Here is a 54947-nt window from a genome sequence, read left to right as displayed (position 1 = left end):
TGGGGTGGGAGGGTTGCCCAGTTGGCGGGGAGACGGGGGGTGGGCCAGGTGGGATCGGGGCGCCAGGTCGACCAGGACTCGTCCCACCAGCGCTCACCGGCGTCCAGCAGGGCGGCGATCCGGTCGCCCTCGGCGCGGATCGCGTCGCCCATGCCCGGGTAGCGCCCCTCCACCAGCCGCTGCGCGAAGATCTCCACATCCTTGAAGACGTACCGCTCGGCGTCCGCCGCCCACCACAGGTCCAGCTCGTGATCCAGGGTGTCCACCCCGATCGGCGTACGCCGGAACGGATCCTGGAGGTTGAAGTACCAGCCGGCGAAGGCACGCTCCGGGCCCGACCAGAACACGTCGACCGAGTGCGCCTCGCCGGGCCGTTGCAGCATCAGCTTGCCGTGCCCCGTCCAGGCGGTGTGCCCGGCGAGCTGCCACGGATGCCGACCGCACGGGAACTCACCCGACTCCGGAAAGCCGAACTCGGCTCTCGGCGGCAGGTAGAGAGCGAGCAGGTCGGGCGAGTCCTCGACGCAGATCGTGGGGCAGCTGAACCACACCTCACCGCGCAGGATCTCCCGCCGCACCACCACGTCACCCGGCGCGAACCGGCCAGCCGTCGTCACGCTCGCAGATGCCGCTCTACTTCTTGCCGACGAGCTTCTGGCTGATCGGGCGCCCGGCCTCGCTGGCGAGCCGCAGGATCAGTGCGCCGACCGGATCCTGCTCCCCGTCCTTGAGCCCGACGTCGATCGAGTTGACCCGCATCGGCGCCTGGCCGGTCGGCTTCATCAGGTACGCCGCGGTCTTGCCGGCGAACAGCGTGCCACCACCGAAGACCTGGACCTCCACCTCGGCCATCTCGGCCCAGGTGGCGGCGCGGGCGTTGCCGTTGCGGACGTACACCATCCCGCCAGGGTAGAGGTAGCCGGCCTCGAAGCCCCTCACCAACACCGCGACGAACCAGCCGACAGCACAGATCCCGAGCGCCAACGACGGGATCGCCGCCCAGACGAGCGGTCGCCAGGAGGCCGCGAGCGCGAAGAGGGCGACCGACACCAGGATCGCCACCGCGCCGACGGCGACGATCGTGAGTGCGGAGCTGATGGGATTGCCGCTGCTGCGCTTGTCGATCAACGTACCCAGCCCGCGTTCCGCGGCCAGGCTGGCCACCTTCTCCGGTACGTCCTGCCGATTGTCGACACTGCTCATGTCCGCCCCGTTTCGGTCGACTCGAAAATCAGCGGCGAGCATATCCACAGTGGGCGGTTGCGGCTGCCCCGTGTGCCACGGCCGACGGGAGCGGCTGACTGGGCGGGTGACGCGTCCGGCTACCGGCTCGGGGAAGTTCTGATGGCCGGGGCTTCAGTTCTCGGGCAGGGTGCGCATGGTGCGCAGCGGGGAGAAGACGACCCAGAGCACCCCGAGCAGGGCGCCGAGGCTGGCGATCCAGAGGGCGGGACGTACCCCGATCGCGGCGCCGAGCGTACCGCCGAGCACGGCACCGATCGGGCGGATGCCGTAGTTGACGGTGCGGCGGAAGCCGGAGACCACGGCGAGCATCGCCACCGGGGTGGCCGCGATCTGCACCGATCCGACGGCGATGTCGAGGATCATGACGCCCAGCGCGGCAACGAACTCGGCGGCGAACAACAGCGCGAGCACCAGCGGCTGTGGCCCCGTGGCCAGCGGCACGAGGACCATCGGGGCCGGGAAGGCGACGAAACCGAGGAGTACCGCGGGGCCGATGCCGATCCGGCGACTGATCGCACCGGTGACCGCCGCGCCGAGCAGTCCACCGACCGCGCCGGCCCCGATGATCAGGCCGAGCAGGCCCGCGGAGACACCCAGCTCGGTGGTCACGTACAGCACGAAGAGCGCGGCGAACATGTAACTGAACAGGTTGAGCGTGGTGGTGCCGAGCAACGTCGCCCGGAGGACCGCCGAGCGGCCCACGTACCGCACCCCGGCGGCCATCCCCCGGCCGGGTCCGCTCTGCACGGGATGTTCGGTGACCGTTGTCCGGGCCAGGAAGACCGCCGAGGTCAGATAGGTGAACACCCCGGAGAAGAGGGCGAACGGGGCGGTGAGCACCTGCACGAGCACGCCGCCGATGCTCGGGCCGGCCACGTGCGACATGGCCCTGCTGCCGTTGATCAGACTGTTGGCGTCCACGTAGTCCGGCCGTCGGACCAGCGCGGCGAACAGACTGGTGTGCGCCACCTCGAAGAACACCGAGAGGATCCCGACCAGGAAGGCCACGACACAGAGCAGCGGCAGGTTCAGCGCGTCCACCCACCAGAGCAGCGGTACGGCCAGCAGCAGCACCGCCCGACCGATATCGGCGACGATCATCACCTGGCGTCGGCGGGGGCGCCGGTCCACCCAGGCGCCGGCCGGCAGGGAGAAGAACAGGTTCGGCAGCAGCGAGGCGGCGGTCAGGTACCCCATCTCGGCGGGTCCGGCGCCGAAGGCGAGCACGGCCAGCAGCGGCACCGCGAGCACGGTGATCTGGTCACCGAAGAGCGAGACGGCTTGCGCGGACCAGTAGCGCCGGAAGGCCGCCTGCCGCAGCAGCCGTGGGATGCGCGGCCGCCGCGGCGGCGCCGGGTCGGTCAGGACGAGTGATTCGGTCACGACCCGTCTCCGCCCGCGGTCTCTTGCGGCGGTACGGCGCCACGCGGCAGCGCCATCTGGACGAATGTCACCGGGCGGGACCCGGGCGGGCGTTTCGCCGGGTCGGCGATCCGGTCGTCGTACCGGGCCAGCAGCGCGTCGATCTGTTCCGTGATCTCACCCAGCTCGGCGGCGGTGACGTGCAGCAACGCGTCACCGAAGCCGGCGGCGGCCCGCCACTCGACGGGCTCGTCGGCGCGGATCGCGAGGTAGTCGCGCGCCCGTTGCAGGTAGACGTCGACCATCACGCTGTTGATCTGGTCCGTGGCCGCCCGCATGGCCGGGTCGTCGGAGTCGTCGTCCCAGGAGGTGTACTGCGTGGTGGCCCGCCAGGGCCGTTCCCGAGCGTCCGCACCGGGCACCCGTTCGGCGAACCCGTACTTGGCGAGTTGCCGCAGGTGGAACGAGCAGTTCGGCACGTTGTCGTCGAGCCGGGCCGCCGCCTGGGTCGCGGTCATCGGCCCTTCGCCGCGCAGCAGCCCGATCAGGCGCATCCGCAGCGGGTGGGCGTACGCCCGCAGGGCACGCGGGTCAGTGACCTTGAGCGCGCGCCGAGGTATCTCGTCAGCCATACAGTAGAGAATGCTTTAGAAAGAAGTCTTTAGCAACCGTCAGCCGACCGGCCCCGGCCCGCTCGCACACCGTCAAGCCCGTCGAGGCGAGCAAATCTTGGACACTTTCCGTTCTTCGCTAACGGGAATTTTCCAAGATCTCCCGTACGCCAGGGAGAAGACGCGGTGCGCACCGATCGTTCAGTCGCCGCCAGCCGTCGGCCCGCTACTCCGCCAGATCGCGGCTTCTATCCGCAGCAGCAGGCCACTGAGCACCAGGAGCCCTCCGGCAGCGAGAAGTTTGTCGCCATAGCCCACATCGGCGAAGCCAAGGAGGAAGGCGAACGCTCCGCCCAGTGCCCCAAGTGTGCCCAGTGCGCCGACGGTCTCCGCCGATCTCTTGTCCACCGGCGCATCATAGAACTCCGCCATCGATATCCCCGGGCCACGGAAGGCTCCGGCCCAGGCCGGTCGACGCCGGCTACCGCTCGTGGCTGGGTCAGCCGACCGCAGCCATGATCTCATCGCTGAGACCTGTCATCCTGCACGGCTCGGAGCCCGACCCCGGCCGCTGTTTCCCCAGAATGCAGCCCGCAACAGAAGACCCCCGACCACGAGCAATGCGGCGGCGAAGACGACTTCCCGATCGAGCGCCTTAGTGGCAAGGCTCAGCAGAAGCACGACTGCTCCCACCGCCACAGCCGACGTCCCGATGCCGCTGACGATCTGCCCGGACCTGCTAGCCACCACGGCAGTCTAGTCGCCGTCGGTCGACCTGTCGGGCACACCGCGCACGCTCAGGCTGTCAGCGATCGCCGCCCACTGCCCGGGGTCAGCCGACGGCGGCCATGACCTCGTCGGAGACGTCGAAGTTGGCGTAGACGTTCTGCACGTCGTCGCTGTCCTCCAGGACGTCGATCAGCTTGAAGATCTTGCGCGCGCCCTCCTCGTCCAGCGGCACGGTGACGCTTGGCACCAGGGAGGACTCGGCCGACTCGTACTCGATGCCGGCGTCCTGCAACGCGGTCCGCACGGCGAGCAGGTCGGTCGGCTCGGAGACCACCTCGAACGCCTCGTCCAGGTCGTTGACCTCCTCGGCGCCCGCGTCGAGGACGGCCAGCATCACGTCGTCCTCGGTGGTGCCGGCCTTGGGCACGATCACCACACCCTTGCGGGAGAACATGTACGACACGGAACCGGCATCGGCGAAGGAGCCGCCGTTGCGGGTCAGTGCGGTGCGCACCTCGGTGGCGGCGCGGTTGCGGTTGTCGGTCAGGCACTCGATCAGCAGCGCGACGCCGTTCGGGCCGTACCCCTCATACATGATCGTCTGGTAATCGGCGCCGCCGGCCTCCAGGCCGGAGCCGCGCTTGACGGCCCGGTCGATGTTGTCGTTGGGGACCGAATTCTTCTTGGCCTTCTGGATCGCGTCGTAGAGCGTCGGGTTGCCGGCCGGATCACCGCCACCGGTACGCGCCGCGACCTCCACGTTCTTGATCAGCTTGGCGAACATCTTGCCGCGCTTGGCGTCGATGACCGCCTTCTTGTGCTTGGTCGTCGCCCACTTTGAGTGGCCGGACATCTGTTACCTCCGTTGCTACCCGCCGTCTGCATCGACCGCACCGAGCGCCCCGCTCCGCACCGGCGCACACGGTGGTGCCGGTCAGCTCTGGTGGAAGCAGTGGCGGCCAGATGGCCCTGCCGAATCTCGACAATCCTACCGACGTGCGGCGGGTGGTCGTCACCCGCCGCACGTCAGCCGTCGGCCGACCCTCCCCCGATCGCCACAAAGCGGACGAAGCTATTCGCCCATGCCGTACGACCCCAGCACGGTGAACTCGGTCGTGCTGCGCTGCTCGCATCGCTCATCGAGCCCGGCCCGGAAGCGGCCGAACGCCTCCAGCGACGGCAGTGGTCCGGGCAGGTCCGGGCCGATGACGACGTCGACGAAGCTGAACCCGTCGTCGAGCCGGAGGGTCAGATAGCGAAACCCCGGTGGCCGGACTCGGGCCAGTTCCTCGTGGACCGGGTTGAGCAGCGCCAGATGCTCGTCGAGACAGTCGGTCCGGACCCGGTAGCTGATCAGGAGGGTGTCCGTGCTCACGACACCGGCACCGGGTCGGCGGCTCGGCCGGCGGCCACCAGGTCGGTGACCATCAGCGTCACTTCGGCCGCACGTTCCGGCGCGGGTGCGATCCGGGCTTTCGCGGTCGGGTCGGAGGTACTCCCGGCGGGCCACTGGAAGTCGGTGAAGAGCTGCAACTCGACGTGGTCCGGTCGGACCTTCATGCCCACCTCACCGAGGATCGCCCGCAGGTGCGCGGCGGCCCGCCCACCGCCCCGCGCCCCGTAGCTGAGCAATCCGGCCGGCTTGCCGCGCCACTCGGCGTCCAGATGGTCGATGGCGTTCTTGAGTACCGCCGGGACCGAGCTGTTGTACTCCGGGGTGACGAAGATGAAGGCGTCGCAGGCCGCCACCACCGTCGACCAGCGACGGGTGTGCTCGTGGCGGTAGTCGCCGAACCTGGCCGGCACCGGTTCGTCGAGCATCGGCAGCCGCTGCTCGGCCAGGTCGATCAGTTCGACGGTCACCTCCCCCGCTTTCGTCGCCGGATGCCGGGCCGCCGTTTCGGCCACCCATCCCGCCACCGCCGGGCCGCGTCGCCCCTGCCGACTGCTGCCCACCACGAGGCCCACCATGATCGGTCTGTGCTGCTGCGTACTGTTCATGACCCGATCCCACCGCTGCCGGGAGCGCTTGGGGAGACCGGCGGGAGGGTAGCCCCGGCGGGGACAGGCTCCCGGGCATCGGACGCGGCAGACTGGATGCGTGATGGACGGCGAGTTGGGCGCGTTCCTCCGTAGCCGCCGGGAGGCGCTGCGACCCGAGCAGGTGGGGTTGCCCACCAACGGCCGGCGGCGTACGCCGGGCCTGCGGCGGGCGGAGTTGGCCACGTTGGCCCAGGTGAGCGTGGAATACCTGACCCGGCTCGAACAGGGCCGGGACACCCGCCCGTCGCCGGGCATCCTCGCCGCGCTGGCCGAGGCGCTGCGGCTCGACGACGCCGACCGGCGGCACCTTCAGCAACTCGCGTCGGTGGACCACCGCCGGCGCCTGTGCGCGGGTGGGCGTCCGGTCGTGTCGCGGACCGTACGCCCGCAGGTCCGCACGTTGCTGGAGGCGCTGCGGGACCGGCCGGCGTACCTGCTCAACCGGCTCGGCGACGTGCTGGCCTGGAACGACCCGTTCGACCGGTTGGCCCGCCCCGTCGGGCTGCTCGACGACGAGCGGCCAAACCTCGTGTGGTTCCTCTTCACCGACGAGCGCGCACGCCAGCACTTCCCCGACTGGGCGGATCTCGCCGACCAGCAGGTGGCCGACCTGCACCGGTTGCGCGGCGGCGAGCCCGCCACCGACGCGTTCGCCGAACGGCTCGCCCGTACTGTCGGGGAACCGTTCCAGTCCCGGTGGCAGCGCCGGCCGGTCGCGGTGCGGCCGAGCGGGGTGCGCTGGTTGCGGCATCCGGAGGTCGGGCCGCTTCGGCTGTCGTACGAGACCCTGGAACTCGCCGACGACCAGCAACGGCTGGTGGTGCAGCAGCCCGCCGACGCGGACAGCGCCGCGACGCTGGACCGCCTGCTGGGCCGCCGCCCCGGCGGCCTCCGCTCGGTCGCCAGCTGACCCCGCCGCCCTGGCGCCCGCCCGCCGCCCACCCCCACCGGGAAGATCCGCGCAGTTTCGGGGATGTTGCTGCCTCGAAGCGAGTCGAGGGAGCAACACCCCCGAAACTGCTGCCGCACGTGCCCGGCGGGTGGGGCGCGTGCGCGGCGGGTGGGGCGCGTGCGGGGCGGGTGGTGCGGGTGGGCGGGGCGGGTCAGCGGGTGGCGTGGACCAGGTTGACGAAGTAGGCGTGCAGGCGAGGGTCGCCGGTCAGTTCCGGGTGGAACGAGGTCGCCAGCAGGTTGTTCTGGCGTACGGCGACGATCCGGCCGGTGGCCGGGCCGTCGGCCACCTTGCCCAGCACCTCGACGCCCTCGCCGACCCGCTCGACCCAGGGCGCGCGGATGAAGACCGCGTGCAGCGGCCCGCCCGGGATGCCGGAGATCTCCACCGGCGCCTCGAAGGAGTCGACCTGCCGGCCGAACGCGTTGCGGCGAACGGTCATCGCGATGCCGTCGAAGCCGCGCTGGTCCGGCCGGCCGTCGAGCACCTCTTCAGCCATCATGATCATTCCGGCGCAGGAGCCGTAGACCGGCATCCCGTCGGCGATCCGCTTGTCGATCGGGCCGCGCAGCTCGAAGATGTCGACCAGCTTGCTGATCGTGGTGGACTCCCCGCCCGGGATGACCAGGCCGTCGACCGCGTCCAGTTCCGCCGGCCGGCGTACCGGACAGGCCCGCGCGCCCGCCGCGGTCAGGGCCGCGAGGTGTTCGCGGACATCGCCCTGCAGGGCGAGCACACCGATCACGGGTGCCGTCACGTCACCAGCCACGTTCGGCGAGGCGGTGCGGCTGCGGGAGGTCGTCGACGTTGATGCCGACCATCGCCTCGCCGAGGCCCCGGGAGACCTTGGCCAGCACGTCCGGGTCGTCGTGGAAGGTGGTCGCCTTCACGATGGCGGCGGCCCGCTGGGCCGGGTTGCCGGACTTGAAGATGCCGGAGCCGACGAAGACGCCCTCGGCACCGAGCTGCATCATCATCGCCGCGTCGGCCGGGGTGGCGATGCCACCGGCGGTGAAGAGCACCACCGGCAGCTTGCCGGTCTCGGCGATCTCCTTGACCAGCTCGTACGGTGCCTGCAACTCCTTCGCGGCGACGAACAGCTCGTCGGTCGGCAGCGACGACAGGCGACGGATCTCCTGGCGGATCTTCCGCATGTGGGTGGTGGCGTTGGAGACGTCGCCGGTGCCGGCCTCGCCCTTGGAGCGGATCATGGCGGCGCCCTCGGTGATCCGGCGCAGCGCCTCGCCCAGGTTCGTCGCGCCGCAGACGAACGGCACGGTGAACGCCCACTTGTCGATGTGGTTGGCGTAGTCGGCCGGGGTGAGCACCTCCGACTCGTCGACGTAGTCGACCCCGAGGGACTGGAGGATCTGCGCCTCGACGAAGTGACCGATGCGGGCCTTGGCCATCACCGGGATGGAGACCGCGTTGATGATGCCGTCGATCATGTCGGGGTCGCTCATCCGGGACACCCCGCCCTGGGCCCGGATGTCCGCGGGTACCCGCTCCAGCGCCATCACCGCGACCGCACCGGCGTCCTCGGCGATCTTGGCCTGCTCGGGGGTGACCACGTCCATGATCACACCGCCCTTGAGCATCTCGGCCATGCCGCGCTTCACGCGCGCGGTGCCGACGACCGGGGTGGCGGTGTTCGGGGAAGTCGTCTCGGACACGTCGTCGCTCCTCAGGCGTCCTCGGGAGGTGGCAGCGCAGATGCTACGCCCGGGCGAACGCCGCTCCGACAGCCAATCAGTCCCGTGGTGGCCTGCTCTGTGGCCGCCGTCACCCGGGGCCCGGCCACGGTCGGGCCTGGCGCGCGATAGGGCCCGCCAGCGGGCTCAGCGGCTGGGCACGTCGGCGGCCGGGACGGTCAGCGTCGGGTCGTCGATGTCGAAGTAGCGCGGCCAGGTGTGCCGGCGTCCCATCCGCAACAGCCGCACCAGCGGCCGGCTCCGCGCCGACCGGGCGTCGCGGACCAGGTCGGTGTGCACCTGGCGGGCCAGGGCCAGCCGCCGGCTGGCGGCGATGACCGCCTCGCAGTCGGCGTCGCCGGGATCGAGCTGGACCGACCGCAGCTGCCGGGTCAGGTCGTTCTCGGCCGCCTCCCGCTCCTCCGGCTCGGCGTCGAGGGCGATCCGCGCCGCCGCGTACAGCTCGACGCCGTAGCGGCGCTCGGCCAGCACCGCCGCGGCGGCGGCCCGGCGCAGCAGGTGGGCGTCCAAAGCGCGGGCGGCGAGCTGAGCGCGGTCCTGGAGCCGCTCGACCCGGCCGGCGGTCCAGATCAGGTACACCGCGACCAGGGCGACGACCACCGTCGCGCCCACCACCCACCACATGCCCGGCATCGTAGTGCTGCTCCCGTTCCTCCCGATCAGGTCAACTCCACCCACTCCTGGTCGATCACCCGCCCGTCGGTCGCCTCGATCGCCGCTGCGTATACCTCCAGAACCCGGCGGGCAACCACGGGCCAGTCGAAATTGGCCACCACCTGATCACCGCAGGCGGTCAGCTCCGCCCGCTGGGCCGGGTCGTCGAGCAACTGCGACAGCGTCGCACGCAGGGTCGCCGCGTCGCCGGTGGGGAACAGTCGTCCGGCCCGGCCGCCGTCCAGCACCCGGCGGAAGGCGTCCAGGTCGCTGGCCACGACGGTGGAGCCGGCGGCGAGCGCCTCGGTGAGGATCATGCCGAAGGACTCGCCGCCGGTGTTCGGCGCGACGTAGAGGTGCACGCTGCGCAGCATCCGCGCCTTCTCCTCCTCGGAGACCAGGCCGAGGAAGGTGACCCGGTCCCGCAGGTCGGGCGGGAACCTGTCGAACAGGTCGTCCGGGTCACCGGGACCGGCGACCAGCAGGCGCAGGCCGGGACGCTGCCGGGCCAGCTCGACGAAGGCGTCGCGCAGGATCGGGAATCCCTTGCGGGGCTCGGTGAAGCGGCCCAGGAAGCCGAGGGTGCCGCCACGGCCCGGCCCGCACTCCCCCGGCCAGCCGGGCAGCGGCTCGACCCCGGCGAACTTGGCCACCGCCACGCCGTTGGGAATCTCCACCGCCCCGCCGTCCAGGTGCTCGACCTGCACCTTGCGGGCCAGGGCGCTCACCGCGATCCGCGCGGTGATCCGCTCCAACACGATCTGGAGCACCCCCTGGGCGGCGGCGAGCATCCGGGACCGGGTCATCGCGGTGTGGAAGGTGGCCACCACCGGCCCGCGGGCGGAGAGCACGGCGAGCATGGACAGGCTCAGCGCGAGCGGTTCGTGCACGTGCAGCACGTCGAAGTCGCCCCGGGTGATCCAGCGGCGGACCCGGGCGGTGGAGACCGGCCCGAACGCGATCCGGGCCACCGAGCCGTTGTACGGCAGCGGCACCGACCGGCCGGCCGACACCACGTACGGCGGCAACGGCGAGTCCTCGTCCGCCGGGGCGAGGACGCTCACCTCGTGCCCGAGCCCGATCAGCGCCTCCGCCAGGTCCATGACGTGGTTCTGCACCCCGCCGGGTACGTCGAAGGAGTACGGGCAGACGATGCCGATCCGCATTGCGCCCGTCCCCTCAGTCCAGCCACATCCGTTGCAGCATGTGCCAGTCTTCCGGATGCCGGGCGATGCCCGCCGCGAGACCGTCCGCGATCAGCTGGGTCAGCGACCTGACCCGCACGTCGAGGGTGCCCGCCTCGGGCCCCGGCACCGGCAGCGGGCCCGCCAGCGAGGCGCACGCCGCATCCGGTTCGTACCACATCGACGCCACATACAGGGGCGCGCCGGTACGCAACGCGAGCAGCGCCGGACCGGCCGGCATCCGGGTCCGGCCGCCGAAGAAATCCACCGCCACGCCACGGCTGGAGAGATCACGGTCGGCCAGCAGCGGCACCACCGCCCCGGCGGCCAGCCGGTCGGTCAGCACGTCGATGGCCGGGCGGGCACCGCCGTTCGTCGGCAGGATCTCCATGCCCAGGCCCTGCCGGAAGGCGACGAAGCGCTCGAAGACGCCCTCCGGCTTGAGCCGCTCGGCGACGGTGGACAGCGGCCAGCCGTTGGCGGCGACCCAGGCCCCGGCCGTGTCCCAGTTGCCGGCGTGCGGCAGCGCCACCACCGCGCCGCGCCCGGCGGCCACGTCCGCGGCGAGCACGTCGGCGCGGTCCAGCCGGAACCCGGCGAGCAGTTGTTCGCGGCTCAGCGCGGGCAGCCGGAACGCCTCCATCCAGTAGCGGGCGTACGAGCGCAGGCCCCGGCGGACCAGCTCGTCCAGCTCGGCCTCGGGCAGCTGCGGCCCGACCACCCGGCGGAGGTTGGCGCGTAGCCGGGTGGCGCCGGGGCCACCGCGGCGGTGGGCGCGGTCGGCCACTGCGCTGAACGCGGCGGCGGCGACCGGCCGGGGCAGCACGCGGACCAGCCGCCAGGCGGCGGCGAAGCCGAACTCGGTGAGGTTCACCGGTCACTCCGCCCGGCTGTGCCGCTCACCCGTGGCCGCCCGGCACGTCGACCTGCTGGGCCTGCCGGTACACGTGCCGCATCCGCTGGCCGACGGTGAACAGCGACACCGCCGCGAGCAGCCACAGCGCGATCGGCAGCGCCACCGGGTGGACGAGTTCGGCGAGCAGGCCGCCGACACCGACGATCAGCAGTCGCTCGGTACGCTCGGCGACGCCCACGTTGGCGCTCATGCCGAGCCCTTCGGCGCGGGCCTTGACGTACGACACGAGCCCGCCCGCGGCCAGGCAGACCAACGCGGCGGCCAGCCCCGCCCGGTCGCCCTCGGTGGCCAGGTAGTAGGCGACCGCGCCGAACACCGCGCTGTCGGCGACCCGGTCCATGCTGGAGTCGAGGAACGCGCCGAACCGGGTCGACCCGCCACTCATCCGGGCCATCGTCCCGTCGAGCAGGTCGGTGAGCGCGAAGACCGTCACGATCAGCGCACCGGCCACCAGGTGGCCGCGGGCGCCGAAGCCGAGCGCACCGACGAGCACCCCGAGGGTGCCCGCGACGGTGACCGCGTTGGGGGACACGCCCGCGCGTAGCAGGCTACGGGCGATCGGCTCGACGACGCGGGTCATCCCCGCGCGGGCCGACACTTGGAAGATCTTCGCCATGGCGGTCCCACGATAACGGTCGGCCCTCGGCCGGCGACACCGCCCGGCTGACCAGCCACGCTCAGTCGGCGTGGCGACCGCCCGGAGAGGGTTGTGTCGGCCCGGCATCGGGTGTGAGATCGAGCCAGAAGGGTGACCCGGCTCACCTCGCCGCCTGTTGACTGCCCGGTTCCCAGCGACTCACCGGAGGATATCGCCGCAGCACCCCGCCCGGGCCGTGTCCCCGTCGCGTGCGGCGGTCGCCGCCCACCACCACCGGCTGAGGGAGGTGCGCCCGATGGCGCAGAGGAGTCAGGACAAGGGGGCCACCGGCGTACCGGCGGTGACCGACCCCGCCAGGATCCGCAACGTGGTGCTCGTCGGGCACTCCGGGGCGGGCAAGACGACACTCGTCGAGGCGCTGCTCGCCGCCTCCGGCACGATCGCGCGGGCCGGCTCGGTCACCGACGGCACCACCGTCTGCGATCACGATCCGGCCGCCGTACGCCAGCAGCGTTCGGTCGCCCTGGCCTGCGCGCCGCTGCTGCACGACGGGATCAAGGTGAACCTGCTCGACACGCCGGGCTACGCCGACTTCGTCGGTGAGCTGCGTGCCGGGCTGCGGGCCGCCGACGCCGCGCTGTTCGTGGTCTCCGCCGTCGACGGGATGGACGCGGCCACCGCGGCGCTGTGGGAGGAGTGCGCGGCGGTGGACATGCCCCGGGCGGTCGCGGTGGCCCGACTGGACCATCCCCGCGCCGACTTCGACGAGGCGGTGGCGCTGTGCCAGCGGGTCTTCGGCGACAACGTGCTCCCGCTCTACCTGCCGATGCTCGGTGACGACGGCGAGTCCACCGTCGGCCTGCTGGGGCTGATCACGCGGCGGGTCTTCGACTACACCGGCGGCCTGCCGCCGCAGGTACGCGAACCCGACCCGGAGCACCTGCCGGCCATCGTCGAGTCCCGCAACGAGCTGATCGAGGGGATCATCGCGGAGAGCGAGGACGAGACCCTGATGGACCGGTACCTCGAAGGCGAGGAGATCGACTCCGCGATCCTGGTGGAGGATCTGGAGAAGGCGGTCGCCCGCGGCCACTTCTACCCGGTGGTGCCGGTCTGTGCGGCGACCGGGGTCGGCCTGGACGCGCTGCTGGAGGTGCTCACCGCCGGCTTCCCCGCCCCGCCGGAGCACGCGCTGCCCGCGGTGGCCGGGGTGGACGGCTCGCCCCGGCCGCCGCTGACCTGCGACCCCGATGGCCCGTTGGTCGCCGAGGTGGTGCGGACCACCGTCGACCGGCATGTCGGGCGGGTCTGCGTGGTCCGGGTCTTCTCCGGCACGCTGCGCCCCGAGCAGACCGTGCACGTGTCCGGGCACGGCCTGGCCGAACGCGGTCACCCCGACCACGACGCCGACGAGCGGATCGCCCACCTCTACAGCCCGCTCGGCGCCGCCCTGCGGGAGGTCGGCGTGGCGGTGGCCGGTGACATCTGCGCGATCACCAAGTCCGGCAGCGCGGAGACCGGCGACACGATCTCCGCCAAGGACAATCCGCTGCTGATCGCGCCGTGGGAGATGCCGGAGCCGTTGCTGCCGGTGGCGATCGTGGCGAAGTCCCGATCCGACGAGGACGCTCTGGCCCGCAACCTCGGCCGGCTGGTCGCCGGAGACCCGACGCTGCGGCTGGAGCGCAACCCGGAGACCCACCAGCTGGTGCTGTGGTGCATGGGCGAGGCGCACGCCGACGTGGTCCTCGACCGGCTGCGGGCGGGCGGGGTCGAGTTGGACACCGAGCCGGTGCGGGTGGCGCTGCGGGAGACACTCACCGTGCCGGCCCGGGGGCACGGCCGGCACGTCAAGCAGTCCGGTGGGCACGGGCAGTACGCCGTCTGCGACATCGAGGTGGAGCCGCTGCCGCGCGGCGGCGGCTTCGAGTTCGTCGACCGGGTGGTCGGCGGCGCGGTGCCGCACAACTACATCCCCTCGGTGGAGAAGGGGGTACGCGCCCAGATGGAGCGCGGCCTGGTCGCCGGCCATCCGGTGGTGGACCTGCGGGTCACCCTGGTCGACGGCAAGGCACACAGCGTGGACTCCTCCGACGCGGCGTTCCAGACCGCCGGGGCGCTGGCCCTGCGCGACGCCGCCGACCGGGGGCAGCCGGCGCTGCTGGAGCCGGTCGACGAGGTGACGGTACGGGTGCCCGACGTCAACGTGGGCGCGGTGATGGGCGACCTGTCCGGGCGACGCGGCCGGGTGCTCGGCACCGAACCGGACCCGGCCTCCGAGGGGCGCACCCTGGTACGCGCCGAGGTGCCCGCCACCGAGCTGCTGCGGTACGCCGTGGAGCTGCGGGCGATGACCTCGGGCGCCGGCACCTTCCGCCGCCACTTCGTCCGCTACGACCCGATGCCCGCCCACCTGGCCGACCAGATCCGCAAGGAGCACGGCTGACCGGTCAGGGGCGGGCGGTGGGCAGCATCGGGCTGGGCCAGTAGGGTCGGTCGGCCTCCCGCCGCGCGGCGGCTCGCAGGGCGGCGAGCTGCCGTTCCACCTCGGCGAACTGGTCGGCGGCGAGCGGGCCGAGGGCGAGCGCGGCGGCGTTCTCCTCGACCTGGGCGACGGTGCGGCAGCCCGGGATCGGGATGGCCCGGTCGCTGCGGGTCCAGATCCAGCCCAGCGCCCCCTGGGCCAGGGTGCGCCCGTCGGCGGTCAACGCCGCCCGGACCGCCTGCACCCGGCGCAGCCACTCCGGTGCCGGCCGCCCACCCCGGAACCACTCCAGCCAACCCGAGGTCATCCCGCGTACGTCGTCGCGGGGCAGCACCGACTCGGGACGGTACTTGCCGGTGAGCAGCCCCATGCCGAGCGGACCACGGTTGATGCTGGCCAGATCGTACTTCTCGCACACCGCGAGCAGGTCGGGCGCGTCCCGCAGCACCGACAGGCCGTGCTGCACGGCGGCGGCGTGCCGGGCGTCGTGCCCGAGGGCCGCCGCCCGGTCGGCCCGGTCGGTGCTCCAGCCGTACGCGCGGACCAGGCCGTCGGCCACCAGGTCCTCCAACGCGCCGATCAGCTCGTACGCCCGGGGCACCGGCAGGTCGGCCAGGTGCAGTTGATAGAGGTCGATCCGGTCGGTGCCGAGACGCCGCAGCGAGTCCCGGACCGCCCGGCGCAGGTACCCCGGTGAGGCGTCGGGCCCGATGCCCTGCCGGGTCCGTTCGTCGAACGTGTACCCCCACTTGGTGGCGATCACCGCCTCGTCGCGACGGCCGGCCAGGGCCCGCCCGAGGACCCGTTCACCGTGTCCCGCGCCGTAGCTGTCGGCGGTGTCGAAGAGGGTCACGCCGAGGTCGAGCGCGCGGCGGATCGCCCGTACCGACTCCTCGTCGTCGACCGCCCCCCAGCCCAGCGGGGTGCGCCCCACGGCCCACGGGCCGGCGATCGCCCAGCAGCCCATGCCCAGGGCGCTGACCGCGATGCCGCTGCGGCCCAGTGTCCGCGTCGACTCCACCACCGGCGCATCGTGCCATCTTTCGGACAGACGTTGACGAAGATCCAGCACGATCATCCGTACGGTCACCGGTGGGCGCTCGGATCACCCGGCCGGCGGCCGATCCGGCGCGGTTTCGTCGCTGCCGCGCCGCGTCGCGGACGACCTGCGGATGGCCGGCGAATCCCGTCCCCACCGCGTCGCCTTTGCTCTGCTCACCGATACGCATCGACTTCACTGCGTGACCGCCGCGTGGGTTGAAGCAGAGCAAAGGGCGCGTACCAAGAGGTCGCCGCCGCACGCGAGCGGGAGGCGGCGCGCGAGCGGGAGACGGCACGCGAGCGGGAGACGGCACGCGAGCGGGAGACGGCACGCGAGCGGGAGACGGCACGCGAGCGGGAGACGGCGCGGTGCTGGCGGGAGGCGGCGCTGGGTCAGGCGGGCCAGGCGCGGGCCAGCAGGTCGCGGGTGTCGCCCAGCAGTTGCGGCAGGACCTTGGTACGCCCGATCACCGGCATGAAGTTGGCGTCGCCGCCCCACCGGGGCACCACGTGCTGGTGCAGGTGGGCGGCGATGCCGGCACCGGCCACCCCACCCTGGTTCATCCCCAGGTTGAAGCCGTGGGCGCTGCTGACCTTGCGGATCACCCGCATGGCGGTCTGGGTGAACGACGCCAGCTCGGCCGTCTCCGGCCCGTCCAGGTCGGTGTAGTCGGCCACGTGCCGGTACGGGCAGACCAGCAGGTGGCCCGGGTTGTACGGGTACAGGTTGAGCACCACGAACACGTGCCCCCCACGTGCCACGACCAGGCTCTCCTCCGGCGGGCGGGCCGGGGCCAGGCAGAACGGGCACCCCGCGGGTCGCTCGTAGCCACCCTCGGGCCGATCCTCACCGGAGATGTAGGTCATCCGGTGGGGCGTCCAGAGCCGGTCCAGCCCATCGGCCATGTCCCTGTCGGTGTGCTCCTCCGCCCCAGTCACACCGGCGATCCTACGGCCCTGCTCAGCCGTCACATCTCGGCGGAGGGGCCGGTGTTGGTCCGGGAGGTGACCACGTCGAGGACGTGGGTGACCGCCTCGGCCAGCGGGACGCCGTTGCGCTGGGAGCCGTCCCGGTAGCGGAACGAGACCGTCCCGGCGGCCACGTCGTCGTCACCGGCGATCACCATGAACGGGATCTTCTGCTGCTGCGCGGTGCGGATCTTCTTCTGCATCCGCTCGTCACCGGCGTCGACCTGGGCGCGGATGCCCTCGGCGCGCAGCGCGGCGACGAAGCCGTGCAGGTAGTCGGCGTGGTCGTCGCGGATCGGGATGCCGACCACCTGCACCGGGGCCAGCCACGCCGGAAACGCCCCCGCGTAGTGCTCGGTGAGCACGCCGAAGAACCGTTCGATCGAACCGAAGAGCGCCCGGTGGATCATGACGGGCCGTTGCCGGGTGCCGTCGGCGGCCTGGTACTCCAGGCCGAACCGCTCCGGCTGGTTGAAGTCGACCTGGATGGTGGACATCTGCCAGGTCCGGCCGATGGCGTCCTTGGCCTGCACCGAGATCTTCGGGCCGTAGAAGGCGGCGCCACCCGGGTCCGGCACCAGTTCCAGGCCGGAGGTCTCGGCGGCGGTGCGCAGCGCCTCGGTGGCCTCGGCCCAGTCGTCGTCGGAGCCGATGAACTTCGGCGAGTCGTCGCGGGTGGACAGCTCCAGGTAGAAGTCGTCCAGGCCGTAGTCGCGCAGCAGATCCAGCACGAACGACAGCAGGGTGGTCAGCTCGCCGGGCATCTGCTCCCGGGTGCAGTAGATGTGCGAGTCGTCCTGGGTCAGGCCGCGTACCCGGGTCAGGCCGTGCACCACGCCCGACTTCTCGTACCGGTAGACGGTGCCGAACTCGAACAGCCGCAGCGGCAGCTCGCGGTAGGACCGTCCGCGCGACCGGAAGATCAGGTTGTGCATCGGGCAGTTCATCGCCTTGAGGTAGTACTCCGCCCCCTCCAACTGCATCGGCGGGAACATCGTGTCGGCGTAGTACGGCAGGTGGCCCGAGGTCTCGAAGAGCTGCGCCTTGGTGATGTGCGGGCTGTTGACGAACTCGTACCCCGCCTCCTCGTGCCGCCGACGCGAGTAGTCCTCCAGCTCCCGGCGGATGATGCCGCCCTTGGGGTGGAAGACCGCGAGGCCCGAGCCGATCTCATCGGGGAAGCTGAACAGGTCCAGGTCCGCGCCGAGCTTGCGGTGGTCGCGCCGGGCGGCCTCCTCAAGCAGCTTCAGGTACGCCTTCAACCCGTCCCGGGTCGGCCACGCGGTGCCGTAGACCCGCTGCAACTGCGGGTTCTTCTCCGACCCGCGCCAGTACGCGGCGGCCGAGCGCATCAGCTTGAACGCGCCGATCAGCCGGGTGTTGGGCAGGTGCGGCCCCCGGCACAGGTCCGACCAGCAGACCTTGTCCTCGTCGGCGGCGAGGTTGTCGTAGATGGTCAGCTCACCGCCGCCGACCTCCATCACCTCGGACGAGTCCAGCCCCTCGCCCTTGACGTCGATCAACTCCAGCTTGAACGGCTCGGCCGCCAGCTCGGTCTTCGCCTCGTCCAGGCTGTCGAAGCGGCGGCGCCGGAACCGTTGCCCCGACTTGATGATCTCCTGCATCCGCTTCTCGAGCTTGGCCAGGTCGTCGGGCTGGAACGGCTTGTCCACCGCGAAGTCGTAGTAGAAGCCGTTGTCGATCGGCGGGCCGATGCCGAGCTTCGCCTCCGGGAAGATGTCCTGCACCGCCTGGGCCAGCACGTGGGCCGTGGAGTGGCGCAGCACGTTCAGCCCGTCCGGCGAGTCCAGCGTGACCGGCTCGACCTCGGTCTCCTCGGCCGGACGCCAGTCCAGGTCACGCAGCACGCCGTGCGGGTCGCGGACCACCACGATCGCCCGGGGGCCGTTGGTGGGCAGCCCGGCCGCGGCCACCGCGTCGGCCGCCGTGGTCCCGGCGGCGACGACGACGGGGTCGGCCACGGCGGGGGTACGGGGTGCGGACACGGATGACTCCTCGCAGCAGACGTGACGGATGGTGCCGATGTCGGCTCACTGATGCTATCGGTCGCCCGGGACGTCGCCGCCGTCGACACCGACGCGGACGATTCCCGCCACCGTTGAACCTTTCCGGCCCCGGATCCGAACTACCGGGTGTGGCCGGAGCCGGTTCCGGCCGCGTGGACACGGATGGGAACCCAGATGGCGATGACGTACGGCACAGGCCGTCGACGCCGGGGCGCGCTGGTGGCCGCCCTGGCCACGGCCGTGGTGCTGCTCTGGCCCGCCACGGCGTGGGCCGACGGGGTGACCTTCACCCCGACCGAGGCGCAGCAGGGCAACGCGGTGAAGCTCGAATTCGTGGTGCCCGACGAGCGGCCCGGTGTCCGTACCGAGAAGATCGAGATCAGGATCCCCGAGGATCCGCCGATCGCCGAGGTGTACCCGCTGTCGGTCGCCGGCTGGGCGCCGACGATCACCACCCGGAAGCTGGACCGGCCGGTGTCCGGCATGCACGGCCCGGCCACCGACGTGGTGACCGCCTCGCTCATCTGGTCGCGGGCGAAGGGCCAGGCGGGCGAGGGCCCGGCTCGGCTGGTGTTCTCGATGGCACCGCTGCCGCAGACCGAACGGATGTCCTTCGAGCTGGTGCAGACGTACGCCGACGGTCTCCAGGTGCGCTGGGGCAGCGGCCCCGGCCAGCGGCCGCTGCCGGCGCTCACGCTGCTGCCGGGCGATCCGGCCTACCCGGGCGCCCACGGCGCGCACGGTGCCGCCCCCGGCGGCGCGGCACCCGTCGAGACGCCGCCCACCGCCGCCGCCGCCTCCGACGGCGGCCCGAACGCCAACAGCCTGCTCGCCGCCGGGCTGGTCGCCGGCCTCGGCGGCGGCGCGGTGGTGGGTTGGCTGATCAGCCGCCGACGCCGCGCGACGACGGAGGAGATCGACCGCTCGGTGCTGGACGAGGAGCGGCCCGCAGGCGACACCGGGACGACCCGTTCCGACGTGGGTGAGGTGGACGACTCCGGTGCGGCCGGGACGCCCACGGGTGCCGGTTCCGAGAAGGTCGAGGCGGGCGCGCGGCGGTGAGCGGCGGACGCGGCGCGTCCGGATCAGCCGGCCCATCCGGGTAGCGGCTCCCGGGCGGTCAGCCAGTCGGCCGGCACTCCGCCGCCGGTGGTGACCCCGGTGTACGCGGCGACGACCCCACCAACGATGGCGGCGGTGGTGTCCACGTCGCCGCCCGCCTCGACGCAGGCGCGTATCGCGGCCGGATAGTCGTCCAGGTGGGTGGCGGCGACCCAGCACGTGAAGGCGACGGTGTCCTGCGCGGTGACGCGGGATCCGTTGCCGAGTGCGTCCACCACCTCCGGCAGCGGCCGGCCGAGCAACCCCGCCGCCCGGCGTACGCCCCGGTGCACCTCGGTCGCCGGGTCCACGGCGGCGGCGACGGCGGCGAGCAGGCGACCCGGGTCCGGCCGGTCACCGTCCAGTCGGGCCCGGGCGGCTCGGGCGGCGGCCACCGCGACCGCCACCGCACCGGCGATCCCCTCCGGGTGGGCGTGGGTCACCTCGGCCGACGCCCGCGCCGACTCGACCACCCGGCTGGTCGAGTCGGCGAAGTACGCGCCCAACGGGGCGACCCGCATCGCCGCGCCGTTGCCGCAGGAGCCCTGCCCGTCGAACGCGGACGCGGCGGCGACCGGCCACGGGGTGCCGGTCCGGATCAGGCGCAGGACGCGCACCGCTCCCGGGCCGTAGCCACGGTAGGGCTCGCAGCGTTCGGCGAAGTCGAGTGCCAGCCGGTCCCGGTCGATTCGGCCCCCCTCGGCCAACTGGGCAAGCACCGAGCAGGCCATCTCGGTGTCGTCGGTCCACTGCCAGGGCGGTGGCGGGAGCCGACCGGCGGCCAGGTCGCCCGGGTGCCGGCCGGGTACGAAGAACTGCGAGCCGAGGGCGTCGCCGACCGACAGCCCGGAGAGGCTGTCGCGGGCCAGCGCCAGACGGGTGTCCGGGTAGAGGGTGAACGTCATGGTCACACCAGCTTGGCCGGTACCCGAGGTGGGCGCAATCACGCCGCACTTGCCGCCCCGAGTACCGTGCTTGGGTGGCCACCGTCCTCCTGGTCGAAGACGATCACGTCGTACGCGGCGCGATGCTTCGTTCCCTCACCGACCGGGGCCACGCCGTACACGCGGTGGGCACCGCGCTTGACGCGTTGCGCCGGGTCGCCGCCGAGACGCCGGACCTGGTGGTGCTCGACCTCGGCCTGCCGGATCTGGACGGCTCGGACGCGTTGCGGATGCTCCGGGGCATCACCGACGTGCCGATCATCATCGCCACCGCCCGCGACGACGAGCAGTCCGTGGTGAAGCTGCTGCGAGCGGGTGCGGACGACTACATGATCAAGCCGTTCACCGGCGCGCACCTGGACGCCCGGATCACCACGGTGCTGCGCCGCGCTGGCCGGGCCAGCCGCTCCGCTCAGCCGGCCGTGCACAGCGTGGGTGGGCTGCGGGTGGACGTCGGCGAGCGCAGCGCCCACCTCGACGGTGCGGCGCTGGCGCTGACCCGCAAGGAATTCGACCTGCTGGCGTATCTCGCCGCCCGTCCTGGCCGGGTAGTGTCCCGGCGGGAGCTCTTGGAGGAGGTATGGCGGCAGCCATCGGTCGGCGAGGATCAGACCATCGACGTGCACCTGTACTGGCTACGGCGCAAAATGGGCGAGTCCGCGGCGAAGCCGCGCTACCTGCGCACCGTGCGGGGGGTGGGCTTCCGGCTGGTGGCGCCGGACTGAGGCGGTCGCTGGCGCTGTTGACGGCCGGCGTGGGCACCCTGCTGGCGCTGGCCTTCCTGGTGCCGCTCGGGCTGACCCTCGGCGGGCAGGCGCGGGAGGAGGCGATCGCCGACGCGGCCCGGCGCAGCGCGTTGGTGACCGGGGCCCTCGCCATCAGCACCGAGTCGGCGGTGGTGACCCGGGCGATCGAGGCCAGTGGCGGCGACCCGGCGACCCGGCCGGTCGTGCACGGGCTCGACGTGGACTCGACCGGCGGGCGGGCCGACTCGGCGCACCTGGCGCAGGCCCGGGAGCAGGGCCGGTCGCTCGTCGTCGACGTCGACGGCGGGGTGCTGCGACTCGATCCGGTGGTGCTGGGCGAGCGGACCGCCGTGGTGGAGGTCTTCGTGCCGGACGACGCGCTCGACGCCGGTGGTGGCCGGTGGTGGCTGCTGATCGGGGTGGCCGTCGCGCTCGTGGGTGCTGCGATGCTCGTGGTGGACCGGCTCGCCGCCCGGGCGGCGGACGCGAGCCGGGCCCTGGTCAAGGCGGCGCTCGCGATCGGCGACGGCGACCTTGGCGTACGTGTCGAGCCGCACGGCCCGCGCGAGCTGGTCGAGGCCGGCCACGCGTTCAACCGGATGGCGGAACGGTTGGTGGCGGCGCGCACCGAGGAACGGGAGCTGGTGGCGGACCTGTCCCATCGGCTGCGTACCCCGCTGACCGTGCTGCGACTGGACGCCGAGGCACTGGAGTCCGACGACACGAGTGTCGGCTCGTTCAGCCAGGCCGAGCTGGACTACCGGCGCGGCATCCGGCGGATCCGACAGGCGATCGTCACCCTGGAGGGCGAGATCGACGTCCTGATCAAGACCACCCGCAAGGCGGTGGCGACCGAGGCCGCGCCACCGGCGATGTGCGACGTGAGCGAGGTGGTCCGGGACCGGATGGTCTTCTGGGCCGCCCTCGCCGGTGACCAGAACCGCCCGCACCGGGTCTCCGGTGCCCAGTTGCGCATCCCCGCGCCGGTTCCCCGGGCCGAGCTGGCCGCCGCGCTGGACGCCGTGATCGGCAACGTGTTCCGGTACACCCCGCAGGGCACCGCGTTCGAGGTGGCGGTGTCGCGCCGCGACGGCTACGTGGCCATCCGGATCGACGACGCCGGCCCCGGCATCGCCAACCCCGATCGGGCCCTGCGGCGCGGCACCAGCGACCAGGGCTCCACCGGCCTGGGGCTGGACATCGCCAAGCGGGTGGCGCTGCAGGCCAACGGCTCGGTCAGCATCGACCGGGCGCACCTGGGCGGGGCGAGTGTGGTGATGCTGCTGGCCGACCCGGAGGCGACGCCGCGCCAGGTCAGCCGGTTCGGTCTGGTGGGCCGGATGGCTCGGGAGGGCCGGGAGCAGAAGGCCGGCGGACGCCGTTGGCCACGGCAGCGTCCGACGGACGGGTGAACGCGGGTACGGCCGTCGTCGTCCCGGGGCTGTGTGCCGGCGCAAGTCTTCCTTAGATCCGAATTAACCCCGTTCCACCCGACCGGTCCCGACTGACAGGATCGCTGGTGAACCCAGCAGTTCCACCGGCCTGTCGCTCCCAGCGCAGCCGACCGGTGGAGCCGTGCGCGCGGCGGGAGACACGGTCCCCCCACACCTCCTCCCGCCGCGCGCCACCTGGCCGGCCATCCGGGCGACGGTGTCAGCCGCGCCGGTCGGTCAGGTAGGTGTCGATCTCCGCGAGGATCCGCTGCTTGCCGGTCCCGTCGAGGAAGGACGCGGTCACCGCGTCACGCGCCAGCGCGGCCACCCCGTCCGGACCGATGTCGAGCAGCCGGGCGGCGACCGCGTACTCCTCGTCGAGGGTGGTGCCGAACATCGGCGGATCGTCGGAGTTGATGGTCACCAGCACCCCGGCGTCGACCAGCCGGCGCAGTGGGTGCTCGTCGAGGTGGGCCACGGCCCGGGTACGCACGTTCGACGTCGGGCAGACCTCCAGCGCGATCCGCCGCTCGGCCAGGTACGCGAGCAGGTCCGGGTCTTGCGCGGCGGAGATGCCGTGGCCGATGCGTTCCGCGCCCAGCTCGTGCAGCGCGTCCCAGATCGTCTGCGGGCCGGTGGTCTCCCCGGCGTGCGGCACCGACCGCAGCCCGGCCGCGCGAGCCTGGTCGAAGTAGGGCTTGAACTGCGGTCGCGGCACACCGATCTCCGGGCCGCCGAGGCCGAAGCTGACCAACCCGTCGGGGCGTTCGTCGAGCGCGATCCGCAGCGTCTCCTCGGCCGCCGGCAGGCCGGCCTCGCCGGGGATGTCGAAGCACCAGCGCAGCTCGATACCGAAGTCGGCGGCGGCCCGCTTGCGCGCGTCCTCGATCGCCTCGCAGAACGCCGGCGCCGCGATGCCGCGGCGCACGTGCGAGTAGGGCGTCACGGTCAGCTCGGCGTAGCGAACCTGCTGGCGGGCCAGTTCCCGAGCCACCTCGTGGGTGAGGATCCAGACGTCGTCCGGGTCGCGGACCAGGTCCACCACGCTGAGGTACAACTCGATGAAGTGGGCGAAGTCGCGGAACACGAAGTAGTCGGCCAGCAGTTGCGGGTCAGCCGGGACGGGGCTGCGTCCCTCGTGCCGGGCGGCCAGCTCGGCCACGATGCGGGGCGAGGCGGAGCCGACGTGGTGCACGTGCAGCTCCACCTTGGGCAGTCCGGCGATGAAGGTACGCAGGTCGGTCACGAGTTCTCCTGGGCAGAACCGGTACGGGCGACGACGAAGATCCGTCGGAACGGGAAGTACACCTGGCCGTGCCGCACCGGGTACGCCTCGGCGAGGCGTACCGCGAGCGCGGCCCGGAAGGCCGACCAACCGGCGGCGTCCAGCGCCGCCCGGACCGGGCGCAGCGCGGTGCCCTCCAGCCAGGCCAGCACGGGATGGTCCGGATCGGGATCGGCCGCCAGCAGGTGCACGTAGGTAGTCTCCCAGGCGTCGACGGTGCAACCGGCGGCGACCAGCGACCTGGTGTAGTCGACCGGGTCGGCGACCGGCGCCTCGCGCAGCAGCGGGGTCAACGCCGCCCGCCACGGTGGCCGACCGGCCACCTCGCGCAGCGCGCGGTGCGAGGGCGCGTCGAAGTTTCCCGGCACCTGCACCGCCAGCCAGGCACCAGCCGGCAGCTCGGTGGCCCAGCGGACGAGCAGGTCCCGGTGGCCCGGCACCCACTGGAGCACCGCGTTGCTGACCACCACGTCGGTGTCCGGGTCGGGACGCCAGTCGCGCACGTCCGCCACCTGGAAGCTGGCCGGGACGTCCAGCGTGGTGGCCCGCGCGATCATCTCCGGCGAGGAGTCCAGGCCGACCACCCGGCTGTCCGGCCAGCGGGCCGCCAGCACGGCGGTCAGGGTGCCGGGTCCGCAGCCGAGGTCGACCACCCGCCGGGGGCGGTCGGCAGCCACCCGGGCCAGCAGGTCGTGGAAGGGCCGGGACCGTTCGTCGCCGTAGCGCAGGTACGCCGTCGGATCCCACATGACCGCCCCCACCTCTCGCAAACCGTACGTCCGTCTTGTTTACCGTACGGCCCGGCCACCGGCGCGGCAAGCCGGGTCACTAGGCTCACCGTATGGAGCAACGCACGTTCCCCCGAATGGATCGCCAGGTCGGCGCGGTCGGGCTCGGCGCCTGGCAGCTCGGCGCCGACTGGGGCACGGTCACCGAGGACGACGCGATGGCGGTGCTGACCGCCGCGGTCGACGCCGGGGTTACCTTCCTGGACACCGCCGACGTCTACGGCGACGGACGCAGCGAACAGCTGATCGGACGCTTTCTGGCGGCACACCCCGACGCCGGGCTGACCGTGGCGACCAAGATGGGCCGGCGGGTGGCGCAGACGCCCGAGGCGTACACCCTGGACAACTTCCGCCGGTGGACCGACCGGTCCCGGACGAACCTGGGCGTGGACACACTGGACCTGGTGCAGCTGCACTGCCCGCCGACGGCCGTCTTCGGCACCGACGAGGTCTTCGACGCCCTCGACACCCTGGTGGCCGAGAAGCGGATCGCCGCCTACGGCGTCAGTGTGGAGACCTGCGACGAGGCGCTCACCGCGATCGCCCGGCCCGGGGTGGCCAGCGTGCAGATCATCCTCAATGCGTTGCGCCACAAGCCGCTCGAACGGGTGCTGCCGGCCGCCTCGGCCGCCGGGGTCGGCATCATCGCCCGCGTCCCGCTGGCCAGTGGCCTGCTCTCCGGCCGCTACGACGAGCACACCACCTTCGCCGCCGACGATCACCGCAACTACAACCGGCACGGGGAGGCGTTCGACGTCGGCGAGACCTTCTCCGGGGTGGACTTCACCACCGGCCTGGCTGCCGTGCGACGGATCGCTCCGCTGGTGGGCCAGGAGCGCACCATGGCCCAGTTCGCGCTGCGCTGGGTGCTCGACCAGCCGGGCGTCACCGTGGTCATTCCCGGCGCCCGGGACGCCACCCAGGCCCGCGGCAACGCCGCCGTGGCCGGCCAGGCACCACTGTCCCCCGGGGAACTGGCCGAGGTGACGGCGGTCTACGACGACCTGATCCGCTCCCAGGTGCACCACCGATGGTGAGCGGCGGTTCCGGTGGCGGCCCCTTCGGTGCTGGGCCCGCCGGTGGCGGGCAGTCCGCCGCGCCCGGCGGCGCGCGGTCAGGTGGCGAGCCACAGCGGAGGGAGACCGTGATGACCGGTTGGCTGCGGCTGACGCTCGGCCTGCTGGCCGTGGTCGTGGGTGCGGTGTGGACGGTGCAGGGCCTCGGTTACGTCGAGGGCAGCGTGATGACCGGCCAGCGGATCTGGGCGGTACTCGGGCCGCTGCTGATACTTGTCGGGTTGGCCCTGCTCTGGCTCGGCGTCCGCGCCCGCAACCGGCGCTGAGGCGACCGCGGCAACGATGCGGAAAGCCCCGCGTCCGTTGGGACGCGGGGCTTCGCACTGATTCGGGGACTGCCTCGCCACTGGCCGACGGTCGCCGACCGGTGCCTCAGAGGGGGCGGACCTGCTCGGCCTGCGGACCCTTCTGGCCCTGGGCGATCTCGAACTCCACCCGCTGGTTCTCCTCCAGCGTGCGGTAGCCGCTGGTCTGGATTGCCGAGAAGTGGACGAACACGTCAGCACCCCCGCCGTCGACGGTGATGAAGCCGAAGCCCTTGTCAGCGTTGAACCACTTCACGGTTCCCTGCGCCATGTGTATCTCCTTCTAAAACTGGCGGCCGAGCACACCGTGCGGCCGGTTGGCCGTCTTCGAGCAGCGGTGCCTGAGGCGGCCCCCGGTGAAGGAGACTTCTCTCAACCCACGCCGTCTCTCAACAGCGTGGAACAGCTTAACCACGTACGCAGAAAGTCTGCAGAGCCTAGTCGGCGAAATTCTCCGACATGTGACCTGACGGATGCGCCGAACCAGTCGGGCGAGGCGGTGGGCAAGGCGAAAGGCCCCCTCACCGGCAACCGACGAGAGGGCCTTGAGACGGGCCTTCAGTCCGGCCAGCTACCGGTCAGCCGACGGACGCCGACCGCACCGCCCCGATCCACCGCGGCCCGGACGACCGAGAAGATGGCGCCCTGCAAGGCGGCCGCCGCGAGAATCTCACCCCAGCGGCGGTCCTCGTCCGTCGGGTTCGGCGCCTCGCCGTCACCGGCGGTCATCTTCCACACCTGGCGGAAGACCGCGCCCGCGATCGCGCCGGCGGCGAAGCCCATCAGCACGCCGACCGGCTTGTAGGCGGCCCTGCCGATTCCCTTGCTCACGCACGCCTCCCTCTGATGATCATCAATATCACGGCGGCGGCGAGCGCACCGGCCGCGAGCGCGACGAACGGCGCGGGACCCTGGCGACTCGGACCCTGCTGGTGGTTGAGGCCAGCCTGGGCGCGTACCCGGGCGACCGTCATCGCAGCCTGCTCGCGTACCCGCTCCCGGGCCTGGTCCGCCGAGGACTTCAGTCGCTTCTTCACGTCGGCCTTGGCGGCCAGCGCCTCCATCGTCTCGCCCAGTTCGACGCGGGTACGCCGGATCTCCTCCCGCAGCGCCTCCGTGTCACCCGTACCGTTACCTGTCATGCCCGTCCCCTGTCCTTCACCGCAGCGCTGACCACGTCGACGTCGGCCCGCAGGCTGCGCACGGTCGCCTCGGGCACCGGCGGGACCGCGCGGCCGACCCGGCGCTTGCCGATCAGCGCGAGCACTCCGGCGACCAGGAACAGGGCCACCGCCACGATCAGCGCGGCCGCCCACGCCGGCAGCACCAGGGCCAGCAGGAGGATCCCGGCGGTCACCAGTGCCCCCAGGCCGAAGAAGGCGAGGCCACCGGCCCCGGCGAACAGGCCGACACCGATGCCGGCCTGCTTGCCCTTCTCGGTCAGCTCGGCGCGGGCCAGCGTGAGCTCGTCCCGAACCAGGCGCGAGACCTGCTCGGTCGCCCGCTGGACCAGTTCGGCGGTGGACGGCTCCGTCCCGTTGTGGGGCATCCGCCCGTTGTGGGACGTACGGGCGTTCGCCACGTCAGCCATGCTGTCCCCCTCTCGTCATCACCGCGCTGTATGCCCGGAGTCGCCGCTCGTCAATCCTGTTCCCGGAAAAGGGGGCAGAAGCGTCGGGCAGCACGTCCCCGCCGAACGCCCCGCCAAACCTCCACATCCGAGTGGATAACGAGGTGGTCAGCGGCGAGGTTCGGCGGGCTCCCGAGGTTCGGCGGGCTCCCGAGGTTCGGGGGTCTCGTCCGGGCCGACGAAGGCCTCGTTGCGGGCGTGGCCGTCGTCGCTGCCACCGAAGAGCCGGGCGTCGTCGGGCACCTCGGTCTCGGCACGGCGGCGGGTCGAGTGCCGCGGCTGGATCCACTGCCACGGCAGGTCGCTGCCGCCGTCACCGACCTCGGTACGCAACCGGGGCATCGCGGTGGGGCGGTGGTCGCGTACCCAGGCCACCAGGTGTTCCCGCACGCGACAGCGCAGATCCCACAGGGCACCCGCGTTGCTGGCGCTCACCAGCGCGCGAACCTTTATCGTCCCGCCGGTCGCGTCGGTGACCTGGAGGACACAGACCCGGCCGTCCCACAGCTCGGTGCTCTCCACCAGCCGGCGCAGCTCCTCCCGCATGGCCTGTACCGGGATCGACCAGTCGACGTCGAACTCGGCGGTGCCCAGCACCTTCGCCTCGGTCCGGGTCCAGTTCTGGAACGGTTTGCTGGTGAAATAGGAGGTGGGCAGGATCAACCGCCGGTCGTCCCAGATCTGCACCACCACGTAGCTGAGGGTCAGTTCCTCGATCCGACCCCACTCCCCCTCGACCACCACCACGTCGTCGAGGCGTACCGCGTCGCTGAAGGCCAGTTGCAGGCCGGCGAAGACGTTGCCGAGCAGGCTCTGCGCGGCCAGGGCGGCGACCACACCGACCACACCGGCGCTGGTCAGCACGCCGGCGCCGATGCCCCGCACGGCGGGGAAGGTCATCAGCATCACGCCGACGGTGAGCGTGACGATCACCACGACCGTCACCCGGCGCAGCATCACCACCTGGGTGCGTACCCGCCGGGCGTGCCGGTTGTCCGGCACGTCCACCCGGAACCGGGCGAGCGCGGTGTCCTCGACCACCACCAGCAGGCACGCGACCAGCCAGGCCACCGCGGCGATCACGGCCAGCACCAGCAGGTGCAGCAGGGCCTGGCGCCAGCCGGTGCCGATCGCGTACCCGGTGCTGAACCGGACGGCGAGCTGCACGGCGAGCACGGTGGCGGCGACCTGGAACGGGCGGTGCGCGTGCTGGGTCAACTCGGTCAACAGCAGCGAGCGGCGGCCCCAGCGGCGGGTGAGGCGGTGCACCACCTCGACCACGGCAAGAGCGATCGCCGCCGCGGCGAGCGCGGCGACGACCGTCACGAGGTAGCTGTGCACGTGTTGCTTCTCCTTCCGGCCCGACGGCGATCCCCGGTGGTGGTGTCCGGCGTGCGGGCAATCAAGATCCGGCAAAGGGGCAATGGTGCCCTGGATCGCCGGCCCCGGCCACCGCGGGGGTGGCCGGGGAGGAGAAGGTCATACCTTGCGGTAGCGGGACTGGAGGAAGCAGTAGACGCCGAAGGCGGCGATGCCCAGCGCGACGAGGGTCAGCAGGATGGTGCCGAATGCCTGGTCACGCAGGGTCCGCAGCGCGGCGTCCAGACCACGGGCCTTCTCCGGGTCGTAGTTCACCGCGGCCAGTATGACCAGCAGGCCGGTGACGGCGAAGGCGACACCCCGGGAGGCGTAGCCGGCCATGCCGAGCCGACGGGCGAGCTGCCGGGTCTTGGCGCTCATCTCGCCGGTCTTCAGCCGCTTCATGAACTTCTTCTTGAGGCCGTAGATCGTCATGCCGACACCGATGCCCGCGAGCACCAGACCGGCGAGACCGACCAGCCAGCGACCTCCGGTGGACTCCATCAGCCGGGCCGACAGGTCCTGCTGCTGGGAGGCGCTGTCGGAGTTGGCGTCGGAGAAGACCTTCCAGGCGGTCCAGGCCAGCCAGAGGTAGATCAGCGTGCGGGCGGCGGAGACGACCCGTTCCTTGAGCCGGTCGTTGCCCCGCTCGGTGCGGTGCCCGACGGCTGCTTCGAGGGCCTGCCAGATCGCCATGGCGAGCATGCCCACGGCGATGGCGATGACCACGAACTGGCCCATGGGTTGCGCGGCGAGGGTACGCAGCGCGCCGGACTGGTCGCCGTCGTCGGACGAGTTGCCGAACGCGATCTGCAGCGCCAGCCAGCCGAACAGCAGGTGCACGATCCCGTAGCCGATGAAACCGGCCCGGGCGAGGAGTTCCAGCCACCGGCTGTCGGCCGTACGGGCGGCGGTGGCTTCGGCGTTCCGGGTAAGAGGCATGGCGCCTCAATCTCCGAACGCGAAGATTTCCAAACGTGCTGGCCGCCGCCCGAATGGCATCAGCCGCCGTTGCGTGCGATGCGGACCTTCACCTCGCTGTCGGTGACGCTGTCCAGGGTGACCGCGAGGCCGCCGACGTCGGCCGCCTGCTGGCCGACCGTGAGGGACAGCTGCTCGCCACCGACCTCGATGGTGACCACGTCGTCCTGCGCCTCGACCAGACGGGCCTCGACGCCGAGGATGTTGGCCCGGGCGTCCACGCCCCGGTCGAAGGTCACCGTGCAGGCGTCCAGGCCGCAGTCGGTGCTGGCCCCCTCGGAGCTGCACCCGGCCAGCAGGGCCGCGCCGAGCGCGAGCCCGGCCAGCAGGCCGGCGATCCGGGTGGGGGTGGCACGGGCGGGGTTGAGTGGGGTCCGGCGGGCGAGGGATCGGTTCGTCACGCCGTCAAGCGTACGAGACACCGGCGAAACGACCGGCCGGGCCGAGCGGCGATGGACAATGCAGGGGTGAGCATGCTGGTCGAGGACAACCCCGCCAAACACCGCTACGAGATCCTGGTCGACGACGCGTTGGCCGGCTTCACCGCGTACCTGCCCCGCGAACAGGTGCTGATCTTCACGCACACCGAGGTGGACTCGGCCTTCCAGAACATGGGCGTCGGCTCGGCGCTGATGCGTGGCACACTCGATCAGGTCCGCGCGCAGGGGCAGCGGGTGGTGCCACGCTGCCCCTTCATGGCCGCCTTCATCGAACGCCATCGCGAGTACGCCGACCTGGTCACCAGCCCGGACTGACCGGGCCGCCGGCGAGCAGCTCGGCCGCGGCCCGACCGGCGGCCCGGGTGGCGCCGTGGGTGGCGATGTGCACCGCCCCGGTGACCAGCGCGGGCACCCCGAGTTCGACGACCACCGCGTCGGGGCGGGCGGTAAGCGCCCGGTCGACGGCGGCCCGCATCCAGGCGTGCCGGTGCAGGTCGCGCACTACAAGCACCAGCGGCCGGCCGGCGGCACCGGCGGCCGGGTCGGCCGGCGCCGACTGCTCGACGTGTCGGACGCTTGTGGTGCCCGGCACGAGGGCGGCCAGCGGTGCCGCCACCCCCCAGGGGGTCGCCGAACCGATCGCGATGTTGTGCGGCGGCTGGAACTCCACCACGTGCGCCGGGCCGGACAGCGGCAACGGGGCAGCCGTGGCGTCGTTGGCGGTGACCCGCACGGCCCGCCGCGCCGCGACCAGCCCGACCGCTGAGCCGCCGGTCGGGCCGGCGGAGCGGGCGGTACGGGCAGCCACCGTCCAGGCGGCGAGTTGGCCGACCCGCTTGGCCGCCTCGGTGAGTCTCTCCTCGGGCAGCTCACCGGCGACGACCGCGTCGACGATGGCGTCGCGCAGGTGGCGGGCCGTCTCCTCGTCGGCGTGCTCGCCGCCGACACAGATCGCGTCCGCACCGGCGGCCAGGGCACGCACGGCCGCACCGGCGAAACCGTAGCGGTCGGCGACCGCGCCCATCTCCACCGCGTCGGTCACCACCACCCCGTCGAAGCCCATCTCCTCGCGCAGCAGGCCACCCAGGATGCGGGCGCTCAGGGTGGCCGGCAGGTCGGGGTCCAGGGCCGGCACCAGCAGATGCCCGGTCATCACCGCCTGCACGCCCGCCGCCACGGCGGCCCGGAACGGGGCCAGTTCGACGGCGTGCAGCCGGTCCCGGTCGGCGTCGATGCGGGGCAGGTCGTGATGGGAGTCGACACGGGTGTCACCGTGGCCGGGAAAGTGCTTCGCGCAGGCGGCGACGCCACCGGACTGCAGGCCGCGTACCCAGGCGGTGGTGTGCCGGGCGACGAGCGACGGCTCGGCGCCGAAGGACCGGACGCCGATCACCGGGTTGTCCGGGTTGGAGTTCACGTCGACGTCGGGCGCGTAGTTGAGGGTGACACCGGCGGCGGCGAGTTCGGCGCCGAGATCGCGGGCCACCTCCTCGGTGAGCGCCGGGTCGTCGACCGCGCCGAGTGCCAGGTTGCCCGGTCGGGAGCTGCCCAGACCGGACTCGATGCGGGTGACGTCGCCGGCCTCCTCGTCGATGGCGACGATCACGTCCGGTCGCTCCGCCCGCAGCGCGGCGGTCAGCGCGGCCACCTGGCCGGGATCGACGACGTTGCGGCTGAACAGCACCACCGAGCCGAGGCCGTCGCCGAGCCAGCGGCAGATCCAGGCGGGTGGGACGGTGCCGACGAAGCCGGGCTGCAGGACCGCGGCCGCCAGCGTCGCCAGGTTTCCGTTGCGCTCGACTCGATGATTCACTCGCTGCCGCTCGCTCATGCCGGCACTCCGCTTCGCTGCGTGCCGCCATGAGGCACCGCCGCGCTGAGTCGATGATTCACTCGCTGCCGCTCGCTCATTCGGCGCTGTACCCCCGCGTGTTCCGCCGTGGACTCCCGCCGGCCGGCGGTGCAGACATGGTCACACCGCGCCACCCCAATAGTCAATAAACCTTACAGTTGCCTTGGGAGCGCTGCACCGCGACAGTGCGGGTATGGACCCCGTGCTGCTGGCCGACGCGACGAGCCCGACCGACATCCCCGGCGTACGCCTGCTCGGCCTGGTGGTGGGCGGTCTGCTGCTGCTGATCGCCATCCGGGCGATGTTCCGCCGCTGAGCCCGCCCGGTGTGATCGGCGCCCGCCGGGGTACCGCGTGCCGCACAGGCACCAGCGGGCCGAGGGAGTGAAGATGAAGATCGGATATTTCCTGTCCACCGAGGAGTACCCGCCGGCCGAACTGCTCGACCAGGCCCGGGCCGCCGAGCGGGCGGGCTTCGGAGCGCTGTGGATCTCCGATCACTACCACCCCTGGATCGACGCCCAGGGGCAGAGCCCCTTCGTCTGGTCGATGCTCGGCGCGCTGAGCCAGGTCTGCCGGCTGCCCGTCACCACCGCCGTCACCTGCCCGACCGTACGCATCCACCCGGCGGTGCTCGCCCAGGCCGCGGCGACCACCTCGGTGCTGCACGCCGGCCGGTTCGTCCTCGGGGTGGGCTCCGGCGAGGCGCTCAACGAGCACATCCTCGGCGGTGCGTGGCCGCCGGCCGGCGTCCGGCTGGAGATGCTCGAGGAGGCGGTCGAGGTGATGCGCAAGCTGTGGCGCGGCGGCTTCGTCAACCACCACGGCCGGCACTACCAGGTGGAGCACGCCCGGATCTACACGCTGCCGGAGACTCCCCCGCCGGTCTACGTCTCCGCGTTCGGGCCCAAGGCGGTGGACCTGGCCGCCCGGATCGGCGACGGTTTCGTCAACACCATGCCCGACGCCGACCTGGTGCGCCGGTTCCGGGACAACGGTGGGGGCGACAAGCCCTGCCAGGCCGGTTTCAAGGCCGCGTACGCGCCGACGGTCGAGGAGGGCATGCGACTGGCGTACGAGCGCTGGCCGACCGAGGCGATTCCCGGTGAGCTGCTCCAGGTGCTGCCCTCGCCCCGGCACTTCGAGCAGGCCGCCACGCTCGTGGATCCGGCGGCGATGCGCGAGGCGTTCGTCTGCGGCAGCGATGCCGACGCCCACCTGGCGAAGATCGAGGCGTACGCGAAGGCCGGGTTCGACGAGGTCTACGTCGCCAACACCGGGCCGAACTGGCCGGGGCTGCTCGACCTGTACCAGCGCGAGGTGCTGCCCCGGCTGCGTTGATCAACCCGGGTTTCGGCGTGGAGCCGCCCGGGTACCTGCGGCCTTCGATGAAGCTGACCACGCACTCGATGTCGCTGCGTCGCGCCGCGCGCAGCCTGTTCGGTTGGACCGCCCTGCGGCCCAACCAGTTGGCCGCGATGCGGGCCGTGATGCGCCGCCGCGACGCCCTGGTGGTGCTGCCCACCGGCGCCGGCAAGTCGGCGATCTACCAGATCCCGGCCAGCCTGATCCCCGGACCGACCGTGGTGATCTCACCGCTGCTGGCGCTCCAGCAGGACCAGATCGCCGCGCTCAACGAGCGGCAGCGGGCGGAACTGCGCGCGGTCCGGATCAGTTCGGACGAGACCGCGGCCCAGCAGGCCGAGGCAATCGTCGAGATCCGCGAGGGGCGGGCCGAGTTCCTCTTCATCACCCCGGAGCAACTGGCCAACCCCGAGCGGCTGGCCGAGGTGCGCGCGTTGAAGCCGGCGCTCGTCGCGATCGACGAGGCGCACTGCATCTCCGCCTGGGGCCACGACTTCCGCCCGGACTACCTGGCCCTCGGGCAACTCATCGAGGGCATCGGCCGGCCACCGGTGGTGGCGCTCACCGCCACCGCCTCCCCGCCGGTACGCGACGACATCGTCGATCGGCTGCGGCTGCGCAAGCCCGAGATCGTGGTGTCCGGCCTGGACCGGCCCAACCTCTTCTTCGAGGTGGCGCACTGCCCCACCGAGGACTACCGGTGGCGGCGGCTGATCGCCCTGCTGCGCGACGACGAGCGGCCCGGCATCATCTACGTGCCCACCCGTCGCGCCGCCGAGGAACTGTCCGCCCGGCTGACCGACGCGGGCTATCCCGCGCAGTACTACCACGGCGGGATGCCGGCCAACGCCCGGGCCCGGCTGCACGAGGCGTTCCTCGCCGACCAGGTGCCGATCATGGTGGCGACCTCGGCCTTCGGCATGGGCATCGACAAGCCCAACATCGCCTGGGTGGTGCACATGGCACTGCCCGACTCGCCGGACAGCTACTTCCAGGAGATCGGCCGGGCCGGCCGCGACGGTCAGCCCGCCCGGGTGCTGCTGCTCTGGCAGGCCGAGGACGTCGGGCTGCAACGCTACTTCAGCGGTGGCCTGCCCGACGCCACGGAGCTGCGTGATCTGGCCGCGTTGCTGCGCAAGGAGCCGACCACCCGCAAGGAGCTGCGCGAGATGACCGGGCTCGGCCCGCGCAAGCTCGGGCAGTACCTCGCCCTGCTGGAGCAGGTCGGCGCCGCCCAGCAGGCGGCGGGACAGCGGGTCGGCGCACCCCGTTACGCCCCCACTCCGGTCGACGCGGCGGCGGCCGCGGTGGCCGAGGCGGAGCGGCAGCAGAGCCTGACCCGGTCGCGTACCGACATGATGCGGGCCTTCGCCGAGACCAACGCCTGCCGGGGCCAGACGTTGCTGGCCTACTTCGGCGAGCAGATGACCGAGATCTGCGGGCACTGCGACAACTGCCACGCCGGCACCAGCGTGCCCGACGACGGTTCGGTGGGTCCGTTCCCGGTGCACAGCCAGGTGCGGCACGCCGAGTGGGGCTCCGGCCTGGTGCTCAGCTACGAGGAGGGTCGGATGACGGTGCTGTTCGACGAGGTCGGGTACAAGACGCTGTCGGTCAGCGTGGTGTCCGAACAGGGTCTGCTGACCCTGGACTAACCTGAGCCGCACCGCCGCCGGCGGTACGGGCTGACGAGGACGTGAACGACGAGCGGGAGGGGCGGGTCGTGATCGAAGAACCGGCGTACACCGGTTTCGGTTTCTCCGACGAGGAGTGGGGGCTGCTGGTCGGCCTGCCACAGTCGGTGCTCACCGCGGCGAGCGCCGCCGAGTCCGACGGCACCAAGGCGACGATGACCGAGGGCGCCGCCGGCTTGGAGACCATCTCCGGCGGGCGGGAGTCGGCCAGTCCGCTGGTGGCCGCGGTGGCCGGCGAGATCGTCACCCGGGTCGGCGACCCGGAGGCCGGCGAGGAGATGCCGGTCATCGAGCCCGCGGACCCGCGCGGCTACGCCGAGGACGTGCTGGGCCGGGCCAAGGAGGCGTCGGCGCTGCTGGCGGCCAAGGTGGACGAGGGCGAGGCGGGCGCGTACCGGCACTGGCTGGTGGCGATCGCCGAGCAGGTGGTCGGCGCGGCCAGCACCGGCGGCGTACTCGGCCTCGGTGGCACCGAGGTCAGCCCCTCCGAGCGCCGCTTCCGCGACCGCCTGGCCCAGGTCCTCAACGACTGACCCCTCCCCCGGGCCTCACCCCCCTTTTTCGCCCTGTTGATCATGAGGTTGGCGGCGGTCTTGATCTCCGCCAGTGCCGCTAACCTCATGATCAACGAGGTGGGGGTGGGCGGGTCAGGCGATTCGGCGGGGGAATAGGAGGGCGGAGAGGAGCACGGCGAGGGCCAGTAGGGCGAGGCACCAGGCGGCCGCCCGGGTGGGTGCCGTGCCGACCGGGGTGTTCAGGAGCAGGCCGCGTAGGGACTCGATGACCGGGGTGACCGGCTGGTGCTCGGCGAAGCCCCGCAGCCAGCTGGGCATAGTCTCGACCGGCACGAAGGCACTGCTCGGGTACGGCAGGAACATCACCAGGAAGGTGTAACCGTTGGCCGCCTCCGGGGTCCGGGCCAACAGGCCGAACGCCGCCGACAGCCAGGACACCGCCAGCAGGAACAGCAGCAGCACCCCGGCGGCGGCCAACCAGCGCAGCGGCGCGACGGCCGGCCGGAACCCGATGGCCACGGCCACCCCCAGCACCAGCACCGTGGAGACCGTGTTGCGGGCCACGCTCGCCACCACGTGCCCGGCGAGGATCGAGGTGGCGCCCACGTCCATCGTGCGGAGCCGTTCGATCATGCCGTTGGTCAGGTCGGTGGTGACGCTGACGGCTGTGCCGGCCGCCCCGAAACCGGCACAGAGCAGCAGCACCCCGGGCACCACGTAGGTCACGTACGCCGAGCCGGTGTCGATCGCCCCGCCGAAGAGGTAGACGAAGAGCAGCATCAGGATCACCGGCAGCAGCAGCGAGGTGAGCAGCGCGTCGACGTTGCGCCGGGACAGCCGGACGCAGCGGCCGATCATCACGGCGGCGTGCATCGGCCGGACGGTCAGCTCAGACACCGGCCACCTCCCGCTCGGGGTTCACCGGCCGGCCGGTGAGGGTGAAGAAGACGTCGTCGAGGGTCGCCTCCCGGACGGTGAACCGGACCACCCCGTGCCGGTCCGGATCGACCTCGTCGAGCAGGCCACGTACCTGGGGAGCGCTGCCGTCGGTGGCCACCGACAACGTGAGCCGGGCCGACTCGTGGTGGGTGACCCGATCGCCCAACCGCCGGGCCGCCTCGGCGAGCCCGGCGGCGTCGCGCCAGGTCAGCTCCAACCGCTGGGCACCGAAACGCCGTTTCAGCTCGACCGCCGTCCCCTCGGCGGCGAGCCGACCGCCGTGCAGCACCATGATCCGGTCAGCCAGGCGGTCGGCCTCCTCCAGGTACTGCGTGGTGAGCAGCACCGTCACCCCGGCACCGGCCAACTCGCCGATCACCTCCCACAGCCCCTGCCGGCTGCGCGGGTCGAGACCGGTGGTCGGCTCGTCCAGGAAGATCACCGACGGGGCACCGACCAGGCTGGCCGCCAGGTCGAGGCGACGCCGCATCCCGCCGGAGTACGTCACCACCCGCCGCTCGGCGGCGTCGGTCAGGTCGAAACGGTCCAACAGGGCGGCGGCGCGGGCGCGGGCCGCCGAGGCGCGCGACCCGGCGAGGCGGGCCAGCATGGTCAGGTTCTCCAGGCCGGTCTGCCCGTCGTCGAGCGCCGCGTGCTGACCGGCGAGGCTGATCGCCCTACGTACCGGTCGCCGCTTGCGCACCACGTCGTGGCCGGCGACCCGGGCGGTACCCGAATCCGGCCGGGTGAGCGTCGCCAGGATACGCACGGTGGTGGTCTTGCCGGCCCCGTTCTGGCCGAGCAGGGCATGCACCCCGCCGGTGGGCACCCGCAGGGTCAGCCCGTCGAGCACGACGAGGTTCCCGAAGGACTTGCGCAGGTCGACCAGCTCGACCGCTGGTGGTCCGTGCACCATGAGCACCCTCCCTAATCTGCGTATTGCATACGCTCTTATGCGTAGACCATACGCAGAAGTTATGCTTGCGGTCAACGCTGGCCTGGGAGGTGGAGTGGGCGAAGACGTCGAGCTGCCCGAGAACGTCGCGCTCGCCTGGGGGCTGCGGGACCGCCCGAGCCGTGGCCCGAAGCGCAGCCTCAGTCTCGACCAGGTGGTCGCCGCCGGCATCCAGATCGCCCAGGCCGAAGGGCTGGCGGCGGTGTCGATGAGCCGGGTGGCAGGCGAACTCGGCGTGGCGACGATGTCGCTGTACCGGTACGTGCCGACCAAGCACGACCTGCTCGACCTGATGGTGGACACCGCGTTCGGCCCGCCACCGCACCCCCGTGGCGCAGCTGAAGGCTGGCGGCCGGCGCTGGCCCGATGGGGTGAGGGAAACGTCGCCGCGCTGCGCCGGCAGCCCTGGATGCGACACGTGCCGATCAGCGGACCACCGATCAACCCGAACCAGGTGCGCTGGCTGGAGTACGGGCTGGCGGCACTGCGCGGCACCGGGTTGCGCGCCAGCGAGCGGATCGCCGCGATCATGCTGGTCAGCGGGTACGCCCGCAGCTGGGCCACGCTCACCGCCGACATCGCCGAGGCCGCCGCCCGGACCGGGCGGACCCCCGAAGAGGTGGGCCTGCGCTACTGGCAGCACCTCGCCGTGCTCACCGCCCCCGGCCCCTACCCGGCGATCCACGAGCTGCTGAGCGAGGACGGCGAGTACGACGACGACGTCGACCTCGAATGGCGGTTCGGGCTGGGCCGGATCCTCGACGGCGTGGCAGCCATGATCGAGACCCGGGCCACCGACCCGTCCGGCTCCGGTCCGCCCGACGGTGGTTGAGCCACCCGGTCAGGCCCGCGCCAGCAGGGTCAGCACCGCCCGCTCGGCCTGCTCCGGCGAGGTCTCCCCGGTCACCGGAGCGACCACCCCGTCGTGGAACAGGTCCACCACCCTCGGGTCCACGTACGAGGCCCGAGCCACCGTCGGCGTGTTGCCGAGCAGCTCCGCCACCTGTCGCATCACCGCCGCCACCGCCCGACGCCGAGCGGTGACCGAGCGGGCGGAGGCCAGTGCGGCCAACTCTGTCGCCGCCCGTACCGTCGCGTGCCAGGTGCGAAAATCCTTCGCGGTCATCTCGCCACCGCTGGCCTTGCGGAGATAGTCGTTCACCTCGTCGGCGCGTACGTCCCGCCACTGCCGGCCGTCCCAGTAGCCGAACAACCGCTCGGCCGCCCGCCGCCGCCGACGCAGGTCGGTGAGCACCCGGCACAACTGCGGGTCGGAGATCAGTCGGACCTGCTCGATGCCACCCTTAGCCGGGAACTCGAACAGCACACAACCCTGGCGCAGCCGGGCGTGCTCGGGGCGCAGGGTCGCCACCCCGAACGTCGGATCCTCGCCCGAGGCGTACTGGTCGCTGCCGACCCGGAAGGCGCCCATGTCGAGCAGCCGGGTCACCGTCGCCAGCACCCGCTCGCGGCGCAGCCCGCGTACCGTCAGGTCCTGGTCGACCCGCTCGCGCAGCAGCGGCAGCCGGCCCGCCACCTCCAGCACGTGGTCGAACTTCGCCTCGTCCTGCCGCTGCCGCCACAGCGGGTGGTAGAGGTACTGTTTACGGCCGGCCGCGTCGACCCCGATCGCCTGGATGTGCCCGTTCGGATACGGCGAGATCCACACGTCCCGCCAGGCCGGCGGGATGACAAGTGCGTGCAGCCGGGCCAACTCGTCGGGGTCGTCCACCGGCCCGCCGCGCGGGTCGACGAACGACCAGCCCCGGCCCCGCCGACGCCGCCGATATCCCGGCCGACCCGGATCGCTACGCCGCAACCGCACGGTCTACCCGCACCGCCCGCTCCACCTCGTCGACGGCGGCCAGCACCTCGTCCACGCCGAGGGCGACCATCGTGGGATGGTCACCTGTCCCGTCCCACTCCGGCCAGGCCCGCGCGCCGGCCCACAGCGCCCGGTGCCGTCGGCGCTCCGGCGGCGGCCCCCAGCGCGCCGGTGGAACCGGACCGAACAGCACCACCGACGGAGTGCGGTAGCCGGTGGCCAGATGCGCCACCCCGGTGTCCGCGCTGACCACCAGGCGCGCCCCGGCGATCAGCGCGGCGAGTTGGGCCAGGTCCGTCCGACCGGCCAGCACCGCCGTGGCGGGCAACCCGGCCCGGTACGCGGTACGGGCGACCAGATCCCGCTCCGACGCGCTGCCGGTGAGCACCACCCGGTGCCCCCGCCCGGCGAGTTCGCGGGCCAGGGCCGCATAGCGGGCAGCCGGCCACCGCTTGGCCGGCTCCTTCGAGCCCGGATGCAGCACCGTGAGGCCGTCGGCCGCCACCCCCGGCACCGGCCGACGCAGCTCCAGGTCAGTCGGGTCGGCCGGAATGTCATAAGCCCACAGCAGCCGGCACCAGCGCCGCACCTCGTGCTCGCCGTCGTCCCATTCCGGCCCGTCGCTGTGCGGTGCCTCGGCGTTGGCGAAGGCGAGCAGCCGGCCGGGACGGGCGGCGGCCAGCAGCCGGTGCGACCGCGGACCCCGGCCGTGCAGGTTGACCGCCACCGCCACCCGCTCGACGGGCCGGGCCAGCCGGTCCAGGCCGTCGGTGGGCAGCAGCCGGTCCACCCCGCCGACCAGCTCCACAAGCGGCCCCAGCCAGGCCGGCGCGGCGAGCACCAGTGGCTGGTCCGGGTACGCCGCCCGCAACGCCCGCAACGCCGGGACCGCTGTGGCGAGGTCACCGACGCCGAGGGCACGCAGCGCCAGGATCACGGGTACGACGTCTCCTGATCGGCACAGACCACCAGCTCGCGGATCGCGCAGCCGGCCGGCTGGGACAGGGCGAACATGATGGCCGCGGCGGTGTCGGCCGGATCGTTGAGGATGGCGTCCGCCCCCGGCCGGTACTGCGGGTCGCGCTCGTCGAAGAAGGCCGTCCGCATGCCGCCCGGGATGAGCAGTGTGACGCCGACCGTGCCGGCCAGTTCGGCGGCGAGCGCCCGGGTGAACCCGACCACCCCGAACTTCGCCGCGCAGTAGGCCGTCGCGTCGCTGACCGCCTTGACGCCGAGGGTGGAGGCCACCGTCACGACGGTGCCCCGGGACGCGGTCAGGAACGGCAGCGCGGCCCGGATCACCGCGGCGGTGGCCAGCAGGTCGACGGCGACGATCCGGTCCCAGGTCTCACCGGGCACGTCGGCGAGCCGACCGGGCACGTCGATGCCGGCGGCGGTGACCACCGCGTCCAGCCCGCCGACCCGTTCGGCCAGCTCGCGGGTGGCCCGCTCGGCGCCGCGACCGTCGGCCAGGTCGCACTCCACCCAGGGCACCCCGTCCGCCGGCGCCTGCCGGTCCAGCACCAGCGGTCGACCGCCGGCGGCGGCCACCGCCGCCACCACGGCCGCGCCCAGTCCACTGGAGCCGCCCGTGACCAGCACCGTCCGCCCGGTGGCGGGCGCGCTCACCGGACAAACCTCGTTCGCGACTGCGGGGCTCGCAACACCGGCTCACTCCTCCCGCTCACCGGACCACCTCCGTTCGGGTGGCCGTCGCGATCATCTCGGTGGTGGAGCGTCCGTCCAGGTAGGGCACCACCACCGGGTGACCGCCCCAGCGACGCAGGATCTCCGCCTCCGGCAGGTCGTCGCCGTCACCGCCGCCGGTGGCGTAGTCACCACCCTTCACCCAGACGTCCGGGCGCAGCCAGGACAGCGCCGCCACCGGTGTCGGCTCGTCGAAGATCATCACCGCGTCGACGCAGCTCAACGCGGCCAACAGCCGACTTCGGTCATCCTGGCGCATCACCGGCCGGTCCGGCCCCTTGAGGCCGGTGACGCTGGCGTCGGAATTGAGGCACACGATCAGGCAGTCGCCGAGCTGACGGGCGGCCTGCAACGTCGCGACGTGACCGGCGTGCAGCAGGTCGAAGCAGCCGCCGGTGGCGACGACCGTGCCGCCGGCGGCACGGACCCGGGCGACCACGGCGGCGGACGCGGCCACCCCGATCCGGTCACCGGCCACCGCGGCGTGCACCGCCTGCGGGGCGCGCCGCACCCGCGCGGGCAGCGCCGCCGCCACCCCGCCGTCCGCCACGTACGCCGAGGCCTCCGCCACCGCCTCCTGCACCGCCTCGGAGACCAACGCGCCACGGGCCAGGGCGAGGCCGGCCGCGACGGCGAACCGGTCGCCCGCCCCGCAGGTGTCCCCCTCGGCGGCCACCGGGGCCGGCACCATCAGCGGAGTCGACCCGGCGTGGCTGAGCAACGCGCCGTCGGCACCGAGCGTCACCGCGACCGCCCCCGCCCGCCACCGCTGCCGCAGCCGCTGCGCACCCTCGGCGGCGGTGGCCAACCGGGTGACGCCGACCGGTGCCTCCATCAGCTCCCGCACCTCCGCCTCGTTCGGGGTGACCAGGTTCGCCCCGGGTACCGCGGCGGGCCCACGGGGGTGTGGATCCCAGACCAGCGGGGCGCGGATCGAGGTCAGGGCCGCCCGCAGCGCCGGCTGCCGGGCCACCGCGCGGCCGTAGTCGCTGACCAGCACCACCGACGCCCGGTCCAACAGGCGCAGCACCGCCTCGCCCGGCTCCCCCAGCTCTCCCACCCCGCCGCCCCGGTCATGGCGCAGCAGCACCCGGCCCCCGGACCGCAGCCGGATCTTCTCCGGCGTCGCACCAGCCAGTCGCAACGGATACACCTGCACCCCGGCGGCGGCGAGCAGCACGCTCAGCCGGGCCCCGCCGGCATCGTCGGCCAGCGCGGTCACCAACACCACCTCGGCACCCTGTGCGGCGGCGAAGACGGCGGAGAGCCCGGCGCCGCCGGGCCGGTCCACGTGCGCGATCTCGTCGAGCACCGGCACCGGCGAGTCCGGACAGAGCCGGTTGACCACGCCCTCGACGTCGCGGTCGAGCAGGGTGTCGCCGACCACCACCACGGGTCCCGTCACGCTTGCCTCCTCACGCCTGCACCGGCCGGGCGGCACTGCCGTCCAGCACCACCTCGACACCGGCCCGCACCGCACCGGCCGCTGGCGCTGCCGGTGTCAGCTGGTCCGCCATCGCCTGCTCGACGTACTCGCAGAGCAGGTGGCTGGAGACCAGGTGCAGCTCCTGCACCACCTGGGTGTCCGGCGAGTCCACCGCGAGCACCTCGTGACACACCTCGGCGAGCGGGTTCGGCACTTTCCCGGTGAACGCCCAGCAGCGCAGGCCCGCCTCCCGACCGGCCCGCGCGGCGGCGAGCAGGTTGCCGCTGCCGCCGCTGGTGGACAGCAGCAGCAGCACGTCGTCGGACCGGCCGTGGGCCCGGACCTGCCGGGCGAAGACCTCCTCGTAGCCGTAGTCGTTGCCGATCGCGGTCAACGCCGACGTCTCGGCGTGCAGCGCTATTGCGGACAGCGGCTGACGGTCGTCACGCAGCTTGCCGACCAGCTCGGCGGTCAGGTGTTGCGCCTCGGCGGCACTGCCACCGTTGCCGGCGACGAGCAGCCGACCGCCGTCGGCGAGCCGCCGGGCCAGCACCGCACCCCACCGGGCGAGCAGCGGCTCGCAGCGCCGGAACGGCGGCAGCGCCGCCGTCAGGTGGGCCAGGTGCGCGTCGAGCAGGCTCATCGGGCCACCACCCGGGTCGGTCGGTGCACCGCGGCCACCTCGTGGTAGACCTCGGCGAGGCGCTGGGCGGTGACCGCCCACGAGTAGTGCCGGCGGGCCCGGGCCCGCGCCGCGCCCGCGTACGCGAACCGGCGGATCCGGTCGTCGAGCAGCGCCCGCAGCGCCTCACCCAGCGCGCGTGGATCCCGCGCCGGCACCAGGTCCCCGGTCACGCCGTCGACCACCGTGTCCCGCAGGCCGCCGACGGCGGTGGCCACCACCGGCACCCCGCACGCCATCGCCTCCAGCGGAGTCAGCCCGAACGGCTCGTACCAGGGCGCGGCGACCAGGATGTCCGCCGAGCGGTACCAGCGGCCCATCTCCTCCCGAGGCACCGCGCCCACCAGGCGGACCTGGTCGGCGACGCCGCAACTGCCGGCGAGCGCCCGCAGCCGCCGGGCGTACGGGTCGGTCTCCAGCAGACCGGCCGGCGGGCCACCGACCACCACACACTCGGCCTCGGGTACGTGCGCCATCGCCCGTACCACCGTCTGGAAGCCCTTGCGTTCCACCAACCGGCCCACGGTGAGGATCCGGGGTCGCCCGGACTCCCGCTCGGCGGCCGGCCCCAGCGGGGCGAACGTGGCCAGGTTGACCCCGGACGGGATGACGGTCATCGCCGACCGGGGCACCCCCATCCGGACCAGCTCACCGACCTCGTCGCGGCACTGTGCGACGACCCGGTCCACCGAACGGCCCAGCTGACGCTCGTAGCCGATCCGCCGGGCCGGGCTGGTGTCCTGCACGCCCTGGTGACGACGCTTCACCGCGCCGAGCGCGTGGTAGGTCTGCACCACCGGCACCCCGGTCTGCCGGCCGGCCTCCAGCGCGGCCAGCCCACTCATCCAGAAGTGTGCGTGGATCACCTCGGGCGCCCATTCCCCGCCCCGCCAGCGGTCGACGAGCCAGGCACCGAACGCGCGCATGTGCGGCAGCAGCGCGTCCTTCGCCACCGGCTCGGCCGGCCCGGCCGGCACGTGCACCACGTCGTAGCCGTCCGGACTGCGTACCGTCACCGGCAGGTCGACCGCGTCACGGCGGGTGTAGACCCGCACGTCGTGCCCGGCGGCGGTGAGTGCGGCGGAAAGCTCCGCGACGTGGGTGTTCTGGCCGCCGGCGTCCTCGCCGCCCAGGATGGCGAGCGGGCTGGCGTGCTCCGAGATCATCGCTATCCGCATACTTCCTCCTCCAGCAGCCGGTCCCAGTCGGCGAGGAAACGGTCGAGGCCGTAACGTTCACCAGCGGCGGCGCGCGCCTCGGCGCCGGCCACGCGCGCCCGCTGCGGTTCGGCGACGAACCGGCTGGCGGCCTCCAGCAGCGTGTCGACCCGGGTGGAGAGGGCACCGGCGGCCGGTGGCACCGCCATCACCGCCTCGGTGGTGGCCAGCGCCACCACCGGCATGCCCATCGCCATCGCCTCGATCAGGCTCAACCCCAGCGACGTCCACCGGCACAGGTGCAGGTACGCCCGACGGCGCGCCAACTCGGCGTGCATCCGGTGCTGCGGCACGTCGTCGTGGCTGGTCAACCGGTCGGCCGGCAGACCGAGGTGCTCGGCCAGGCCGGCCACCTTCATGCCGAAGACGTCGAGTGGGGCGATCTCGGCGAAGCGCGCCAGCAGGTCGGTGCCGGTGACCCGCCAGCGGCGTACCGGTTCGTTGATCACGACGGCGAGCCGGTCCAGTTCGCCGGTCCAGGCCGCCGTCGGCGCCACGATCCCGTGGTCGACGACCGTGGTGCGGGTGGTGCCGGTGTCCCAGAACAGCTCGTTGAACGCGGTCACGTGGGCGATGAGCAGGTCGTCCCGGTCGGCCAACGGGTGACGGCTGTCGGGGACCTGGCCGTCCTTCGGCGTGTTGTGCTCCACGTAGACGGCCGGCAGGTCCCGGCCGGGCCGGCGGCCCAGCCACTGCTCGGCCAGGTCGATCTCCTCGGGACGTTGCAGGATCACCACGTCGACGTCCGCGCGGCGCAACTGCTCCGGGCTCACCTCCGCGGCGCTCTCCGGCCAGGTGTACGTCCGGGCGCGACCCAGCCCGTACGGCCCCCGGTCCGGCGTGGCCGGGATCAGGTAGCGGTGCTTGCCGTGCACGAACGAGGTGGTCCACGAACCGTGCACGTGCCAGAGCAGGATGTTCATCGGCCGCCCCCACCGACCGTGGCCACCTCGGGTGCCGCCCGGGGCCCGGCCGGACCGGCCGGCACCCGGTCCGGCGCTACGCCCAGCAGCCGCAACGCCTCGCGCACGGCACCCGGCTCGATGTCGCTCAGGCAGGGGTGCCCGGGCACCGGACACCGGGCGGCCCGGGTGTCGCGGCAGGCGGCGGTGGCGTCGCCGAGGCGTACCGTCGGCACCCGCCACGGCCCCCACTGCCCGAAGGGGACGGTGGGGGCGAAGAGACTGACCACCGGCACGCCGTACGCGGCGGCCAGGTGCGCCGGCCCGGTGTTGCCGACCACCACCGCGCCGGCCCCGGCCACGATCCCGGCCAACTCGGCCAGGCCGGTCCGGCCACCGAGGTCCCGGCCGTGCCGTCCGGCGACCCGCGCGGTGAGGGCCCGCTCGGGTGGACCGCCGGTGACCACCACCCGGTACCCGGCGGCGCTCAGCTCGTCGGCGATCCGCTCGGCCACCTCGGGCGGGCAACCCCGGGCCGGTGCCGCCGAGCCGGGATGCAGCACCACGTAGCCCGGTTCGCCGGCCTCGGGTGGCGGCGGCGGGACCGGGCGCAGTCGCAGGTGCGGTTGGTCGCCCTCGCCGAGCGCGTAACCGGCGGCGGCGGCCAGCGAGAGGGCCCGCTCGGCCTCCGGCACGCCGACCGGCACCCGGTGCCGCACGTCCAGCAGGCTGCCCGGGTAGTCGTCGCTGACGGCCGCGATCCGGGCCACCCCGGCCATCCGTAGCAGCAGGGCCAGGGGCAGCGGCGACTGGTGGAACGAGGTGAAGATGACGGCCTCGTCGGCGGCCACCGCCGCCAGCCGGGTGACCAGAACCGCCATCTCCTGCGGGTCCACCGGAGCGGGGGCCGGGTCGATCCAGGGCAGCCGATGCTCGACCACCTCGTCGACGCCGGGCAGCAGATCGGCGGCGGCCCGGCCCCGGGGCCCACAGAGCAGCACCACCCGCTCGGCGCCGGCGGCGACCGCCCGGATGCCCGGTCCGGTCACCAGCACGTCCCCCGCCGAATCCGACCGCACCACAAGTACGGTGCGGCCGGCACCCGGGCGCCCCGGTGCCGACCGCCGGACACCTGTGGCGACGGCCCGGCTGCCCGCCCCCGGCTTCGCCGGGCTCAGCGAGGTCTGGCGTCGAAGGATCTCCGCGACGGCCGAGGGCAGGTCGGCGGCCACCCATGGGGCCGCCGCCACCTCCTCGGCCCGGGTCACCGGCGTCGGGACCAGGATGCCGGTCGCCCCGGCGGCCAGCGCCGCCGTGACGTCCCGACCGATGTCACCGATCAGGGCGCAGCGGGTCGGCACGGTCCCCAGCGCCCGGGCTGCGGCGTGCACCAGACCCGGCATCGGCTTGCGACACGCGCAGCCGTCCCCATCGTCGTGCGGACACACCTGCCAGGAGTCGAACGGGCCGAGCAGGGCCTCGATCCGGCGGTGCACCCGGTGCAACTGCCGCTCGGTGAACAGTCCCCGGGCCAGCCCGGACTGGTTGGTCACCACGGCGAGCTTCAGCCCGGCCGCCCGCAGCCGGTCCAGCGCCACCCGGGCCCCCGGCACCGGACGCACCTTGTCCGGATCCGAGTTGTACGGCACGTCCTCGACCAGGGTGCCGTCGCGGTCCAGCAGGACCGCGTCGAACAGCGACGGACCGCACACGGGTCGACCGGGCTCGGCCAGCATCCCCGCTGACCTGCGCTGATCCGGCTCCCCATGGTCCTGTCGCACGGGCGGCGGGTTCCCTGCGCCCCGGTGAGTAAACGTCACCGGGGACGCGGCTGAACGGACCGCGCACCGGCGACACCCGCACGGCCGCCCGCGGTTGGCCTTACCCGCGGTCCCTGAGAAGCTAACCCGGTGGCCCGGTGGCCGAGGCCACGGGCGGGGTACCGAGCGGCGGTGGCGCCGGACTGACCGCGGGGGCACGGCACCGGGGAGCCATTTCACCCCGGAAGGGACAAGTGGCTACGCTCACGGGGAACGCTGTCCGCATACCGAGGATGTCCCCCATGATCGAACCCGTCCAGTTGCCCTCGCCGTGGCGGGACGTCCGCCTGACCGTCGTGGTCCCGACCTACAACGAGGCGGGCAACCTGCCGACGCTTGTCGAGCGGCTCCTCGCGCTGCCACTGCCCGGCCTGAAGGTGCTGGTCGCCGACGACAACTCTCCCGACGGTACCGGTGAGGTCGCGGACAAGCTCGCCATCGAGCATCCGGAACGGGTGCAGGTCGTGCACCGGCCGGGCAAGGAGGGTCTGGGCCGGGCGTACGTGGACGGGATCGGCCGGGCCCTCGACGGCGGCGCCGAGTACGTGGCCCAGATGGACGCCGACCTGTCCCACCCGCCGGAGGCGTTGCCGGGCATGCTCGGCGCGCTGCTGTCCACTCAGGCCGGCGTGGTCATCGGCTCGCGCTACGTGCCCGGCGGCGAACTGGACGAGAACTGGCCGCTGTACCGGCGGGCGCTCAGCGGTTGGGCGAACCTGTACGTGCACACGCTGCTACGGGTGCGGATCCGCGACCTCACCGCCGGTTTCAAGATCTGGCGGGCCGACGCGCTGCGCGACATCGGACTGGAGCGGGTGCAGTCCAACGGCTACAGCTTCCAGGTCGAGATGCACTACCTGGCCACCAAGCTGGGGCACACCATCCTGGAGGTGCCGATCCGGTTCGAGGAGCGGCGCGACGGCGCCTCGAAGATGACCACCGCAACCAAGATCGAGAGCGCCCTGATGCCGTTCAAGCTGCGTACCCGGCACCGCAACATCGAGCCCTGACCGGTAGGCCCGGCGGTCATGCGTAGACGGCCCGGTTCGCGGTGGCGACCGCCCGGTGGTACCACCCGCCGGTGAGAGTTCGGTCCCGGGCCAGGGCGGCGCGGGCGGCGTTCGCGCCGGGTGCGCCGTGCACCCCGCCGCCGGGGTGTGCCGACGCGCTGGCCAGGAAGAGCCGGTCCACCGGGGTGTCGGCGCGACCGAGTCCGGGCACCGGCCGCAGGAACAGCTGCTGGTAGGGGGCGGCGGTGCCGCCGCCCAACGCACCGCCGACCAGGCTCGGGTCGGCCTCCTCCAGCTCGGCGGGGCCGGCCACGTGCCGGCCCACCACCAGGCTGCGGAACCCTGGGGCGGCGGTTTCCAGCACCGTCTCCATCCGCTCGACGTGGGACATGATGTCGTCGGCCCGCCAGTGCCGGCGAAACGGCAGGTGGGTGTACGACCAGAGCGACTCGGTGCCCGGCGGCGAGTGACTCGGGTCCGCCACCGACATCTGCCCCACCAGCAGGAACGGATCCGGTGGCAGCTCGCCCCGGGCCAGCCTGGCGGCGTAGCCGGTCAGCCCGCCGAGATCCGCCCCCAGGTGCACCGTGCCCACGGTGGACAGGCTGCGGTTCGTCCAGGGCACCGGGGCGGACAGCGCCCAGTCCACCTTCAGGGTGGAGCCGTCCCAGCGGAAGTGTTCCAGGTCGGCCACCAGTCGCGGGGGCAGCACGGCCGGGCCGACCAGATCCAGGTACAGGGCGGGCGCGGGCACGTCGGCGAGCACGGCCCGACGGGCCCGCCAGTTGGTGCCACCGACGGTGCGTACGCCCACCGCCCGCCCCCGGGCGACCAGGACCCGGTCCACCCGGGCGCCGTAGAGAATCCGGCCGCCCCGCTCGGTCAACCGGGCCACCAGCGCGTCGGTGATCTTCTGTGCGCCGCCTTCCGGGACCGGCCAGCCGACCTGCTGGCCGAGCATGGCGAGCAGCCAGCCGTAGACGCCGGAGCCGGCCTCCTCGGTGGACAGGTCGGTGTGCAGGGCGCAACCGGCGAGCAACGCCGGCCCACCGGCACCGGCGAACAGTTCCTCGCCGAGCCGGTTCACCGGCAGCACCAGCCGCCGGGCCAGCCGCAGCGCGCCACCGACCCGCAGCCGGCGCAGCAGGCCGAGGCCGCCGCGGACCGGCGGGAACGGAGTGGTGATCAGCTCCAGCATCGGTTCGGCGATCTGCCGCCACTGCGCGTACGCGGTCAGCCAGCGCTCGCCGTCGCCGGGGGCGAAGGTCTCCAACGACGCCGCCGTGACGTCGGGGTCGCGGTTGAGCACGGCAGCCCGGTCGTCGCCGAACAGGTGGGCCAGCACGTCGGGGGCGTGCCGCCAGGTGAGCCCGTACCGGGTCAGGTCGAGCCCGCGCAGCACCGGCGAGGCGTAGCCGAGCGGGTAGAACGAGCTGAACAGGTCGCTGAGGTAGCCGGGTGCGGTCACCTCGGCCGAGCGGACCGCCCCGCCGGGTACCCCGGTCGCCTCCAGCACCAGCACGTCCCAACCCGCGTCCGCCAACAGGTTGGCGGCGACCAGGCCGTTGTGTCCGGCACCGACGATGACGGCGTCGGCCCGCTCGGCACCGGCGGAACCTGGCGAGGTCATCCGAGGACGCTACCCCGGGCTCGCCGGGCGAAACGTTTGCCGCGGCCGGGCCCGGGCATGCAGCGCGCCATGTACACGGTCACGCAGCTCATCGGTGGGGTGTGGGGTGCCGGCGGGGAGGCCGGCGAGTTGACGGTGCACGATCCGGCCGACGGCCGCCCGGTGACCAGCGCCCCGGTCGCCACGGCCGACGAGGTCGACAAGGCGGTGGCGGCGGCGCGGGGGGTGGCGCCGGAGTGGGCGTCGACCTCCCCGGCGGAGCGGGCCGCGGCGCTGCACCGGATCGCCGACGCGGTCACCGAGGCCGCCGACGACCTGGCTCGGGCGACGACCGCGGAGATGGGCAAGCCGCTCGCGGACGCCCGGGGCGGCGTCGAGGCGGGCATCGCCACCCTGCGGCAGTACGCCGAACTCGCGCCGGCCCGGGGCGGCCGTACCCTGCACGGCGATCCCGCCGCGATCGACTTCATGACGCCGCAGCCGCGCGGCGTGGTGGCTGCCATCACACCGTGGAACGACCCGGTAGCCGTGTCCTGCGGGCTGCTCGGTGCGGCCCTGGTCACCGGGAACGTGGTGCTGCACAAGCCCAGCGAACGCACGCCGGCCACCGGGTGGCTGCTGGCCCGCGCGTTCGACACCGCCCTGCCGGCGGGGGTGCTGTCGCTGCTCATCGGCGGCCCGACCACCGGCGCGGCGTTGGCAGCCGCCGAGGTGGACATGGTGGCGCACGTGGGATCCAGTGCCACCGGCCGGGCGATCGCCACGGCCGCGGCCGGCACCGGCGCCAAGGTGCTGCTGGAGAACGGCGGCAGCGACCCGCTGATCGTCGACGCCGACGTCGACCCGAACTGGGCCGCCGGTGAGGCCGCCCTGGGTGCGTTCGCCAACGCGGGTCAGATCTGCGTCGCGGTGGAGCGGATCTACGCCCATCGCGACGTCGCCGAGGACTTCGTCGCCGCGCTCGTCGAGCGGGCCGCCGCGCTGCACGTCGGACCGGGGCGGGACCCGCAGACCCAGCTCGGTCCGCTTGTCGACCGGCGCCATCGCGATCAGGTGCACGGGCAGGTGATCGCGGCGGTGGCCGACGGTGCCCGGCTGCGGGTCGGCGGCACCCTGCCGGAGGGACCGGGTGCCTTCTACCCGGCGACCGTGATCGACCGTTGCCGGCACGACCTGGCGTTGATCCGGGAGGAGACGTTCGGCCCGGTGGCCCCGGTCGTGGTGGTCGACTCGTTCTCCGAGGCGCTGCGGTGCGCGGCCGACTCACCGTACGGGTTGGCGGCGACCGTACTGACCGGGTCGATGAGCCACGCCCAGCGCGCCTGGCGGGAGCTGCCGGTGGGCACCGTGAAGGTGAACGCGGTCTTCGGCGGCGCGCCCGCCGGTGCCGCCCACCCGCGCCGGGCCAGCGGCCAGGGCTTCGGCTACGGGCCGGAACTGCTCGACGAGTTCACCGCCACCAAGGCGGTGCACATCCAGGCACCCGGCGGCGGCCACTGGTAGGCGCCTGCACCCGGACACCGCGCCCGGCCGGCCACCGGCGATTCGGACTGGCGTACCCCGGTGACGCGGCGGCAAACGCCGGCGGCGTTTGCCGCCGGACCGGGCCGGGTACCGGCGGGGCCAACCACGTGCCCGCAGCGCCCAGGGAGCGGTGATGACGACGACGAACCCCGACGCCCCGTCGACCGATCCGCCGGTGCCGCTGCTGCCGGGTATCCGCCAGCTCCGCTGGCCGACCTGGCGTGGCGTGCTGGTCCGGGCGGGACGCAACTACCTGCGGGACAACTGCACGGACTGGGCGGCTGCCCTCACCTACTACGGGGTGCTGGCGCTGTTTCCCTCCACCGTCGTGGTGGTGGCTCTGGTCGGTCTGGTCTCCGACGGTGAACGCACCGTCGACACGGTCCTCGATCTGGCCCGGGACATGGGTGCCGGCTCGGTGGTGGCGAACGAGAGCTTCGTCGGCGTGGTCCGCGAGGTGGTGGACCAGAACAGCTCCGCCGGGGTGTTGCTCAGCTTCGGTCTGCTCGGTGCGCTCTGGTCGGCCTCGAACTTCATCGCCTCTTTCACCCGGGCCTCGAACGCGATCTACGGCGTGGTCGAGGGACGGCCCGTGTGGCGGCTGCGTCCGACGCAGCTCGGGCTGGCTGCCCTGTCGCTGGTGCTGCTGGCCACCGTGGCCGCCGGTCTGATCGTCAGCGGCCCGGTGGCCGATGCGGTAGGTGACCTGGTGGGCGCCGGCGCGGCCGCCCGTACCGCCTGGGCGGTGGCCAAGTGGCCGGCGCTGGCGTTGATCGCGATGCTGTTGATGTCCCTACTGTTCTGGGTCGCGCCAAATGTGCGCCAGCCCCGCTTCCGCTGGCTCACCCTGGGCGGGGTGGTGGCCCTGACCACCTGGGCGCTCGGCTCCTTCGGCTTCGGGCTGTACGTGGCCAACTTCGGCTCGTACAACACGACGTACGGCAGTCTCGGGGCGGTGATCGCGTTCCTGGTCTGGCTCTACCTGTCCAATTCCGCGTTGATGCTCGGTGTCCAGATCAACGCCGAACTGCAGCGGGGCCGGCGGCTGCAGTCCGGCCGGGAGGACACGGACGAGCCGGTGCTGCCACCGCGGTCGCCGGCCGGCACGTGACCGCGCATCGGTTTACCGCCCGTCCCCTCGGGTAGCGCAGAAGACATGGATCGCGGCAGCAGCAAGCACTCACCGAGGGTCGACGAGCAGATGAGCCAGGAGGTCAGCGGCCTCGTGCAGGGGCCGGGAACCGGCGGCTCACGGGTCGACGAGTTCCGCGTCCCGGAGCCCGCGGGAGAGGACCAGCCGGAGCCGACCACGGCGCCGGCCGGCGACCTGCGCAGCGGCGCTCCCCAGGGCATGACCTCCGAGGATGTCGAGGCCCGCAGCCGGCTGGGGCGGTTCATCACGATGACCGCCCTGCCCGGGGACCGGGCCGCGCTACTGGCCAACGCTCGTGCGAACGAGGCCCCCGACGACGTACTGGCCGCGTTGCAGCGGCTGCCCGAGAACACCCGGTACCAGACGGTGTCCGAGGTGTGGGCGGCGCTCGGCCACACCAACGAGACGACGCGCTGGTAGGTGGACTGACCGGTCCGCGAGCCTCACCAAGTGCAGGAAGGATTCTGATGAGTGGTGTAACGGAGCATGTCGACGTGGCCGTCCCGATCCGGACGGCGTACGACCAGTGGACCCAGTTCGAGGAGTTTCCGCAGTTCATGGAGGGCGTGCAGGAGATCCGCCAGCTCTCCGACACGATGACCCACTGGACCGTCGAGATCGCCGGGGTCAAGCGGGAGTTCGACGCCGAGATCACCGAGCAGTTGCCCGACGAGCGGGTGGCGTGGCGGTCGACCGGCGGCACCCAGCACTCCGGGGTGGTCACCTTCCACCGGTTGGACGAGAACACCAGCCGGGTCTCCCTCCAGTTGGAGTTCGACCCGCACGGCGTGATCGAGCAGGCCGGCGACAAGCTCGGCGTGGTAGACCGCCGGGCCAAGGCCGACCTGCAGCGGTTCAAGACGTTCATCGAGCGGCGCGGTCAGGAGACCGGGGCGTGGCGCGGGCAGGTCGACCGCCCGCAGCCCTGATTCCGCGACGAGACCCCTGGACGGCCGCCGGTTCGACCGGCGGCCGTCGCCGGTTGAGCGGGTCCGAGGCAGGGTCACGCCGGCCCGGGCGTCTCGTTTGCGACGGCGGGGCGGGGGTACCGCGTTGGCATGACCGACGACAGGGCGTGGCGCGACGAGGAACGACTCCCGCTTGAGGAACTGGACCGGGCCGTCGCCCGGTCCACCCTCGATGGGCAGGCCGACGACGTGACCGGCAACGACGCCGGGGAGGAAGCGGCCTTCGGGCACGGCCCCGAGGCGGCCGACCGGGGCGGCGAGGTGCCCGGCGCGGGCCGTGAGCCCACCGACCCGGACCGCGCCTACCGCCCGTCCACCACCGGACGCACCGGCCCGGACACCCTCTGACACCGCCTCCGGGTACGGTCCGGATCAGGGACAGCGACCCGGACCGTACCCGGAGCGACCCGGCGGGCAGCGTGACGGCCTCAGCCGAACGGGCGGTGAATTCGGACAGCTCCGGCAGAATCGGCCGTTCGGCTGACGGCAACGGCCGTGTCGCGCGCAAGACTTTCGGAATGCATCAGGGCTCCGGCTTTCTCTCCACGCGTCAGCGCCGCCTGGCATGGCTCGGCTTCCTCCTCGCCGCCGTGCAGGCACCCGTCTCGGCCAGGCTGGTCGACGACAGCTCGTGGCTGTTCAGCCTCTGCGTCGCGCTGATGGTGGCGACCGTGATCATCGCCGACGACGCCGCGCGTCGCCGCCCGGCCGACGCGCCTTCCGCCGAGTAGGGCTGCGCCGAGGCTGGGACGGTTGTCGGCCGGGTTCGCCCGGCCCGGCCGAAGGTCATGGTTCGCCGGCCGGGCGTGCCTCGTGGCCCGGACGTCCGGGGGTCCGGCGACGCTCCTTCATCTCCGCCTCGTAGAGGTGCCGTCGGCCACCGACCAGCTGGTCGCGTGCCGAGCGGTCCAGGTCGCGGAACACCGCGTGGTAGCCGTCGTCGAAGTCCTCGACGATCTGGAACGTCCACCGGCCCGCGATGACGTTGCGGCCCACCAGTTCGTCGGCGATCCGGTCGGCGATACCGGGGTGCCCGGCGTCGCGGAACATCCGTACCGCGTCGTCGAGCATCAGGTCGGCGTGCCCGATGAGCTGGTGCAGCGAGTAGAGATGACCACGTGCCCGTTCCGCGCACTCCAGCGCCTCGC

Annotated in this window: 60 protein-coding genes (2 of these 60 running past the window's edge); 20 read left to right on the top strand and 40 right to left on the bottom strand. The window is 72.9% G+C overall.

Annotated features, from left to right (window positions below; genetic code table 11):
- From KBX00_RS07795 to KBX00_RS07760, 8 genes are all read right to left on the bottom strand, one after another.
- Positions 1-617 carry the 5' portion of a DUF402 domain-containing protein gene (locus KBX00_RS07795; RefSeq protein ID WP_307868246.1) on the bottom strand. 7 nt of this gene lie to the left of the window's left edge, so only the first 617 of its 624 coding nucleotides appear in the window; it begins with the start codon at positions 615-617; its stop codon lies off the left edge, out of view.
- A 16-nt stretch (positions 618-633) separates the two neighbouring features.
- The gene (locus KBX00_RS07790) at positions 634-1203 is read right to left on the bottom strand and encodes a hypothetical protein (RefSeq protein ID WP_210824717.1); all 570 of its coding nucleotides are present in this window, start codon (positions 1201-1203) and stop codon (positions 634-636) included.
- Between the two features lie 153 nt (positions 1204-1356).
- A complete protein-coding gene (locus KBX00_RS07785) occupies positions 1357-2628 on the bottom strand; it encodes an MFS transporter (protein ID WP_210824714.1) in 1272 nt (423 codons plus the stop codon).
- Complete coding sequence (locus tag KBX00_RS07780) at positions 2625-3239, bottom strand: helix-turn-helix domain-containing protein (protein WP_210824712.1); 615 nt, start codon at positions 3237-3239, stop codon at positions 2625-2627. The genes KBX00_RS07785 and KBX00_RS07780 overlap by 4 nt, the downstream gene beginning before the upstream one ends.
- 180 nt (positions 3240-3419) lie before the next feature.
- On the bottom strand, positions 3420-3650 hold the full coding sequence (locus KBX00_RS07775; protein ID WP_210824709.1) for a hypothetical protein: 231 nt from the start codon (positions 3648-3650) through the stop codon (positions 3420-3422).
- Positions 3651-4050: 400 nt separating this feature from the next.
- Positions 4051-4800 carry a YebC/PmpR family DNA-binding transcriptional regulator gene (locus tag KBX00_RS07770; protein WP_210824707.1) on the bottom strand — a complete coding sequence of 250 codons (750 nt, stop codon included), beginning with the start codon at positions 4798-4800 and terminating at the stop codon, positions 4051-4053.
- Positions 4801-5019: 219 nt separating this feature from the next.
- A complete protein-coding gene (locus KBX00_RS07765) occupies positions 5020-5322 on the bottom strand; it encodes a hypothetical protein (protein WP_210824704.1) in 303 nt (100 codons plus the stop codon).
- On the bottom strand, positions 5319-5948 hold the full coding sequence (locus tag KBX00_RS07760; RefSeq protein WP_210824701.1) for an NADPH-dependent FMN reductase: 630 nt from the start codon (positions 5946-5948) through the stop codon (positions 5319-5321). The genes KBX00_RS07765 and KBX00_RS07760 overlap by 4 nt, the downstream gene beginning before the upstream one ends.
- Before the next feature lie 103 nt (positions 5949-6051).
- On the opposite strand from KBX00_RS07760, the gene KBX00_RS07755 reads away from it, so the two are divergent.
- Entirely contained in the window at positions 6052-6900 is an 849-nt protein-coding gene (locus KBX00_RS07755) for a helix-turn-helix transcriptional regulator (RefSeq protein WP_301547548.1), read from the top strand.
- 193 nt (positions 6901-7093) lie between these two features.
- Here the strand turns inward: KBX00_RS07755 and pdxT are convergent, their stop codons facing one another.
- The 6 genes from pdxT to pgsA all read right to left on the bottom strand — a co-directional run bounded on the left by pdxT (position 7094) and on the right by pgsA (position 12024).
- A complete protein-coding gene (gene pdxT, locus KBX00_RS07750) occupies positions 7094-7699 on the bottom strand; it encodes a pyridoxal 5'-phosphate synthase glutaminase subunit PdxT (RefSeq protein ID WP_210824697.1) in 606 nt (201 codons plus the stop codon).
- 1 nt (position 7700) lies between these two features.
- Positions 7701-8615: a pyridoxal 5'-phosphate synthase lyase subunit PdxS gene (gene pdxS / locus KBX00_RS07745; protein ID WP_210824694.1), complete on the bottom strand. Its 915-nt coding sequence runs from the start codon at positions 8613-8615 to the stop codon at positions 7701-7703.
- A 165-nt stretch (positions 8616-8780) separates the two neighbouring features.
- On the bottom strand, positions 8781-9287 hold the full coding sequence (locus KBX00_RS07740) for a hypothetical protein (RefSeq protein ID WP_210824691.1): 507 nt from the start codon (positions 9285-9287) through the stop codon (positions 8781-8783).
- Positions 9288-9313: 26 nt separating this feature from the next.
- Positions 9314-10474 (bottom strand): glycosyltransferase family 4 protein, encoded by a 1161-nt coding sequence (locus tag KBX00_RS07735; protein WP_210824688.1) that lies wholly within the window; start codon positions 10472-10474, stop codon positions 9314-9316.
- A gap of 13 nt (positions 10475-10487) precedes the next feature.
- Positions 10488-11366, bottom strand: coding sequence for a phosphatidylinositol mannoside acyltransferase (locus KBX00_RS07730; RefSeq protein ID WP_210824685.1), 879 nt, complete (start codon positions 11364-11366; stop codon positions 10488-10490).
- Between the two features lie 25 nt (positions 11367-11391).
- Entirely contained in the window at positions 11392-12024 is a 633-nt protein-coding gene (pgsA, locus tag KBX00_RS07725; protein ID WP_210824683.1) for a phosphatidylinositol phosphate synthase, read from the bottom strand.
- Positions 12025-12301: 277 nt separating this feature from the next.
- Here pgsA and KBX00_RS07720 point away from each other — a divergent pair, with 277 nt between their 5' ends.
- Positions 12302-14452: an elongation factor G-like protein EF-G2 gene (locus KBX00_RS07720; RefSeq protein ID WP_210824680.1), complete on the top strand. Its 2151-nt coding sequence runs from the start codon at positions 12302-12304 to the stop codon at positions 14450-14452.
- Between the two features lie 4 nt (positions 14453-14456).
- On the opposite strand, the gene KBX00_RS07715 is transcribed toward KBX00_RS07720, so the two are convergent.
- The 3 genes from KBX00_RS07715 to thrS form a co-directional block, all read right to left on the bottom strand.
- Complete coding sequence (locus KBX00_RS07715) at positions 14457-15515, bottom strand: aldo/keto reductase (RefSeq protein WP_210824677.1); 1059 nt, start codon at positions 15513-15515, stop codon at positions 14457-14459.
- A gap of 410 nt (positions 15516-15925) precedes the next feature.
- On the bottom strand, positions 15926-16438 hold the full coding sequence (locus tag KBX00_RS07710; protein WP_210824793.1) for an HIT domain-containing protein: 513 nt from the start codon (positions 16436-16438) through the stop codon (positions 15926-15928).
- Positions 16439-16500: 62 nt separating this feature from the next.
- Complete coding sequence (thrS, locus tag KBX00_RS07705) at positions 16501-18507, bottom strand: threonine--tRNA ligase (protein ID WP_210824675.1); 2007 nt, start codon at positions 18505-18507, stop codon at positions 16501-16503.
- Between the two features lie 201 nt (positions 18508-18708).
- On the opposite strand from thrS, the gene KBX00_RS07700 reads away from it, so the two are divergent.
- On the top strand, positions 18709-19590 hold the full coding sequence (locus KBX00_RS07700) for a DUF1775 domain-containing protein (RefSeq protein ID WP_210824673.1): 882 nt from the start codon (positions 18709-18711) through the stop codon (positions 19588-19590).
- A 23-nt stretch (positions 19591-19613) separates the two neighbouring features.
- Here KBX00_RS07700 and KBX00_RS07695 read toward each other — a convergent pair whose 3' ends face one another.
- Positions 19614-20534 (bottom strand): ADP-ribosylglycohydrolase family protein, encoded by a 921-nt coding sequence (locus KBX00_RS07695; protein WP_210824671.1) that lies wholly within the window; start codon positions 20532-20534, stop codon positions 19614-19616.
- 74 nt (positions 20535-20608) lie between these two features.
- Here KBX00_RS07695 and KBX00_RS07690 point away from each other — a divergent pair, with 74 nt between their 5' ends.
- Both KBX00_RS07690 and KBX00_RS07685 read left to right on the top strand, forming a co-directional pair.
- The gene (locus KBX00_RS07690; RefSeq protein ID WP_210824668.1) at positions 20609-21298 is read left to right on the top strand and encodes a response regulator transcription factor; all 690 of its coding nucleotides are present in this window, start codon (positions 20609-20611) and stop codon (positions 21296-21298) included.
- A 17-nt stretch (positions 21299-21315) separates the two neighbouring features.
- Entirely contained in the window at positions 21316-22731 is a 1416-nt protein-coding gene (locus tag KBX00_RS07685) for a HAMP domain-containing sensor histidine kinase (protein WP_301547484.1), read from the top strand.
- Between the two features lie 241 nt (positions 22732-22972).
- Here the strand turns inward: KBX00_RS07685 and KBX00_RS07680 are convergent, their stop codons facing one another.
- Together KBX00_RS07680 and KBX00_RS07675 are read right to left on the bottom strand one after the other, a co-directional pair.
- Positions 22973-23998, bottom strand: coding sequence for an adenosine deaminase (locus tag KBX00_RS07680; RefSeq protein ID WP_210824666.1), 1026 nt, complete (start codon positions 23996-23998; stop codon positions 22973-22975).
- A complete protein-coding gene (locus KBX00_RS07675; protein WP_210824663.1) occupies positions 23995-24786 on the bottom strand; it encodes a trans-aconitate 2-methyltransferase in 792 nt (263 codons plus the stop codon). Before KBX00_RS07675 ends, KBX00_RS07680 begins: the two co-directional genes overlap by 4 nt.
- Before the next feature lie 92 nt (positions 24787-24878).
- Here KBX00_RS07675 and KBX00_RS07670 point away from each other — a divergent pair, with 92 nt between their 5' ends.
- Together KBX00_RS07670 and KBX00_RS07665 are read left to right on the top strand one after the other, a co-directional pair.
- Entirely contained in the window at positions 24879-25862 is a 984-nt protein-coding gene (locus KBX00_RS07670; RefSeq protein ID WP_210824661.1) for an aldo/keto reductase, read from the top strand.
- Positions 25863-25972: 110 nt separating this feature from the next.
- Positions 25973-26167, top strand: a complete 195-nt coding sequence (locus KBX00_RS07665; RefSeq protein WP_210824658.1) for a hypothetical protein — start codon at positions 25973-25975, stop codon at positions 26165-26167.
- A gap of 106 nt (positions 26168-26273) precedes the next feature.
- Here the strand turns inward: KBX00_RS07665 and KBX00_RS07660 are convergent, their stop codons facing one another.
- The 7 genes from KBX00_RS07660 to KBX00_RS07630 form a co-directional block, all read right to left on the bottom strand.
- Positions 26274-26477: a cold-shock protein gene (locus KBX00_RS07660; protein WP_011905669.1), complete on the bottom strand. Its 204-nt coding sequence runs from the start codon at positions 26475-26477 to the stop codon at positions 26274-26276.
- A gap of 287 nt (positions 26478-26764) precedes the next feature.
- A complete protein-coding gene (locus KBX00_RS07655) occupies positions 26765-27037 on the bottom strand; it encodes a DUF4235 domain-containing protein (protein WP_164445246.1) in 273 nt (90 codons plus the stop codon).
- The gene (locus KBX00_RS07650; RefSeq protein WP_210824657.1) at positions 27034-27348 is read right to left on the bottom strand and encodes a DUF3618 domain-containing protein; all 315 of its coding nucleotides are present in this window, start codon (positions 27346-27348) and stop codon (positions 27034-27036) included. The genes KBX00_RS07655 and KBX00_RS07650 overlap by 4 nt, the downstream gene beginning before the upstream one ends.
- Positions 27345-27797 carry a phage holin family protein gene (locus KBX00_RS07645; protein WP_210824655.1) on the bottom strand — a complete coding sequence of 151 codons (453 nt, stop codon included), beginning with the start codon at positions 27795-27797 and terminating at the stop codon, positions 27345-27347. The genes KBX00_RS07650 and KBX00_RS07645 overlap by 4 nt, the downstream gene beginning before the upstream one ends.
- 147 nt (positions 27798-27944) lie before the next feature.
- Positions 27945-29177, bottom strand: coding sequence for a mechanosensitive ion channel family protein (locus tag KBX00_RS07640; RefSeq protein WP_210824653.1), 1233 nt, complete (start codon positions 29175-29177; stop codon positions 27945-27947).
- Between the two features lie 138 nt (positions 29178-29315).
- Positions 29316-30137 (bottom strand): DUF1206 domain-containing protein, encoded by an 822-nt coding sequence (locus tag KBX00_RS07635; protein ID WP_210824652.1) that lies wholly within the window; start codon positions 30135-30137, stop codon positions 29316-29318.
- 59 nt (positions 30138-30196) lie between these two features.
- Positions 30197-30577, bottom strand: a complete 381-nt coding sequence (locus tag KBX00_RS07630; RefSeq protein ID WP_307868242.1) for a hypothetical protein — start codon at positions 30575-30577, stop codon at positions 30197-30199.
- Between the two features lie 72 nt (positions 30578-30649).
- Between KBX00_RS07630 and KBX00_RS07625 the strand changes: the two genes are divergently transcribed.
- Positions 30650-30931 carry a GNAT family N-acetyltransferase gene (locus tag KBX00_RS07625; RefSeq protein ID WP_301547543.1) on the top strand — a complete coding sequence of 94 codons (282 nt, stop codon included), beginning with the start codon at positions 30650-30652 and terminating at the stop codon, positions 30929-30931.
- On the opposite strand, the gene KBX00_RS07620 is transcribed toward KBX00_RS07625, so the two are convergent.
- Positions 30915-32447 carry a glycoside hydrolase family 3 protein gene (locus tag KBX00_RS07620; RefSeq protein ID WP_210824649.1) on the bottom strand — a complete coding sequence of 511 codons (1533 nt, stop codon included), beginning with the start codon at positions 32445-32447 and terminating at the stop codon, positions 30915-30917. The genes KBX00_RS07625 and KBX00_RS07620 overlap by 17 nt on opposite strands.
- Positions 32448-32661: 214 nt before the next feature.
- Here KBX00_RS07620 and KBX00_RS29155 point away from each other — a divergent pair, with 214 nt between their 5' ends.
- The 4 genes from KBX00_RS29155 (at position 32662) to KBX00_RS07605 (ending at position 36059) form a co-directional block, all read left to right on the top strand.
- A complete protein-coding gene (locus tag KBX00_RS29155) occupies positions 32662-32784 on the top strand; it encodes a hypothetical protein (RefSeq protein WP_301547483.1) in 123 nt (40 codons plus the stop codon).
- 73 nt (positions 32785-32857) lie between these two features.
- The gene (locus KBX00_RS07615) at positions 32858-33808 is read left to right on the top strand and encodes a TIGR03557 family F420-dependent LLM class oxidoreductase (protein WP_210824648.1); all 951 of its coding nucleotides are present in this window, start codon (positions 32858-32860) and stop codon (positions 33806-33808) included.
- A 47-nt stretch (positions 33809-33855) separates the two neighbouring features.
- Positions 33856-35487: an ATP-dependent DNA helicase RecQ gene (locus KBX00_RS07610; RefSeq protein WP_210824787.1), complete on the top strand. Its 1632-nt coding sequence runs from the start codon at positions 33856-33858 to the stop codon at positions 35485-35487.
- A gap of 68 nt (positions 35488-35555) precedes the next feature.
- The gene (locus KBX00_RS07605) at positions 35556-36059 is read left to right on the top strand and encodes a hypothetical protein (RefSeq protein ID WP_210824785.1); all 504 of its coding nucleotides are present in this window, start codon (positions 35556-35558) and stop codon (positions 36057-36059) included.
- Between the two features lie 114 nt (positions 36060-36173).
- Here KBX00_RS07605 and KBX00_RS07600 read toward each other — a convergent pair whose 3' ends face one another.
- Together KBX00_RS07600 and KBX00_RS07595 are read right to left on the bottom strand one after the other, a co-directional pair.
- A complete protein-coding gene (locus KBX00_RS07600; RefSeq protein ID WP_307868240.1) occupies positions 36174-36938 on the bottom strand; it encodes an ABC transporter permease in 765 nt (254 codons plus the stop codon).
- Positions 36931-37896 (bottom strand): ATP-binding cassette domain-containing protein, encoded by a 966-nt coding sequence (locus KBX00_RS07595; protein WP_210824646.1) that lies wholly within the window; start codon positions 37894-37896, stop codon positions 36931-36933. The genes KBX00_RS07600 and KBX00_RS07595 overlap by 8 nt, the downstream gene beginning before the upstream one ends.
- A gap of 94 nt (positions 37897-37990) precedes the next feature.
- Here KBX00_RS07595 and KBX00_RS07590 point away from each other — a divergent pair, with 94 nt between their 5' ends.
- Positions 37991-38767, top strand: coding sequence for a TetR/AcrR family transcriptional regulator (locus KBX00_RS07590; RefSeq protein ID WP_307868238.1), 777 nt, complete (start codon positions 37991-37993; stop codon positions 38765-38767).
- Positions 38768-38776: 9 nt separating this feature from the next.
- On the opposite strand, the gene KBX00_RS07585 is transcribed toward KBX00_RS07590, so the two are convergent.
- The 8 genes from KBX00_RS07585 to KBX00_RS07550 are packed head-to-tail and all read right to left on the bottom strand — an operon-like array spanning position 38777 to position 47430.
- On the bottom strand, positions 38777-39760 hold the full coding sequence (locus tag KBX00_RS07585) for a DNA topoisomerase IB (protein ID WP_210824641.1): 984 nt from the start codon (positions 39758-39760) through the stop codon (positions 38777-38779).
- Positions 39744-40697: a glycosyltransferase family 9 protein gene (locus tag KBX00_RS07580; RefSeq protein WP_210824639.1), complete on the bottom strand. Its 954-nt coding sequence runs from the start codon at positions 40695-40697 to the stop codon at positions 39744-39746. Before KBX00_RS07580 ends, KBX00_RS07585 begins: the two co-directional genes overlap by 17 nt.
- Positions 40694-41389, bottom strand: a complete 696-nt coding sequence (locus KBX00_RS07575; protein ID WP_210824637.1) for an SDR family oxidoreductase — start codon at positions 41387-41389, stop codon at positions 40694-40696. The genes KBX00_RS07580 and KBX00_RS07575 overlap by 4 nt, the downstream gene beginning before the upstream one ends.
- A 55-nt stretch (positions 41390-41444) precedes the next feature.
- Positions 41445-42872 (bottom strand): PfkB family carbohydrate kinase, encoded by a 1428-nt coding sequence (locus tag KBX00_RS07570; protein WP_210824636.1) that lies wholly within the window; start codon positions 42870-42872, stop codon positions 41445-41447.
- A 10-nt stretch (positions 42873-42882) separates the two neighbouring features.
- Positions 42883-43536, bottom strand: coding sequence for an SIS domain-containing protein (locus tag KBX00_RS07565; protein WP_210824634.1), 654 nt, complete (start codon positions 43534-43536; stop codon positions 42883-42885).
- Positions 43533-44753 carry a glycosyltransferase gene (locus KBX00_RS07560; protein ID WP_210824633.1) on the bottom strand — a complete coding sequence of 407 codons (1221 nt, stop codon included), beginning with the start codon at positions 44751-44753 and terminating at the stop codon, positions 43533-43535. Before KBX00_RS07560 ends, KBX00_RS07565 begins: the two co-directional genes overlap by 4 nt.
- A complete protein-coding gene (locus tag KBX00_RS07555; protein ID WP_210824631.1) occupies positions 44744-45715 on the bottom strand; it encodes a glycosyltransferase in 972 nt (323 codons plus the stop codon). Before KBX00_RS07555 ends, KBX00_RS07560 begins: the two co-directional genes overlap by 10 nt.
- On the bottom strand, positions 45712-47430 hold the full coding sequence (locus tag KBX00_RS07550; RefSeq protein ID WP_210824630.1) for an HAD-IIIA family hydrolase: 1719 nt from the start codon (positions 47428-47430) through the stop codon (positions 45712-45714). The genes KBX00_RS07555 and KBX00_RS07550 overlap by 4 nt, the downstream gene beginning before the upstream one ends.
- A 326-nt stretch (positions 47431-47756) precedes the next feature.
- Here KBX00_RS07550 and KBX00_RS07545 point away from each other — a divergent pair, with 326 nt between their 5' ends.
- Positions 47757-48524 (top strand): polyprenol monophosphomannose synthase, encoded by a 768-nt coding sequence (locus tag KBX00_RS07545; RefSeq protein ID WP_210824628.1) that lies wholly within the window; start codon positions 47757-47759, stop codon positions 48522-48524.
- Between the two features lie 16 nt (positions 48525-48540).
- On the opposite strand, the gene KBX00_RS07540 is transcribed toward KBX00_RS07545, so the two are convergent.
- Positions 48541-50154 (bottom strand): NAD(P)/FAD-dependent oxidoreductase, encoded by a 1614-nt coding sequence (locus tag KBX00_RS07540; protein WP_210824626.1) that lies wholly within the window; start codon positions 50152-50154, stop codon positions 48541-48543.
- Positions 50155-50223: 69 nt separating this feature from the next.
- On the opposite strand from KBX00_RS07540, the gene KBX00_RS07535 reads away from it, so the two are divergent.
- The 6 genes from KBX00_RS07535 to KBX00_RS07510 all read left to right on the top strand — a co-directional run bounded on the left by KBX00_RS07535 (position 50224) and on the right by KBX00_RS07510 (position 54530).
- Positions 50224-51657, top strand: coding sequence for an aldehyde dehydrogenase (locus tag KBX00_RS07535; protein ID WP_210824624.1), 1434 nt, complete (start codon positions 50224-50226; stop codon positions 51655-51657).
- 154 nt (positions 51658-51811) lie between these two features.
- Positions 51812-52789: a YihY/virulence factor BrkB family protein gene (locus KBX00_RS07530; RefSeq protein WP_210824622.1), complete on the top strand. Its 978-nt coding sequence runs from the start codon at positions 51812-51814 to the stop codon at positions 52787-52789.
- Positions 52790-52834: 45 nt separating this feature from the next.
- Complete coding sequence (locus KBX00_RS07525) at positions 52835-53251, top strand: DUF2795 domain-containing protein (RefSeq protein ID WP_210824620.1); 417 nt, start codon at positions 52835-52837, stop codon at positions 53249-53251.
- A gap of 47 nt (positions 53252-53298) precedes the next feature.
- Positions 53299-53760 carry an SRPBCC family protein gene (locus tag KBX00_RS07520; RefSeq protein WP_210824618.1) on the top strand — a complete coding sequence of 154 codons (462 nt, stop codon included), beginning with the start codon at positions 53299-53301 and terminating at the stop codon, positions 53758-53760.
- Between the two features lie 129 nt (positions 53761-53889).
- The gene (locus tag KBX00_RS07515) at positions 53890-54147 is read left to right on the top strand and encodes a hypothetical protein (protein ID WP_210824616.1); all 258 of its coding nucleotides are present in this window, start codon (positions 53890-53892) and stop codon (positions 54145-54147) included.
- A gap of 95 nt (positions 54148-54242) precedes the next feature.
- Positions 54243-54530 (top strand): hypothetical protein, encoded by a 288-nt coding sequence (locus tag KBX00_RS07510; RefSeq protein ID WP_301547482.1) that lies wholly within the window; start codon positions 54243-54245, stop codon positions 54528-54530.
- Positions 54531-54585: 55 nt separating this feature from the next.
- Here the strand turns inward: KBX00_RS07510 and KBX00_RS07505 are convergent, their stop codons facing one another.
- Positions 54586-54947 carry the 3' portion of a hypothetical protein gene (locus KBX00_RS07505; RefSeq protein WP_210824614.1) on the bottom strand. It continues 85 nt past the right edge of the window, so 362 of the gene's 447 nt are visible here — the last part of the coding sequence; its start codon lies beyond the right edge, outside the window; its stop codon occupies positions 54586-54588.

This window comes from Micromonospora sp. C95, from assembly GCF_018070465.1.
In the GTDB taxonomy this organism is placed as follows: Bacteria; Actinomycetota; Actinomycetes; order Mycobacteriales; family Micromonosporaceae; genus Micromonospora.
This window is presented reverse-complemented; position numbering and strand designations above follow the sequence as displayed.

Bases quoted from the DNA above. Each gene is read 5' to 3' on its own strand.
- KBX00_RS07635 (WP_210824652.1), bottom strand. From the start codon at position 30,137: ATGCCTCTTACCCGGAACGCCGAAGCCACCGCCGCCCGTACGGCCGAC.
- KBX00_RS07665 (WP_210824658.1), top strand. From the start codon at position 25,973: ATGACCGGTTGGCTGCGGCTGACGCTCGGCCTGCTGGCCGTGGTCGTG.
- KBX00_RS07610 (WP_210824787.1), top strand. From the start codon at position 33,856: ATGAAGCTGACCACGCACTCGATGTCGCTGCGTCGCGCCGCGCGCAGC.
- KBX00_RS07740 (WP_210824691.1), bottom strand. From the start codon at position 9,287: ATGCCGGGCATGTGGTGGGTGGTGGGCGCGACGGTGGTCGTCGCCCTG.
- KBX00_RS07720 (WP_210824680.1), top strand. From the start codon at position 12,302: ATGGCGCAGAGGAGTCAGGACAAGGGGGCCACCGGCGTACCGGCGGTG.
- KBX00_RS07760 (WP_210824701.1), bottom strand. From the start codon at position 5,948: ATGAACAGTACGCAGCAGCACAGACCGATCATGGTGGGCCTCGTGGTG.
- KBX00_RS07675 (WP_210824663.1), bottom strand. From the start codon at position 24,786: ATGTGGGATCCGACGGCGTACCTGCGCTACGGCGACGAACGGTCCCGG.
- KBX00_RS07555 (WP_210824631.1), bottom strand. From the start codon at position 45,715: ATGAACATCCTGCTCTGGCACGTGCACGGTTCGTGGACCACCTCGTTC.
- KBX00_RS07530 (WP_210824622.1), top strand. From the start codon at position 51,812: ATGACGACGACGAACCCCGACGCCCCGTCGACCGATCCGCCGGTGCCG.
- KBX00_RS07525 (WP_210824620.1), top strand. From the start codon at position 52,835: ATGGATCGCGGCAGCAGCAAGCACTCACCGAGGGTCGACGAGCAGATG.
- KBX00_RS07700 (WP_210824673.1), top strand. From the start codon at position 18,709: ATGACGTACGGCACAGGCCGTCGACGCCGGGGCGCGCTGGTGGCCGCC.
- KBX00_RS07770 (WP_210824707.1), bottom strand. From the start codon at position 4,800: ATGTCCGGCCACTCAAAGTGGGCGACGACCAAGCACAAGAAGGCGGTC.
- pgsA (WP_210824683.1), bottom strand. From the start codon at position 12,024: ATGGCGAAGATCTTCCAAGTGTCGGCCCGCGCGGGGATGACCCGCGTC.
- KBX00_RS07560 (WP_210824633.1), bottom strand. From the start codon at position 44,753: ATGCGGATAGCGATGATCTCGGAGCACGCCAGCCCGCTCGCCATCCTG.
- KBX00_RS07520 (WP_210824618.1), top strand. From the start codon at position 53,299: ATGAGTGGTGTAACGGAGCATGTCGACGTGGCCGTCCCGATCCGGACG.
- KBX00_RS07645 (WP_210824655.1), bottom strand. From the start codon at position 27,797: ATGGCTGACGTGGCGAACGCCCGTACGTCCCACAACGGGCGGATGCCC.
- KBX00_RS07670 (WP_210824661.1), top strand. From the start codon at position 24,879: ATGGAGCAACGCACGTTCCCCCGAATGGATCGCCAGGTCGGCGCGGTC.
- KBX00_RS07540 (WP_210824626.1), bottom strand. From the start codon at position 50,154: ATGACCTCGCCAGGTTCCGCCGGTGCCGAGCGGGCCGACGCCGTCATC.
- KBX00_RS07515 (WP_210824616.1), top strand. From the start codon at position 53,890: ATGACCGACGACAGGGCGTGGCGCGACGAGGAACGACTCCCGCTTGAG.
- KBX00_RS07780 (WP_210824712.1), bottom strand. From the start codon at position 3,239: ATGGCTGACGAGATACCTCGGCGCGCGCTCAAGGTCACTGACCCGCGT.
- KBX00_RS07650 (WP_210824657.1), bottom strand. From the start codon at position 27,348: ATGACAGGTAACGGTACGGGTGACACGGAGGCGCTGCGGGAGGAGATC.
- KBX00_RS07535 (WP_210824624.1), top strand. From the start codon at position 50,224: ATGTACACGGTCACGCAGCTCATCGGTGGGGTGTGGGGTGCCGGCGGG.
- KBX00_RS07755 (WP_301547548.1), top strand. From the start codon at position 6,052: ATGGACGGCGAGTTGGGCGCGTTCCTCCGTAGCCGCCGGGAGGCGCTG.
- KBX00_RS07550 (WP_210824630.1), bottom strand. From the start codon at position 47,430: ATGCTGGCCGAGCCCGGTCGACCCGTGTGCGGTCCGTCGCTGTTCGAC.
- KBX00_RS07695 (WP_210824671.1), bottom strand. From the start codon at position 20,534: ATGACGTTCACCCTCTACCCGGACACCCGTCTGGCGCTGGCCCGCGAC.
- KBX00_RS07545 (WP_210824628.1), top strand. From the start codon at position 47,757: ATGATCGAACCCGTCCAGTTGCCCTCGCCGTGGCGGGACGTCCGCCTG.
- KBX00_RS07595 (WP_210824646.1), bottom strand. From the start codon at position 37,896: ATGGTGCACGGACCACCAGCGGTCGAGCTGGTCGACCTGCGCAAGTCC.
- KBX00_RS07620 (WP_210824649.1), bottom strand. From the start codon at position 32,447: ATGAGCGAGCGGCAGCGAGTGAATCATCGAGTCGAGCGCAACGGAAAC.
- KBX00_RS29155 (WP_301547483.1), top strand. From the start codon at position 32,662: ATGGACCCCGTGCTGCTGGCCGACGCGACGAGCCCGACCGACATCCCC.
- KBX00_RS07710 (WP_210824793.1), bottom strand. From the start codon at position 16,438: ATGGCCGATGGGCTGGACCGGCTCTGGACGCCCCACCGGATGACCTAC.
- KBX00_RS07625 (WP_301547543.1), top strand. From the start codon at position 30,650: ATGCTGGTCGAGGACAACCCCGCCAAACACCGCTACGAGATCCTGGTC.
- KBX00_RS07615 (WP_210824648.1), top strand. From the start codon at position 32,858: ATGAAGATCGGATATTTCCTGTCCACCGAGGAGTACCCGCCGGCCGAA.
- KBX00_RS07660 (WP_011905669.1), bottom strand. From the start codon at position 26,477: ATGGCGCAGGGAACCGTGAAGTGGTTCAACGCTGACAAGGGCTTCGGC.
- KBX00_RS07775 (WP_210824709.1), bottom strand. From the start codon at position 3,650: ATGGCGGAGTTCTATGATGCGCCGGTGGACAAGAGATCGGCGGAGACC.
- KBX00_RS07735 (WP_210824688.1), bottom strand. From the start codon at position 10,474: ATGCGGATCGGCATCGTCTGCCCGTACTCCTTCGACGTACCCGGCGGG.
- KBX00_RS07790 (WP_210824717.1), bottom strand. From the start codon at position 1,203: ATGAGCAGTGTCGACAATCGGCAGGACGTACCGGAGAAGGTGGCCAGC.
- KBX00_RS07565 (WP_210824634.1), bottom strand. From the start codon at position 43,536: ATGAGCCTGCTCGACGCGCACCTGGCCCACCTGACGGCGGCGCTGCCG.